The following is a 57,671-nucleotide window of genomic DNA, read 5'->3' on the forward strand; positions in this document are numbered from 1 at the left end:
GGAGAAGCGCGGGGCGGGGGCCGGCTGTGTGTGGCCCTCGTGATTGATGAACACCTCGCGCGCCACCATGTGCGGATGCTTGGTGGCTTCGGACATCGTCAGGACGGGTGCGAAACAAACGTCGGTGCCTTCCATCAGCTTGCACCATTCGTCGCGGCTCTTGGTCTTGAACACCGCGGCGAGCTTCTGCTTCAGCGCCGGCCACTGCCTAGCGTCCATCTGGGCGTCGTAGTCGGCATCGGTGAGCCCGGCGATCTGGCGCAGCAGCGCGTAGAACTGCGGTTCGATCGAGCCGATCGAGATGAACTGGCCGTCGGCGCACGCATAGGTGCCGTAGAAATGCGCGCCGCCGTCGAGCATGTTGCTCTCGCGGCCTTCCTTCCAGCGGCCCGCCGCGGTCATGTCGAAGAACATCGTGATCAGCGAGGCGGCGCCGTCGCACATCGCTGCATCGACCACCTGGCCCTTGCCGGACTTCGAGGCCTCCAGCAAGGCCGCGAGGATGCCGACGACGAGATACAGCGAGCCGCCGCCGAAATCGCCGACCAAATTGAGCGGCGGCACCGGCTTCTCGGCCGGGCCGATCGCCGCGAGCGCGCCGGTGATCGAGATGTAGTTGATGTCGTGGCCGGCGGCCTGCGCCAACGGGCCGGTCTGGCCCCAGCCGGTCATCCGCGCGTACACTAGCTTCGGATTGCGCGCCATCACGACGTCGGGGCCGAGGCCGAGACGCTCCATCACGCCGGGGCGATAGCCTTCGACCAGCGCATCGGCGCTATCCAGCAGCTTCAGCACGTCGGCGACCGAAGCCTTGTCCTTCAGGTCGACGGTCACGACGGTGCGGCCGCGCGCGGCGGCGCCCTGTGGCTTCTGGCCGGCGCGCACCAGCGTGATCACCTCGGCGCCCATGTCGGCGAGCAGCATCGAGCCGAACGGGCCGGGCCCGATGCCGGCGAATTCGACGATGCGGGTGCCGGAGAGCGGGCCGCTGGCGTTGGCTTTCGTGGTCGGCTTGGGGGAGGCGGTCACTGTGTCTTGCACCTTGGGTGTCCATTGTTGTTGTCCGCGCGCGGCGCGGAGCGGTTGTTGTCGGGATCAATCATCATGCCCGGTGTGCTCCGGGCAAGTGACTTTTCGTCCCAGCGCCGCATGCCGCCATGCTGCGGCACCGCACAAAAAACAAAGCGGCGCGCCACCAGCGCGCCGCTTGCCGTGGAGTGGAATTATTCAGCCTGCGGCCTGCACCGCGCGCTGTGCCATCACCTTGATCAGGTTGGCGCGGTAGTCGGAGGTGCCGTGGATGTCCTCGATCAGGCCATCGTCGGAGACCTTGATGCCGTCCAGCGCCGACGCCGACCAGTTCGCCTTCAATGCGTCTTCGATCACCGGCACCCGCATCACGCCGTCCTGAGAGGCGCCGGTGGCGGCGGCGCGGATCTCGCCGCTCTTCAGCTTGGCGACGAACACGCCGGTCAGCGCGAAGCGCGATGCCGGATTGCGCATCTTGGCGTAGCCGGCCTTCTCCGGCACCGGGAACGAGATCGCGGTGATCATCTCGTTGTCCTCGAGCGCCGTCATGAACAGCCCCTTGAAGAACTGATCGGCCGGGATTTCGCGCTTGTTGGTCTTCACCGTCGCGTTCAGCGCCAGGATCGCGGCCGGATAGTCCGCCGCCGGATCGTTGGTGGCGACCGAACCGCCGATCGTGCCGCGATAGCGCACCGCCGGATCGCCCAGCACCGAGGTGAGATGCGCGATCGCCGGGATCATGCGCTTCACGTCGGCATTGTGCATGATGTCGTAATAGGTGGTTGCCGCCTTGATGGTCAGCGTGTCGCCGCTGGCTTCGATTCCGATCAGCGCCGGAATCTTGGCGATGTCGACGAGATCGCCCGGAGCTGCGAGTCGCTGCTTCATCACCGGCAGCAGCGTATGGCCGCCGGCAAGGAATTTGGCGTCGCTGCCCTTGGCGATCAGCGCCACGGCTTCGTCGACCGAGGAGGCACGGTGATAGTTGGTGGAATACATGGGTATCTCCTGTCAGAGATCGATTGCTTGTTTGATCGCAGACCTCTCCGTCATTGCGAGGAGCGAAGCGACGAAGCAATCCAGCTTAGTGCGTGGATCTGGATTGCTTCGCGGAGCCTGTGCCCGGACCGCGCGACGCGCGGATCCGGGTGCTCGCAATGACGGTCTTATTCGGCCGCCTGTTGCAGTTGCATCGCGTGCCAGACCCGGTCCGGCGTCGCCGGCATTTCCAGCCGGTTGTTGCCGATCGCGTCGGTGATGGCGTTGATCACCGCCGCGGATGCGCCGATCGCGCCGGCCTCGCCGCAGCCCTTGACGCCGAGCGGATTGCCCGGACACAGCGTCGTGGTGTGCGAGATCTGGAACGACGGCACGTCGTCGGCGCGCGGCATCGCGTAGTCCATGAATGACGCGGTCACGAGCTGGCCGCTGTCGTCGTAGATCGCGTTCTCCAGGATCGCCTGACCGATGCCCTGCACCAGACCGCCATGCACCTGGCCCTCGACGATCATCGGGTTGATCAGCCGCCCGAAGTCGTCGACCGCGACGAAGTTGACGAACGAGGTCTTGCCGGTGCCCGGATCGACCTCGACTTCGCAGATGTAGGAGCCGGCCGGGAAGGTGAAGTTGGTCGGATCGTAGAACGCACTTTCCTTCAGGCCCGGCTCCATGCCGTCCGGCAGGTTGTGCGCCGTGTAGGCGGCGAGCGCGACCATTGGCAGCGCGATCGCCTTGTCGGTGCCGGTGACTTTGAACTCGCCGTTCTCGATGACGATGTCGTTCTCGGATGCTTCGAGCTGATGCGCCGCGATCTTCTTGGCCTTGGCTTCGACCTTCTCCATCGCCTTGAAGATCGCCGACATGCCGACCGCCGCCGAGCGCGACCCGTAGGTGCCCATGCCGAACTGCACCTTGTCGGTGTCGCCGTGCACGATCGACACCTGGTTGATCGGGATGCCGAGCCGGTCCGCGACCAACTGGGCAAACGTGGTCTCGTGGCCCTGGCCGTGGCTGTGCGAGCCGGTCAGGATCTCGATGGTGCCGACCGGGTTGACGCGGACTTCGGCCGACTCCCACAGGCCGACACCGGCGCCGAGCGAGCCGACCGCCTTGGACGGCGCGATGCCGCAGGCCTCGATGTAGCAGGACAGGCCGATGCCGCGCAGCTTGCCTTCGCTCTTGGCCTTGGCCTTGCGCGCGGGGAAGCCGGCGTAGTCGATCGCCTTCAGCGCAGCGTCGAGCGACGCGTTGAAGTCGCCGGTGTCGTAGGCCATGATCACCGGGGTCTGATGCGGGAACTGGGTGATGAAGTTCTTGCGCCGCAGTTCGGCCGGATCGACCTTGAGTTGCCGCGCCGCGGTCTCGACCAGCCGCTCCAGCAGATAGCAGGCCTCGGGCCGCCCGGCGCCGCGATAGGCGTCGACCGGCGTGGTGTTGGTGTAGACACCCACCACCTCGGTGTAGATCGCCGGGATGTTGTACTGGCCGCTCAGCAGCGTCGCGTACAGATAGGTCGGCACCGACGACGAGAACAGCGACATATAGGCGCCGAAATTGGCGTAGGTCTTCACCCGCAGGCCCAGCATCTTGTTGTCGGCGTCGAACGCCATCTCGGCTTTCGACAGATGATCGCGGCCGTGCGCGTCGGTGACGAAGGCTTCGTTGCGGTCACCGGTCCACTTCACCGGGCGGCCGGTTTTCTTCGAGGCCCACAGCGCCACCATCTCTTCCGGATAGATGAAGATCTTGGAGCCGAAGCCGCCGCCGACATCGGGCGCCACCACCCGCAGCTTGTGCTCGGGGGCGATGTTGTAGAACGCCGACAGCACCAGGCGCGCGACATGCGGGTTTTGCGAGGTGGTGTAGAGCGTGAAGTGCTCTTCGGCCGGATTGTACTCGGCGACCGCCGCGCGCGGCTCCATCGCGTTCGGCACCAGCCTGTTGTTGGTGAGCTCGATCGTGACGACGTTGGCGGCCTTGCTGAACGCCTCGTCGGTCGCCTTCTGGTCGCCGATCTCCCAGTCGTAAACGATGTTGCCGGGCGCTTCGGGGTGAAGCTGGGCTGCTCCATCGGCAATCGCCGCCTTGATGTTGGCGACCGCGGGCAGCTCCTCGTAATGCACCACCACGGCCTCGGCGGCGTCGCGGGCGAGGTTCTTGCTCTCGGCGATCACCACCGCGACCGCCTGGCCGACGAACCGCACCGTCTCCGGCGCCATCGCCGGCCACGCGCCCATCTTCATCGCCGAGCCATCCTTGGAGTGGATTGCCCAGCCGCAGATCAGGTTGCCGACCTTGTCGTCGACGATCTGCTGGCCGGTGAGCACGTCGATCACGCCCGGCATCGCCTTGGCGGCGTCGAGCTCGATGCCGGTGATCTTGGCGTGCGCGTGCGGGCTGCGCACGAAATGCGCGTAGGTCATGCCCTGCAGCTTGATGTCGTCGACATAGCGGCCGCGGCCGGTGATGAAGCGGCGGTCTTCCTTGCGCGCGACGCGCGCGCCGATACCCTCGATGCCCATGTGCAATTCTCTCCCTTCGACTGCTTTGGCCGCGCGGATTCGGAACGTCGCGGGTCGCAGCCATCATTCGAACGTGTGGTCGGCGACGAAACGGCAGGCGGGCAGGCGGCCTATTCGGCGGCCTGCGCCACATTCATGCGGGAGGCGGCGTCCAGCACCGACTTGACGATGTTATGATAGCCGGTGCACCGGCAGATGTTGCCTTCGAGCTCGTGGCGCACGGTCTCTTCGTCGAGGTTGCCGCCATAGCGGTGCACGATGTCGATCGCCGACATGATCATGCCGGGCGTGCAGTAGCCGCACTGCAAACCGTGATTGTCGCGGAACGCCGCCTGCATCGGATGCAGTTCGTCGCCCTTGGAGATGCCTTCGATCGTGGTGATGTCGGCGCCGTCGACCTGGCCGACCAGCGTCGTGCACGACTTCACCGCGCGGCCGTCGATATGCACCACGCAGCAGCCGCACTGGCTGGTATCGCAGCCGACATGGGTTCCGGTCAGGCCGAGATGATCGCGCAGCAGATGCACGAGGAGCGTTCGATCCTCGACATCCGCCGTCACGAGCTTGCCGTTGACGGTCAGTGAGACTTTGGACACGCGTCAGTCCTCCCGATGAATTTTTAATTGTTCCAATTAGAAGCGCGGCGGCCGCACTTTGCAACTGGGATTTTTCGCTACTCGGACGACCGCGAGCTTCAAGCTTTGGTGACGGTTTAGTGACCGCCGCAAACTACGCGGCCATTCGCGCCGTCGGATCGATCTTGGGCGGGAAGGTTGCTCTGAACTTAAGCAGCGGCTGCCGATCGACGCGGTTTAGGTTGCGGTGCAGCGATGATTGGAACGGGGCAGAGCACCGGCTGGGACTCAGCCGGTGCTCCTTTTACTCTGCCGCAAGTGATCAGGCGTTGTTGGCGGCGTGCAAAAGCGCACGCACCGAAGCCGTGGCGACGTCCGGATCAATTCCTGTGCCGAACACGGTGCGGCCATCGGCCGTGCGACATTCGACATAGGCGGCGGCCTGCGCGGCGGCGCCGGAGCCGATCGCGTGCTCCTGATAGTCCGCAACGTCGAGCACCGGACCGCCGGCGTCTTGCAGCGCCGCCACCACGCCCGAGATCAGGCCATTGCCGCGGCCCGACAGCGAACGGACCTCGCCGTCGATCGCGATATGGCCGATGAAGGTCCGTCGTCCTACCGGTCCGGTCTCTTCGTAGTCCACCAGCACGAACCGGTCGGTCGGGCGCTGCAGATAGCAGCCGGCAAAGCACTGCCAGATGTCCGAGGTATTCAGCTCGCGGCCGAGATCGTCCGCCAGTTTCTGGACGTGCGTGCTGAAGTCCGCCTGCATCCGCTTCGGCAGCTTCAATCCCTTGTCCTGCTCCAGCACCCAGGCGACGCCGCCTTTGCCGGACTGTGAGTTGACGCGGATGACGGCTTCGTAGGTCTCGCCGATGTCGGCCGGATCGATCGGCAGATACGGCATCTCCCAAAAGCCGTCATTGCGCTGCGCATGCGCCGCGAAGCCCTTGCGGATGGCGTCCTGATGCGAGCCGGAGAAGGCCGTATGCACCAGCTCGCCCGCATAGGGATGCCGCGGATGAACCGACAGTTCGGTGCAATGCTCGACCGTGTTCACCACCTCGCGCAGAGCCGGGAACGACAGCCTGGGATCGATCCCCTGGGTGTAGAGGTTCAGCGCCAGGGTCACGAGATCGACGTTGCCGGTGCGCTCGCCATTGCCGAACAGGCAGCCCTCGACCCGGTCCGCGCCGGCCAGCAGGCCCAGTTCGGTCGCCGCCACCCCGGTCCCCCGATCATTGTGAGGGTGCAGGCTGATGACGACGGAATCCCGCCGCGAAATGTTGCGGCAGAACCACTCGATCTGATCGGCGTAGACGTTCGGCATCGCGACTTCGACGGTCGCCGGCAGATTCAGGATCGCCGGGCGCTCCGGGGTCGGCTGCCACACGTCGAGCACGCGCTCGCAGATCTCGAGTGCGAAGTCGGGTTCGGTGAAGCAGAAGGTTTCGGGCGAATACTCGAAGGTCCAGTCAGTGCCGGGACGCTTGAGGCTCTCGTCGAGCATCGCGGTGACCCCTGTGATCGCCAGATCGACGACGTCCCGCCGCTCCATGCCGAACACCACGCGCCGGAACAGCGGTGCTGTGGCATTGTACAGGTGCACGATCGCGCGTTGCGCACCCTCCAGCGACTCGAAGGTCCGGGCGATCAGGTCGGTGCGCGATTGGGTGAGAACCTGGATCGTGACGTCGTCGGGGATCCGGTCGTCGGTGATCAGGCTGCGGACGAAATCGAATTCGGTCTGCGAGGCCGACGGAAATGCCACCTCGATTTCCTTGAAGCCGATCGCGATCAGCATGTCGTAGAAGCGCTGCTTGCGCTCGACCCCCATGGGATTGGCCAGCGACTGATTGCCATCGCGCAGGTCGGTGGACAGCCAGCGCGGCGCCGACGTCAGGCGACGGGACGGCCATTGCCGGTCCGGCAGCTCGACCGGCGTCACGAAGGGGCGGTATTTGGTTTCGGGATTCTTCAACATGATCGATATCCGTTGCGCGCGGAGGAAAGGTCAAAGCGGGCACGGCTGGATACGGCCGCCAGGCTGCCGTCAGTCCCGGCGACCGCCAGTAAGTCGAAGCGCAACGGACAGAAGTCGGTCGTGGTGAGCCGCCAGGGCGCGGGTGGTCCGACCGCAGGTCTCGACAGCCGCCGGCACCGCGCAAAGCGGTCGGGCAGGGCTGGGGACGATATCGGCGATCGAGAACACGGGGGTATCCACGGACCTCTGTGGGACTGTCGCCCTACATAAACCAATGGCCTTGTGATAATCTCGCGCGGAAAGATCAGTTTTCGTCGCGAAAGGATCAGGTGAGGCGATGCGGACGCAGGCGGTTACCGATCATGTTGCCGTCGTCAGCGAGGATGCGCAGCACTTTGCCAGCCGCCGTCATTCCCACCCGCAGGCGCAACTGATCTACGCCATCACCGGCGTTGTCTCCGTCACCACGGCCAATGGGACCTGGGTCGTGCCGCCGAGCCGTGCCGTGTGGGTGCCGGCCGGTGTCGAACACGACACGCAAAGTCGTGCTGCGGTGCAGTTCCGTTCGCTGCTGATCGATTCGACGGAAGCGAAGGGGCTGCCGGATGTCTGCACTGCGATCGAGGTGACGCCCTTGCTTCGCGAACTGATCCTGCGGCTGGTTGCGGTCGCAGGTACGCCAGATCGCACCGAATTCAGCAGCGCCGTTACGCAGCTTCTGCTGCTGGAACTGGCGACACGTCCGATCGAGCCGCTCAGTCTGCCGACGCCCGGGCATGCTCAGCTCGCGCTGTTCTGCGACAAGATCCGCGGTCGACCTGCCGCTTCCGTCTCGCTCGAGCAAGCCGCGCGGGCGCTTCACATGAGCCGGGCGAGCTTCATGCGTTTGTTTCAGCGCGAAACCGGGATGAGCTTCCTGCGCTGGCGTCAGCAGGCGCGCCTGTTGCACGCCTTGGCGCTGCTGGCCGAAGGACAGTCGATCCTGAACGTGGCTCTGGCCTGCGGCTATGACAGCCCGAGTGCATTTTCGGCCATGTTCCGGCGAGTCCTCGGGAAATCACCAAGTGAGTACTTTGCGTCCTGAACTAAAGTCGAAGCCGCAATCCCGGACTACGCAATTTACGCAGCCTTAGACAATGCTGCGTAGTTTCGGATTGCCCGGCGCGGTTCCGGGGTGCGGCGTTTTCGACGAGGTAATCAAGTGAGTGGTACGACGGCCGCCGGAGCGCGGGATAAAACCTTTGCGCTGCCGGCTTTGCGCTTTCGTGGCAAGGTCACGCTGGGCTTTGCGGTGGTGCTCGGCATTACGGCCATCAGCATGGGGCTGGCCTACCTCGGGTTCGAGCGAGTTTCGGATGGAGTCGTTGCGTATCGCGACGGCGTTCGCCAGTCCGATCTCGCCCGTGACATCGACCGCGAAATGGTCAGCTACGAGGCACGCGCCCGCCATTATGTCCTGACCGGCAAGGAGGACGATGCCAAGGCGGCGCGCGCGGCCGAAACCGGGCTCAAGGATGCGATCGACCGCTCGCTCCAGGCCGCGACCAAGCCGGCGCAACGCGCAGCCCTGGCCGCGCTCTCGGGCGAGTTCGCGACCTTCACCAAGCTGTTCGCCGACATCGTTGCGCTGAAGACCGACAGCGCCTTGGTGATTCAGAACGGGCTGACGCGCGGCGGCCTGAACCTGCGCTACAAGTTCGACGATCTGATGAGTTCGGCGAGCGACCGCGAAGATTCCAGCGCCGAGCTCGGCGCCAAGCGGGCCTCGGAGCAGTACGCAGCCGCCATGGCGCTGGTGAATACGTTCGCCATCAACTCCAGCATCCCGGTCGCCGACAATGCGTTGGCGCGGCTCAAATTCGTCGAGAATTCGCTGAACATCATCAAGTCCGGTGACGCAGAGCTTTCCGCAGCGGTGAAGGAGATCTTCACCATGCTGGGCGAGTACCGCCAGTCACTGGTCAAGCTCAGCGACAACGTCAAGGCGATCGACGCCAAGGTCGCCACCATGGTCGGCTCGGCCTCGGCGATCGTGCGCAGTGCCGAAGCCATCAAGGCCGACCTGCTCGCCGATCAGCAGCGGCTCGAGCGGGAGTCCGACGCCGCCGTCTCGGGTACCGAACGCATGGTGGCGATGCTCGGCATCGGCGGCTTCCTGCTCGGCGCGGTGCTGGCGGTGCTGCTTGGGCGCGGCATCTCGCGACCGATGCAGGCGATGTGCGCGGCGATGCGCCGGCTGGCCGGCGGCGACTTCAATGTGGTGCTGCCGGGACTCGGCCGCCGCGACGAAATCGGCGAGATGGCGGCCGCAGTCGAGGAGTTCAAGGTCCAGGCGGCCCACAAGGCGGAGCAGGACGCAGTCGCCCGCGAGCGCGAGGCTGAGGCGGGCCGTGAAGCCCGCCGTGCCGAGCTGATTGGGTTTGCCAGCGAGTTCGAAAGCGCGGTCGGCGCGATCGTGGCGCATGTCTCGGACGCTGCGTCACAGCTCGAAAGCGCCGCCGCGACGCTGACCCGCACGGCGGAGACGACTCAATCGTTGTCGGGACAAGTCGCAGGCGACTCCCAACAGGCTTCATCCGGCATGCAGGCGGTCGCCTCGGCGACCGAACAACTGTCGGCCTCTGTCGGCGAGATCGGGCGCCGGGTCGGGCAGTCGCGGGACATTGCCGAGGCCGCGGTGGAGCAGGCGCGCGAGACCGACGACCGGATCGGCAAGCTGACCCAGGCCGCGCAGCAGATCGGCGAGGTCATGCAGCTGATCACCACGATCGCCGAGCAGACCAATCTGCTAGCGTTGAATGCGACCATCGAGGCCGCGCGCGCCGGCGAGGCCGGGCGAGGTTTCGCCGTGGTCGCCGCCGAGGTCAAGTCGCTGGCGACTCAGACCGCGAAAGCGACCGACGAAATCTCCTCTCAGGTGTCGGAGATGCAGGAAGCGACCCGTGACTCGGTGACCTCGATTCAGAGGATCGGCAGCACGATCGCCGAGATCTCGACGATCTCCGCGTCGATCGCCGGCGCCGTCACTCAGCAGGACGCCGCGACGCGGGAGATCGCCAGCAGCGTTCAGGGCGTGGCGCAGGGAACCCAGCGGGTCGCCGGCAACATCGCCGAAGTCAATCGCGGCGCTGCCGAGACCGGGGCGGCCTCCGCCCAGGTGCTGCAATCCGCCCGCAGCCTGTCGTCCGAAAGTGCGCGGCTGCGCACCGAACTCGACCGTTTCATGGCGAATATCCGCGCTGCCTGATCGCTTCCATTCCGCGCGCAACCTCCTGAACTTGCGGCAGGCCGCCGCAGGTTTGGCGCGTGCATTGGAACCGTTCTGGTGCTCTCCCGTTGACCCGGCGCAAATCGGTCCATCGCTTGCCGGTGGATCGCCACGTTCGGCGCTGGCGGCGTGGCACACCGCAGCCGGAGTGGGAGGAGATGGCCGACAGCAGCAGCGCCGCAATCGCCGAGCCGCCGCCAGAGCGGATGGCGCTTGCGGCCGATGGCCGTGTCATCGCAACCGATGTTCCGGCCCGACTCGACGGCCTGCTGTGGAGCGGATTTCACACCCGCGTTGTGACGGCGCTGGGCGTCACCTGGATTCTGGATGGACTTGAGGTCACGCTCGCCGGCGCGCTGGCGGGGGCGCTGAAGAACAGTCCGAGCCTGCAATTCTCAAATCTCGATGTCGGCCTGGCCAGCAGTGCTTATCTGGCAGGCGCCGTACTTGGCGCACTCGGGTTCGGCTGGCTGACCGATCGGATCGGGCGCAAGAAGCTGTTCTTCATCACGTTGTCGCTTTACCTCCTCGCCACGGCGGCGACGGCGATGTCGTGGAGCGTCGGTAGCTACGCGCTGTTCCGCTTCCTCACCGGCGCCGGCATCGGCGGCGAGTACACCGCGATCAATTCGACCATTCAGGAACTGGTGCCGGCGCGCTATCGCGGCTGGACCGATCTGGTGATCAACGGCAGCTTCTGGATCGGCGCGGCGATCGGAGCCGTGGGCGCGATCGTGCTGCTCGATCCGGCGGTGATCGATCCCGACTACGGCTGGCGTCTTGCTTACCTGACCGGCGCGATCCTCGGTTTGATCGTGTTTGCGATGCGCTTGTGGATTCCGGAAAGCCCACGCTGGTTGATGATCCACGGCCGGCCCGAGCAGGCCGCGGCGATCGTCGCGGACATCGAGCGGAATGCTCGCCATGCGCCTTATCGGCCGCGTGTCCTGCCGACCATCAAACTGCGGATGCGGACCCACACGCCGCTGCTCGAAGTGGGGCGCACGCTGTTCGGCAGCTATCGCCAGCGCGCGCTGGTCGGGCTGACGCTGATGACCGCGCAGGCGTTCTTCTACAACGCGATCTTCTTCACCTACGCGTTGATCCTGACCGACTTCTTCGGCATTCCGGCCAATCATGTCGGCTGGTACATCCTGCCGTTCGCGGCCGGCAATTTCCTCGGGCCGCTGGTGCTCGGCCGGCTGTTCGACACGCTCGGCCGCCGTACCATGATCGGTTTCACCTATGGAGCGTCGGCGATCCTGCTCGCCGTGTCCGGCTATCTGTTTTCGATCGGCGTGCTCAGCGCGCAGAGCCAAACGATCGCCTGGATGGTGATCTTCTTCTTCGCATCGCCGGCCGCGAGCGCTGCCTATCTCACCGTCAGCGAGACTTTTCCGCTCGAAGTCCGTGCGCTGGCGATCGCAATCTTCTACGCGATCGGTACCGGCATCGGCGGCGTGGCTGGGCCCGCGCTGTTCGGTATGCTGATCGACACCGGCTCGCGCGACAGCGTGTTCGCGGGCTATCTATTCGGATCTGTCCTGATGATGGCCGCAGCCGTCATCGGTTGGCGCTATGGTGTCGGTGCCGAGCGCCGTTCGCTCGAACAGGTCGCACGGCCGCTGGCCGCAACAGAGGACAATTGATGACAACTAAGCTCGTTCAACCGCTGCATGCTGCGTCGGAGCCGGTTCCCATGCCCGGCGCGCTGGTGCCGCAGCTCGATCAATGTGCGCTGCTGCTCGATATCGATGGTACGTTGCTGGACATGGCGCCGACGCCGCGCGAAGTCTGGGTGCCGCCGGAGCTGGAACAAACGCTGAGGAGCCTGCTGGTCAGGACCTCCGGCGCGCTCGCGCTGGTCAGCGGCCGTTCGATCAACGACATCGATCTGATTTTTGCGCCGATGCGATTGCCGGCGGTCGGCGGTCACGGCGCCGAGATGCGCCTGTCAGGCGGCGGCGAAGCCGTTGCTACCCATGCGCCGCCGCTCGATCCGGAACTCAAAAGCCGGCTGGCCGCGATCGCCCGCATCAGCCCTGGTATCCTGCTCGAGGACAAAGGCTATTCGCTGGCGCTGCATTATCGTCTGGCACCGCACACTGAAAAAGCGATCTACGAATCGGTTGCGGCAATTCGCGCCGAGAATCCGGATGCGCCGCTGGAAGTGCTGCCCGGAAAATCGGTGTGCGAGATCAAGCAGTCGGGTTTCACCAAAGCGACCGGCGTGGTGGAACTGATGAAGCACGCGCCGTTCGAGGGACGACGTCCTGTCTTCATCGGCGACGACGTGACCGACGAGACCGTATTTGCGATCATGCCGGAGCTCAACGGTGTCGCATTCTCGGTCGGCCGTCACAGCGACCTCACCGCCGGCCGTTTCGATCAGCCGAGCGATGTTCGCGATTGGCTCGCAAGGCTGCTGACAACGACTGCGTAGTTGTTGATGCGTTGAGTACGGTTCCGGACAGAAAAACTCGACCCAACGCTCAGTTCTTGGAAAAGTTCCGCGATTGCGATGGAACGATCCGGATGAATGGATGTTAATCTCCCGCAGCGTCACACAGACGCACCAGCCAATGGGGAGCCGGAGGGAGACGTGAACCTGATCGTGGTGTCGAACCGAGTTGCCCGCGCGTCGGGCAACGAACCGATGACGGGTGGATTAGCGGCGGCGCTGCTGCCGGTGGTCGAAAAGTCTGGTGCGATATGGGTCGGGTCGAGCGGGCGGGTGCGTGACGGCTTTCACCGCGAGCCTTTCGCCGAAATCGAACCGCTCGGCGCCGGTGCGCTGGCGATGCTGGATCTGCCGGCAGCGCATTACGGCGGATACTACGAAGGCTTCGCCAATTCGGCGCTGTGGCCGGCGCTGCACTCCCGTCCGGATCTGATCCGGGTTTCCCACGACGATTATCATTCGTATCGCGAGGTCAACGGCTTCATGGCGCGGGCGCTCCTGCGTTTCCGCAAGCCGGGTGCCGCGTTCTGGGTGCAGGATTATCACTTCCTGGCGCTCGGCGCCGAACTTCGCCGGCTCGGCGTCGACCATCCGATCGGATTTTTCCTGCACACGCCGTGGCCGTCGCGTGCCACGATCGGCTGCGTGCCGCATCATCGCGAACTGATCGAGGCGATGCTGGCCTACGATCTGATCGGTTTCCAGACCGAGGAGGATCGCGGCAATTTTCTCGGCTATGTCGAAACCGAACTCGGCCTCAAGGTCAGCGACGGGGTGGTTTCGACCGCGCACGGGTCGGTCCGCTGCGAGGTATTCGCGATCAGCATCGACGCCGGCGCATTCGCCCAACAAGCACAGAAGGCGATGACCCACCCCGAAGTCTCCCGCCTGCGGAAGAGTCTCAATGGCGAGAAGCTGGTGATCGGCGTCGACCGGCTGGACTACTCGAAAGGTCTGGTGAACCGGGTCAAAGCCTTCGACAAGATGCTGTCCGACCGGCCTGCATTACTGCGGACGGTGTCGCTGTTGCAGATCGCGACGCCGTCGCGCGGTACCATCGAGGCTTACGGCAATCTGCAGAGCGACCTCGCCAAGCTGGTCAGCGATGTCAACGGCCGACTCGGCGAGGTCGATTGGACACCGATCCGCTACCTCAACAAGGGCTATCGCCAGAGCGTGCTGGCCGGGCTCTACCGCTCTGCCCATGTCGGCTTGGTCACGCCGCTACAGGACGGCATGAATCTGGTGGCGAAAGAATATGTCGCGGCCCAGAACCCGGTCGACCCCGGCGTGCTGGTGCTGTCGAAGTTCGCCGGCGCTGCCAACGAGCTCGACACCGCGCTGCACGTCAATCCGCACGACATCGACGGCATGGCGCGCGTGATCGCCGCCGCTCTGGCGATGCCGCTCACCGAGCGCCGGCTGCGCTGGGAGGCGATGATGGAAAAGCTGCGCGCCAACAGCATTCAGCGCTGGTTCGCCGACTTCGTCGCGGCCCTCGAGCAGGCCCATGAGAGCAATCACAGCTCGGGGCCAATCGCCCTGCCTCCCTCGCCGCAGCCGTCGGCCATCAGGTTGACGGGCGGCTGGTCACGCCGGACGCCTCACGCCGTCGGCGGGGCTGTGTTGCAGTAGTTCACCTGGGCTGGGGCAGAGCCCCCGGCAGGCCATCCGTTGGCCTGTCGGCCGGGAGGAATAGGCCAAAAGATAAGATTCCGGCACGAATTTCCCCATCCGGCAGCGCAATCCCTTGCCAAATCCGCCCGACGCGGTCATGAGAAGGGCGCCCGGAGAGGTGGCCGAGTGGTTGAAGGCGCACGCCTGGAACGCGTGTGTGCGGGAAACCGTACCGTGGGTTCGAATCCCACTCTCTCCGCCAGCACAGCCCGATTGCCCTATGGCGCGATGCTGCCGCCAATGACCACGCACGACCATGCGGCAGAGCCGCCGACGCACATCTGCCAACGTCTGCCTGCATCGGGGTCGCAAGCGGATTGATGCCTTTCAATCTGCGCAGTGTGAAAGGACATGCCGCACAATCGGGGCGACGACTTACGCCATCGCCTCGCGTAGCAGGTCCGCTCGCTCTCGACGGTCATCCCGCCTGCCTCGCTCCCGTTCCTTCGTTCAACCGCTGCCCGGAGTGGGGCATCATGTTGCTGCGACGGCTCAGCTCGATCCTGCAGCGGGCCTCGACCGGCTCCCGGACAAGTACTCCTCGGCCCGCTCGGCTTCTGCCAGCGTCACCCGGAAGGCTGACATCGAGGTGCCGTCCTCCCCGCGTCCTCCCCGCAGATCTAGGCAGCACCTATTTCCATCGATTCACTAATCGCTTTAGCCGTGCCTACACGCATGCTAACCTTTAGACGGCCTATGCATCTCTTTACGGGACTCTAAAATAGCTTGCTGCAAATCATCGCTGGAATTGCGGACCGGCTTCGCCACTCGAACCAGATGGCCGAAGCACAATCAAAATTCATCGATCTTGCCCCAACCGACAAGGCGGACGAGGCGGGAGTATATTCCGATGCGCTTCTATATGCGATGGGCAATCCACGAGTATCGAATATCGCCCTGACCGGCCCCTACGGCTCGGGAAAAAGCAGCATCATAAAGTCCTTCCTGAAGAAATACCGACGTCCTGTTCTGCAGATATCGCTCGCTGCGTTCCTTCCTGAGGCGACAGCCACGGGCGGCGCCGTAAGCAAACAGGAGATCGAGCGAAGTATCCTTCAACAGATGCTCTATGGCGCGGACGCGAACCAGCTGCCGCTGTCGCGGTTCAAACGAATTAATTCGCCCAGCAGATGGTCTATCCTACTTTCCTTGTACGTGATCCTTGGAGTCGTGGCCTGCTGGCATCTCTTTGGGGAGCGCGACAAAATTATCACGGGCGAATTCTTTCTGCCGTTAGCCTTAAGTAACTGGCCGAATTTCTTGTGGTTTGCGGTGGGGGCATCGTTTCTTTGGCTGACGGTATACCAAGTCTACAATGCGAGCTTCGGCGTGTCGCTCAAGAGCATCTCGCTCAAAGACATCGAAATTACGCCTGTGGCGGTCGACCAAGAGTCTATACTGAACCGTCACCTAGACGAGATTATCTATTTTTTCCAGTCAACGAAATACGAGCTTGTCGTAATTGAAGATCTGGATAGGTTTAACAACACGGAGATATTTGTCACACTCAGAGAGATAAATAGCCTTATCAATGAGAATGCCGGCGTAAATAGAGCGATACGATTCCTCTATGCGTTGCGCGATGATATGTTCGTGAATACGGACAGGACGAAGTTCTTCGAATTCATTATTCCCGTCATACCTATCATCAACAGCTCGAACTCGATCGATAAAGTCCTGGAGCAGGGAAGGCGGCTTTCGCTCGACATCCGGCTTGACCGGCAGTTTCTGCGTGAGGTGTCGCGATACTTGAACGACCTGAGGCTCATACAAAATATTTTCAATGAGTACGCGATCTACGTCGCCAATCTGGAGACTGATGGCGACAATGTGTTGGATGCCAACAAGCTGCTCGCAATTCTAATATATAAGAATGTCTTCCCGAGGGACTTCGAGGGCCTTCATCGTGGCAAGGGTAATCTTGCGCAGATCCTCTCCAGGCATGATGAATTTATCGCTCGCGATGAAGCAACCTATAAGGCCGCTATCGAGCGCATAGAGCACGATATCGATGTCTCCGAACAGCAGGTTCCGACTGATCTGCTCGATCTCCGCCGAATTTATGCGATGGCGTTGCTCGAAAAGCTGCCAGCCAATGCGACGCACATCTTCCAGAATGGGCAGAGTCAGATTGAAGTTGGTGTCCTTGCAAAGAAAGAAGGTTTCGATCAGATCATCAATAGCAACACGATTAAGTACAGGGATGCCAACGGATATCAGCATAACATCAATATTTCAGGCTTGCAGGCCGAGGTCGACAGCCTGAAAACGTTCGAGCAACGCAAAGAAGAGGTTGAGCAGCGGGGTGCTGGGTTTAGGAGCTCTGCCTCTAAGAAGCTGCGAGAGTTGCGGGCGGCAAGCGCTGCCCTGCGCTCCACAAAATTCAATGAAGTTGTGCGACTCAACGCAAGAGAGCTGAACGACATCTTTGAAGCGTTCGGAGACAACAGCGAGCTTGCTCGTTTTCTGATACTCGAAGGCTATCTTGATGACACCTATTGCCATTATACTTCGCTTTTCCATTCTGGTCGGTTGTCGCCAAACGATAACAAGTATCTCATTCAGATACGCGGCTTCATAAATCCGGGTCCTGATTTTCAGATTGACAATGCGAAGGAGGTCGTGGCTGCGATGCGCGACGGGGATTTCCGTCAGCAGTACGTCCTCAACGTAAGGATCGTTGATTGCCTGCTGGGTGACGAGGCTATCTATGCGGACCGCGTTGCCAAGATGTTCGAGTATTTTGCCTCTGACTTCGAAAATTGCCAAGCGTTCTTCGCTCGTTACTACGCCGCAGGACGCGAGGTGCCTAAGTTGATAGCTGGCTTGCGAGCAACGTGGCCCGGCTTCATTCCGGCTGTTCTTGCCAATCTCAGGTATCTTTCTCATGTTGGTCAGGTCATCGCGCATTTGCCAGAACCGGCCCTCAAGGCGCTGCCGGTCGCATATCCCGAGATTTCGCCGTTTGTCTCCGAAAAACTGGCTCAGATTCTCGCGCTTGGGATCGACGTTGATCCACCTCGTCTAAAGGCCCTTGGGGTCGAGCTGGTAGACCTCAGCAGTATAGAGGGCTTCCCTGGAATTGCTCGCTTCCTCTTCGATGAGGGCCTCTATACGCTCTCTGTTGAGAACTTGGAGTTCATCTTCCGAGTAATTCTACGAGTTGATGATCTCGGACCCTTGCGTAGCCAGAACTACACGACGATCAAGGGAACCGGTAATGCGGCTCTGATCTCGAGGATCGAACGCGACTTCGTTGATTATCTTAAGAACGTACTCTTGCGTCTTGAAGACAATTCGCGCGAGAGTGTGGTGGCCGTTCTGTCTATTATCGGTCGAGAGGATGCCGATTTTGACGATCTGGGAGCGTTCCTCGAAAGGCAGTTGGCGACTATCGCTTCTCTCGACGATGTGCCAGTCCGTTTTCATTCACTCGTCTTCCAGCTGAGCAGGATCGAGGCTTCGTGGGTGAATTGTCTCGCCTTCATGGTTAGCGAGGCCTTCGATGCAGAGGTTCTCACCGGTTTTCTGGAGACGGAGGCGGCACTGGCGACGCTTCCACAGCAGGCTATTCCTGATGGCGATAACGCGGATGTCCTGCGCCAGTTCCTGATCAACGACAATGCCCTGCAAGACGCGACGTATCGAATGTATGTTAAAGGGCTCCGAAGAACCTTCGTGAAGTTTCCAAGTGATCTTGATGTTAGTAAGTTGCGGGTACTGATCGAGGAAAGGAGAGTCAATTTTACGAAAGAGAACGTGGATGCGCTTCAGGGGAAAATCGACCTCCAAGTCCTGTTCGTGGTCAAAAACATCAAGGCGTATTTGGCGGATGAGGCGACGTTCGCGCTCGATGACGATTTCCGTGAGATGCTCCTTGGCGAAGATATCGGTGACAATTGTAAACTATCGATCATTGGGTCAATGAATCTCTCTTTGCTCAGCGACTTGCCATCCCGGGCCGGCAAAGTAGGGTCGGTTTTGGATAAGACGGGGGCGGACGTGAGTGCTCTGGATGCCGAGACCGCGCGAGCGGTCATCCTGAACTCGTCACCGACCCAGGTCCAGATTTCACTGTTCAACAAGTGCCAGAAAGTCCTGAGCGACGGCGATGTGCGCGAAATCCTCGCTGCTCTTCCCGCTCCGTTCTCCGACATCAAGGTTGGCTATCGTACCCCGCGGATCGAGAAAACGGATACCAACATCGAATTCGTGAAGTGGCTCGATATGCGTAACATCATTTCGTCGTGGGGCGAGACGTTGTTCGGTGATGAAATCCGTATAAACCTCTACCGCCGTGACACCGGGGTTTAGGTGTCGCGGATGAATATTGTCGAGGTGACGAGCTGCGAGGCAGTTCATGGTCGCCTAGGTCAGCGGTCGCTTTCGGTCGATCAAGACGTGGCCGCAGTGACTGCAATTGGGCGCAAGCCCGCAGCCAAATGCACGATATTGCCGTCGTGATATGCAAACGCCGCCGAGAACCGCCGATCGCCGTGCAGCGTTGAATATCGGCATATCTGTTATAGGCGAACGACTTCGTAGGGCTCATTTTCGTCTGGCGCTACCCACCAGTCAGCTGATTGCGATGCTCGATTTGCGCCTATCTGTGACCGACATCTGGCGCGATGACGAGGGCAGCAAAGTCTGGCTCCATTAGCCGACGGAGCTCCGACCCGTTATTGAATGCGGCTTACCTCGGCGCCCCTATAATTTAAGGGGGGCGGCTGTTTAAACAACGCGCGAGTCCGCTTGCGCCTCGGCCCCGATCACAGCAGCGACTTCATCGCCATCTCGGTCCCCAGCAGCAACAGGCAGATCAGGAAGCCGCGACGAAAGGCGGCCGGACTGATCCGGCCACGAACGATCTGCCCGGCCCACATGCCGCCGAGTGCGGGCAGCGTAGCGAGCGCCGACACGGCCAGATGATCGGTCTGGAAAGCGCCGTGCGCACCCAGGCCGATTGCGAGCGCGATCGTCGAGACGGTGAACGACAGGCCCAGCGCCTGCACGAGATCATCCTTGGCGAGGCCGAGTGACTGGATATACGGGACGGCCGGAATCACGAACACGCCGGTTGCGCCGGTGACGATGCCGGTTATTCCGCCGATCAGCGGCGACAGCCAGGGCTCGGCGTGCGGCGGAATGCTGAGGGGGCGGGCCAGCAGCGTGATGCTCGCGTAGACGATCAGGGCGATACCAAGCATCGCGGTCGTCAGCCGCGTATCGCCGCTGGCGATCCAGGTCGAGCCCAGCAGCGTTCCGGCGACGACGGTCGCCATCATCGGCCACAGCCTGCGCAGGAGCGTGCCGAGTCTGGGGCCGGCCAGAAGCTGCCAGACATTGGTGACGAACGACGGCACGAGCAAAAGGCCCGCGGCCGCGATCGGCGAGATCAATGCGCCGAGCACGCCCATCGCCACCGTCGGCAGCCCCATGCCGGTGACGCCCTTGACCAGGCCGGCGACGAAGAAGGTGGCGAAGACGGCAAGGAGCAGCGGTATCGACAGATCGGACATGACGTATCACCACCGCATCGCCAGACTTTCGACAATGCGGATGTGCCGATGCGTGCCTTCGGCTATGCCGAAGGCAGATCGTCGGCTAGTCTTTGGTCATGCGCTTCGACCTCACGGACCTCGGGCTGTTCCTCGCCGTCATCGACGCCGGCAGCATCACCCGCGGAGCGGCCGAGGCCGGTCTGTCGCTGGCGGCCGCCAGCGAAAGGCTGCGCCACATGGAGGCCGTCGGCGAAGTTCTTCTGCTGCATCGCGGCCGGCGCGGCGTGGTCCCGACCGAGGCGGGCGAGGCGCTCGCGCATCATGCGCGCACGATCCTGCACCAGATCGCCGAAATGCGCGGCGAACTCGGTCGCTACGCGAAAGGCATGCGTGCGAATGTCTGCATCTTGGCCAATACGGCGGCGGTCACCGAGTATCTGCCTGCACGGTTGGCGAGTTGGATGGCGCAGCACCCCCGGGTGGATGTGGACCTCAAAGAACGTCAGAGCTCCGACATCGCCCGAAGCGTGGCTGCCGGGTTCGCCGAAATCGGCATCCTGTCCGGCGCCGCCGCGACTGCGGGGCTGACGCTGCGTCCTTTCGCCACCGACCGGCTGGTGGCGGTGCTGGCTTTGGACCACGCCTTGGCGGGAAAGCCGCAGCTTCGCTTTTCCGAATTGCTCGACCACCACTTCGTTGGTCTGTCCGGCGGTGCCCTGCAGCAGCATCTCGAGATGCAGGCGGCGCGGCTCGGGACGAAGATCAAACTGCGGGTCGCGCTGCGCAGCTTCGACGGGATCTGCCGCCTGGCGGGCGAAGGCGTCGGAATCGGCGTTGTGCCGGAAGCGGCCGCGCGGCGTTCGAAGCGATCGGCCCGCATCGCCATCGTCCGGCTGCAGGACGATTGGGCGACGCGGCGACTATCGGTCTGCGTCCGCAGCGAGCCGGAGCTGACGCCGCTCGCGCGAAGCCTCTTTCAGCATCTCGCATCCCGGTCGTCTTCGCCGCTGCGATGAGGCTTTTCAGGCAAAGAGGGCGTGCAGCAGCGCCGGTATGATCCCAATCACGTCCAGCGCTGCCTCCGCTGCGCGTCACAAATTCCGCTGCACGAAGCTGTCGATCGCGGTGGCGATCAGGTCCTTGTCGTTGTCGATCGTCGCGACATGGTAGGAGTTGTCGAGCCACAGCGTCTCGATCCGGCTGGAGCCGACGTGGTTGGCGATGACTGTTGCGTTTGCCGGCGACAGCACATGATCGACCCGCGAATTGATCACCAAGGTCGGGCATTTGATTTTCGACAGCAGCGCGCGGGCGGTGGCGGCCAGCCCCATCACCTGCTTGACGCAGGTGACCGGCACCTGGTCGTAGGCCAGCTCCTTGGTGGTGGGGTCGACCATATCCGAGCCGATGCCGGGGACGAATTCGGGCAGACCACGCGCATAAGCGAGCCCGGCGAGGTCGGGTGAATCGATCTGCACCGCGGCGTTGATCGGGATCACGCCGGCGACTTTGTCGGGATGCGAAGCGGCCAGATACAGCGACAGCGTGCCGCCCATCGATAGCCCGGCCACGAAGGTCTTGTCGCATTTCGCCGAGAGCTCGAGCAGCGCGTCCTCGGCGCACGCGACCCAGTCGCTTGCGGTGGTCTTGGCCATCGCGGCCGGGGAGACGCCATGTCCGGGCAGTCGCGGGCCCAGAATGGAATAGCCGCGCTCGCCGAGCCGTTCGCCCAGATAGCGCATGCTCTGTGGGCTGCCGGTAAATCCGTGCACCAGCAGGACGCCCGTCTTGCTGCCATCGAACGCGAAGGCCTCCGCGCCGACCATCACTGCTTCACCCATGTCGTCTCCCCCGCATGCTCCGGTGGCTGCCGCGCGCATCGCCCGGCTCACTCAACCGACTGTTTTGGTTCATATTTCTTATGTCCCAGAAAATCCCCCGGACCGTCAAGCGAGGCGACGGCGCGAGTGCCGTCGCGGCGCCGAAGGGTCAAACGACCGCAGGTCCTGGAAGCCGTAGACTGCTAAAGTATGAGAGCTCGGCCGCAGAAGCGGTTTGGCGGCCAAATCGGGCCGATCTTCCGCTTCGGCTCTGATCTAAATCACAGCGGCCTTCGACTAATTGTGCAGAATGAGCGCCGCATCGCCGTTTTGAGGTAATTAAATACAGGGTGGCGGTGCTCCATATAAACATTCCTTTGGCGGCACCAAGGAAAATGCAATTTCTCTTATGTGACCGATCGGCTCACAAGCTCCGCGCAACGGAGCCCGCGGAGCCAATTGGCCGCGCTGCGTTGTGGGGGAGTCATCATGGGTCAGGGCCAAACGCTTTCAGCTTTTTTGGATTCACATGCGGTCGATCCGCAGCGGAAAGCGGTCGCCGCCGCAGTCGCCGCGATCGCGGCCGGGTCGATCGAGATCTCTGAATTGATCGGGCAGGGCGCGCTGGCCGGCATCACCGGCGCGGCGCATGGCGGCAGCAATGCCGACGGCGACGTTCAGAAGGATCTCGACGTCAAGGCCGACGAGATCATCGTCGCGGCGCTGAAGGATGTGCCCTACGCGGCGCTGGCGTCGGAAGAGTCCGATACCCTGCTCGACGGCGATCCCAGCGCGCCGATCTCGATCGCCTACGATCCGCTCGACGGCTCGTCCAACATCGACACGAATATGACGGTCGGGACCATCTTCTCGATCATCCCGAACCAGCCGGGCGTGAAGCCGTTCACTGCGCCGGGCTCCTGCCAGATCGCGGCCGGCTTCGTGGTGTACGGGCCGCAGACGTCGCTGGTGCTGACGCTCGGCGACGGCGTCGATATCTTCACGCTCGATCGCAAGGCCAAGGTGTATCGGCTGATCCGCGAGCGCGTCACCGTGCCGGCCGACACTGCCGAATATGCCATCAACGCCTCGAACCATCGCCATTGGGAGCAGCCGATCCGCGATTTCGTCGACGAATGTATCGCCGGCTCCGACGGACCGCGCGCCAAGGACTTCAACATGCGCTGGATCGGCTCGCTGGTGGCGGAGGTGTATCGGATCCTCACGCGCGGCGGCGTGTTCCTGTATCCGGGCGACAACCGCCCGGGCTACGGCAATGGCCGGCTGAGGCTCTTGTATGAAACCCATCCGATGTCGTTCGTGATGGAGCAGGCCGGCGGGGCCGCTTCGACCGGGCGCGAGCGGGTGCTCGATCTCACCGCCAAGACGATCCACCAGCGTTCGCCGCTGATCATGGGGTCGATCGACAAGGTCAAGCGCATCGAACTGCTGCACACCGATCCGAGTGCCGCCTCGCGCTCGGCGCCGCTGTTCGCCCGCCGCGGTCTGTTCCGCGTCTGACGTCGTCTCTCCCCCGGTTGGAATTGGAAGTACCTCCTCATGTCCCGTAAGCATCCGATCATCTCCATCACCGGCTCCTCCGGCGCCGGCACCACGTCCGTGAAGAAGACGTTCGAGCAGATCTTCCGCCGCGAGAACGTCAACGCCGCGTTCATCGAGGGCGATGCGTTCCACCGCTACAATCGCGTCGACATGCGCAACAAGATGGCGGAGGAAGCCGAACGCGGTAACCGCCACTTCAGCCATTTCAGCCCCGAAACTAACCTGTTCGAGGAGCTGGAGCAGACCTTCGCGAGCTACGCCGAGACCGGCACCGGCCGCACCCGTCACTACGTCCACGACGACGAGGAAGCGGCGCTGCACGGAGTGCCGCCCGGCAACTTCACCCAGTGGCAGGATCTGCCGTCGAACTCGGACTTGCTGTTCTACGAAGGCCTCCACGGCGCGGTGATCACCGAAAAGGTCAACGTCGCTCAGCACGCCGACCTCAAGATCGGCGTCGTGCCGGTGATCAACCTCGAATGGATTCAGAAGCTGCATCGCGACCGCGCGGCGCGCGGCTATTCGACCGAGGCGGTGACCGACACCATCCTGCGCCGTATGCCGGACTACGTGCACTACATCGTGCCGCAGTTCGCCGAGACCGACATCAATTTCCAGCGGGTGCCGACCGTCGACACCTCGAACCCGTTCATCGCGCGCTGGATTCCCACCGCTGACGAATCGATGGTGGTGATCCGCTTCAAGAATCCGCGCGGCATCGATTTCGCCTATCTGCTGTCGATGATCCAGGGCAGCTTCATGTCGCGCGCCAACTCGATCGTGATCCACGGCGCCAAGCTCGACCTGGCGATGCAGCTCATCCTGACGCCGCTGATCATGCAACTGATCGACCGCAAGCGAAGCATGAAGTAATGCCCAACATCTGTAAGAAACTGGGGAGGCCGGTTTGAACGTTCCCGCACGCGACATCCACGACAAGGTCACGCATCGCGACATGGCGAATGCGATCCGCTTTCTCGCCATCGACGGTGTCGAGAAGGCGAAGTCCGGCCACCCGGGCATGCCGATGGGCATGGCCGACGTCGCCACCGTGCTGTTCACCCGCTTCCTGAAGTTCGATCCGGCTGCGCCGGATTGGGCGGACCGCGACCGCTTTGTGCTGTCGGCCGGCCACGGCTCGATGCTGCTGTATGCGCTGCTGCATCTGACCGGCTATCCGGAAATGACGATCGATCAGCTGAAGTCGTTCCGGCAGTGGGGCTCGAAGACTCCGGGCCATCCGGAATACGGCCACACCCAGGGCGTCGAAACCACCACCGGCCCGCTCGGCCAGGGTCTGGCGACCTCGGTCGGCATGGCGCTCGCCGAGCGCATGATGAACGCCCGCTACGGCGACGCGCTGGTCGATCACTATACGTATGTGATCGCCGGCGACGGCTGCCTGATGGAAGGCGTCAGCCACGAGGCGATCTCGCTGGCCGGCCACCTCAAGCTGAGCAAGCTGATCGTGTTGTGGGACGACAACCACATCTCGATCGACGGCGACACCTCGCTGTCCTGCTCGGACGATCAGCTCGCGCGCTTCGCCGCGTCGGGCTGGGCCACCACTCGCGTCGACGGCCATGATCCGGAAGCCGTCGCGGCCGCTATCGAGCAGGCCAAGAAGAGCGACCGTCCGTCGCTGATCGCCTGCCGCACCACGATCGGTTTTGGCTCGCCGAAGGTCGCCGGCACCGAGAAGGCGCACGGCGCTCCGCTCGGCGCCGAGGAGGTCGAGAAGACCCGCGCTGCGCTGAACTGGCCGTATCCGCCGTTCGAGATTCCGGAAGGGATCCTGGCTCGCTGGCGCGAGGCTGGCGGTCGCGGCAAGGCCGCGCACGACGCCTGGGACCAGCGGCTGGCCGCGGCCGACGCTGCGACCCGCACCGGCCTCACCGATGCGCTCGCCGGCAAGCTGTCGGCGGATTACGAAGGCGCGCTGCAGGGCCTGATCGCCAAGTTCGATGCCGACAAGCCGACCATCGCCACTCGTCAGGCGTCGCAGCTCACCATCGACGCGATCGTGCCGGCGTCGCCGAACATTCTCGGCGGCTCGGCCGACCTGACGCACTCCAACCTGACGCACGCCAAGGGCGCCGCGTCGGTCAAGCCGGGTGCGTTCGGCGGCAGCTATCTGCACTACGGCATCCGCGAATTCGGCATGGCGGCGGCGATGAACGGCATCGCGTTGCACGGCGGCTTCGTGCCGTTCGGCGGCACCTTCCTGGTGTTCGCCGACTACAGCCGTCCGGCGATCCGCCTCGCGGCGCTGATGGGCGTGCGCGTCATCCACGTGATGACCCACGACTCGATCGGCCTCGGAGAAGACGGCCCGACCCATCAGCCGGTCGAGCACGTTGCCTCGCTGCGCGCGATCCCGAATCTGCTGGTGTTCCGCCCGGCCGATGCGATCGAGACCGCGCAGGCCTGGGACTGCGCGCTGAAGCAGACCTCGCGTCCGTCGGTGCTGGCGCTGTCGCGCCAGGGTCTGCCGGCGTTGCCGCGCAGTGGGACCAATACCAACCCGGTGGCTCGTGGCGCTTATTTGGTCATCGATCCGCCCCAGCGGGATGTCACACTGATCGCGACCGGCTCGGAAGTCTCGCTGGCGCTCGAGGCAGCCAAGAAACTCGGCGAAACCGGCGTATCCGCCGCGGTGGTGTCGGCGCCGTGCTTCGAGCTGTTCGCCGAGCAGGACGACGCCTACCGCGCCAATGTGCTCGGCACCGCGCCGCGGGTCGGCATCGAGGCGGCGCGCGATGTCGATTGGCGCCGCTGGATCGGCGATACCGGCGCGTTCGTCGGCATGGCCGGGTTCGGTGCCTCGGCGCCGGCGCCGGTGCTTTACCAGAAGTTCGGCATCACCGCGGACGCGGTGGTGGACGCCGCCAAGGGCGCGATCGCCCGCGGCAAGCACTGAGCCCGATTTTCGAACATCACGACGACCCTGTCGTCACACAGTCAGTTTGAGGAGACATCATGGCGCGTATCACTCTGAGGCAATTGTTGGATCACGCCGCCGAGCACGGCTACGGCGTGCCCGCGTTCAACATCAACAACATGGAGCAGGGACTCGCGATCATGGAAGCGGCGGCGATGGTCGACGCTCCGGTGATCATCCAGGCGTCGCGCGGCGCCCGCTCCTATGCCAACGACATCATGCTGGCGAAGATGATCGACGCGCTGGCCGAGATGTATCCGGACATCCCGCTGTGCATGCATCAGGATCACGGCAACGACGAGGCCACCTGCGCGACCGCGATCCGCTACGGCTTCACCTCGGTGATGATGGACGGCTCCCTCAAGGCCGACGCCAAGACCGCCGCCGACTATCAGTACAACGTCGACATCACCCGCCGCGTCGTCGACATGGCGCACTGGGTCGGCGCCTCGGTGGAAGGTGAGCTCGGCGTGCTCGGCTCGCTGGAGCACGGCGGCGGCGAGCAGGAAGACGGCCACGGCGTCGAAGGCAAGGTCAGCCGCGAACAGCTCCTGACCGATCCGGACCAGGCGGTCGAGTTCGTGCGCGCCACCAAGGTCGACGCGTTGGCGATCGCGATGGGCACTTCGCACGGCGCCTACAAATTCAGCCGCAAGCCGGACGGCGACGTGCTGGCCATGAAGGTGGTCGAAGAGATCCACCGCCGGCTGCCGAACACGCACCTCGTGATGCACGGCTCGTCGTCGGTGCCGCAGGATCTGCAGGACATCTTCAACGAGTTCGGCGGCGCGATGCCGCAGACCTTCGGCGTTCCGGTCGAGGAAATCGTCCGCGGCATCAAGCACGGCGTCCGCAAGGTCAACATCGACACCGACTGCCGTCTGGCGATGACCGGCGTGTTCCGCAAGGTCGCCACGCAGAACAAGGCGGAGTTCGATCCGCGCAAGTTCCTGAAGCCGGCGATGGATGCGATGCGCGACGTCTGCAAGCTGCGCTTCGAGCAGTTCGGCACCGCCGGCAACGCCGGCAAGATCAAGGTCGTGCCGATGTCGGAAATGGCCAAGCGCTACAAGGCCGGCGCGCTCGATCCGCAGATCGGTCAAGTCGCGCGTGCGGCCGAGTAATTGAAATAGATCCGCGGCGGCCAGCGGGCCGCCGCGCCTCGCATTGCAGGAGATCACCATGGACCAGTCGAACCGCTACGCCAATCTCAACCTCAAAGAGAGCGAGCTGATCGCGGGCGGACGGCATGTGCTGTGCGCCTACATCATGAAGCCGAAGCCCGGCTTCGGCAATTTCATCCAGACCGCCGCGCACTTCGCCGCCGAATCCTCGACCGGCACCAACGTCGAAGTCTCGACCACCGATGACTTCACTCGCGGCGTCGACGCGCTGGTGTACGAGGTCGACGAGGCCAACAGCCTGATGAAGATCGCGTATCCGATCGAATTGTTCGATCGCAACGTGATCGACGGCCGCGCCATGATCGCCTCGTTCCTGACCCTGACGATCGGCAACAACCAGGGCATGGGCGACGTCGAATACGCCAAGATGTACGATTTCTACGTGCCGCCGGCTTACTTGAAGCTGTTCGACGGCCCGTCGACGACCATCAAGGATCTGTGGCGCGTGCTTGGCCGCCCCGTCGTCAACGGCGGCTTCATCGTCGGCACCATCATCAAGCCGAAGCTCGGCCTGCGTCCGCAGCCGTTCGCCAATGCCTGCTACGATTTCTGGCTGGGCGGCGACTTCATCAAGAACGACGAGCCGCAGGGCAACCAGGTGTTCGCTCCGTTCAAGGACACGGTGCGGGCGGTCGCCGACGCGATGCGCCGGGCGCAGGACAAGACCGGCGAGGCCAAGCTGTTCTCGTTCAACATCACCGCCGACGATCACTACGAGATGCTGGCGCGCGGTGAGTTCATCCTCGAGACCTTCGCCGACAACGCCGACCATATCGCGTTCCTGGTCGACGGCTACGTCGCCGGCCCGGCTGCGGTGACCACCGCCCGCCGCGCGTTCCCGAAGCAGTACCTGCACTACCATCGCGCCGGTCATGGCGCTGTGACCTCGCCGCAGTCCAAGCGCGGCTACACCGCCTTCGTGCTGTCGAAGATGGCACGCCTGCAGGGCGCGTCGGGCATCCACACCGGCACCATGGGCTTCGGCAAGATGGAAGGTGAAGCCGCTGACCGCGCGATCGCCTACATGATCACCGAGGATTCGGCCGATGGTCCGTACTTCCACCAGGAGTGGCTCGGCCTCAACCCGACCACCCCGATCATCTCCGGCGGCATGAACGCGCTGCGGATGCCGGGCTTCTTCGACAACCTCGGCCACTCCAACCTGATCATGACGGCGGGTGGCGGTGCGTTCGGTCATATCGACGGCGGTGCGGCGGGTGCCAAGTCGCTGAGGCAGGCCGAGCAGTGCTGGAAGCAGGGCGCCGATCCGGTCGAATTCGCCAAGGATCACCGCGAATTCGCCCGCGCGTTCGAGAGCTTCCCGCAGGATGCCGACAAGCTGTATCCGAACTGGCGCGCCAAGCTGAAGCCGCAGGCGGCCTGAGTTCTCGATACCTAATTACAACGGCCTGCGTCTCGCACGCAGGCCGTTTGCGTTTGAACGCCCTGGTAATGCTCCGTGGCTCGGGCGCCGTTGTTAGTTGATAGTCAACTGTCCGGCGTGGCCGTGCTTGCGTCCTGTCCGTCTTGCGGCAAGTTTGTCGCCGTGACGGACTGTGGCTGCGGGAGCGCTCGATGTCCTACACTCATTCACAAAGCTATCCGTTTCAAATCGCGGTCGAAGGCGTCGTTTACGACTGCGTCTTCGTACTGACGGACGATCGCTTGATCACCGTAGTGGCGGCCGGTCGCAGGCGCAGCGAGCTATTGAGTGGCAGGCCGCCACGGGCGCTTGCCGCCACGATTGCGCTGGATCTGGTACATCCGCAGCCGAGCCAAGTGCCGCCGAGCGACATCGAGCCGCATTTGCATCAGTCCTGGTTTGATAGGCTGTTCGAACGGTTCCGCGGCGTTGCTGCCGTGCCGCGTCACTGACATCCCTGGGCGCGCGTCACGGGCGGTCTGGGGATCGCCTGGACGCCAGCTCGACCTCTTCGCAGGGTCGGCGACGACAGCCGAGTCGTTGCTGCGGTTACTTGTCATGTCATGTAATAGTAACAAAATACCGCAATCGTCGTGTTGCAGATGCGCGGTGTGCCGTAGTCGAACCCGTCGCGTGCGGCCATGCGGATGAAGCGTGTCCGACTGAAATCATTAGCAAGGTCAATCGGTTGATCAGTCAGAACGACGGACCTTGATCCGTGGAAGGGCGCGCGCCCATGACGCGTCGTCAGTATTTTTACGTGGCGGAGGCTTAACTGCCCTGCAAGGTCGCTGACGCATCCTGCTTCAGAGAATCGTCCGCAACGTCCGGACGATTCGACTCGAGACCAACCGTAGGTGCGCCATGGGCGCACGATTCCTCACGCTGCTGCCGAACGAGTATAGATCAATGCTAGCCAGTCTCTCGATTCGTACCAAGATCATCGCGCTTGTTGCGTTGCTTCTCGTGGCCCTGTCGGGGATCGGAGGTCTCGGCCTGCTCAAGATGCGGACCCTCAACGGCTCCACTGTGGACATTGCCACGAACTGGCTGCCGAGCGTCCGCGTCCTCGGTGATATCCGCACCACTCTGGCGTTGTACCGGGTCACGCTGCGGGCGCATGCCATGGAGGTGACTGCGGAAGGCAAAGCGACCGCAGCCAAGCGGATCGCTCGCGTCGAAGACACCATCAACAAGCAGCTCGACGCCTACCGTAAGATGATCACGTCGCCTGAAGAGAAGGCGCTCTACGACGACTTCACCAAGGAACTCAACGTTTATCTCGATGGAGCCAGGAAGGCGGTCGAGATGTCGCAGCAGAGTCTCGGTCAGTCGACCGCGGAGCTCGGCGTGTACCTGACCAAGACACTCGGGCCGATTGGCAGCAGTGTCGACGCCATCCTGCAGAAGAGCGTCGATCTCAACAACAAGGGCTCCGACGAGTCCACTGCCACGGCCGAGGCCGCCTACAGCTCGGCGATCATGATCGTGGTGTCGATTCTGGTGCTGGCGATCGCGTTCGGTGCGATCGCGAGCTATCTGGTGATCCGCGACATCAGCCGCGGCATCGCCTCGATCATTGCGCCGATGCAGGCGCTCGGCCAGGGCGACCTGACCGCCGAGGTGCCGCATCGCGGCGAGGCGACCGAGATCGGCGCGATGGCGGATTCGCTGCAGATCTTCAAGGAAGCACTGATGGCCAAGCGCGATGCCGATCTGGCCGCGGCCCGCGAGGCCGAGGAAAAGATCGCGCGTGGCCAGCGGGTCGACGTCGCCACCCGTAAGTTCGAAGCCGCGATCAGTGAGATCGTCGATACGGTGTCGTCCGCATCGACAGAGCTCGAGGCGTCGGCCGGCACGCTGACTTCGACCGCCGACCGCTCGCAGGAACTGGCGACCTCGGTCGCCGCGGCGTCCGAAGAGGCGTCCACCAACGTGCAGTCGGTGGCTTCCGCGACCGAAGAAATGTCGTCATCGATCACCGAGATCAGCCGGCAGGTGCAAGAATCGTCGCGCATCGCTTCGGAAGCCGTGGATCAGGCGCGCAAGACCAACGCCAGCGTCGGCGACTTGTCGGAAGCCGCGAATCGGATCGGTGATGTGGTCGAGCTGATCAACACCATCGCCGGCCAGACCAATCTGCTGGCGCTCAACGCCACCATCGAGGCGGCGCGAGCCGGTGAAGCCGGGCGCGGTTTTGCGGTCGTGGCCGCCGAGGTGAAGGCGCTGGCGGAGCAGACCGCGAAAGCCACCGGAGAAATCAGTCAGCACATCTCCGGGATCCAGTCGGCGACCAACGAGTCGGTCCAGGCGATCCGGGAAATCGGTCTCACCATCGGACGGATGTCGGAGATCTCTGCGGCGATCTCGGCTGCGATCGAAGAGCAGGGCGCAGCAACTCAGGAGATCTCGCGCAACGTGCAGCAAGCGGCGCACGGCACCCAGCAGGTGTCCGCGAATATTTCGGACGTGCAACGCGGGGCCACCGAGACCGGATCGGCCTCCGTGCAGGTGTTGTCCGCCGCGCAGTCGCTGTCGCAGGAGTCGAGCCGGCTGAAAATTGAGGTCACCCGGTTCCTCGAAACGGTCCGCGCGGCCTGACCGGTCACGCGCATCACCGCTGTCGCCGGGCTTGCAGATGTCCGGATCGTGGTCGCCTCAGGCGAAACGCTTGGCGATCAGCAGGCAGAGCAGCACGGAGCCCGACGAGGCGAGGACGGTCGCCATGTTGGTCAGGTTCCGGGTCAGCATCGTGAACCACGAGCCGCCGACGGCTGCGGCCGGCTTGCGTCGTTTCGCTTTGGTCGTTTTGGCGGACATGGCGCTTTCCGGTCGAGGCTGCGATCACGGCTTGTGATACGGCCGTGGGCAGGTCGGAGGTCTTCCCGATCCTGCTTCGATTTTCGGGCGAGGCGTTGGCCAAAGCCTTAACGGCGGACGTGCCGCCTGTTCCGGTCATGCTCCATGGTTTACGGATCTCAGCGCCCTCTCGCGCTCGGCGTTGCACTCGGATCGGGCATGCGGATTGCTTTCTCGTCTCCAGATTGGATTCGGTCGAAGCAGCCCTTGATTTTGTGCCAAATCAAACCAATTTCCGGCGCCTTCTTGTTAGATGCGAATTGATAGCGCCTGTTACAATCGTTCTAAACTTCCGACGGCGCCGGCTCGAATCTCTTGACCTTAGCGGCCCCGATTGGAACAACGAGCAATGACCCAAAACCCCCATCACAACGGCCACAGCCTTCACCAGCCGATCCTGCTGGGGAACGCGCGACGGGGCTATCGCGGCGTGGTTCAGGCGATCGATCCGCATCGCGGAACCTCGTCACTGCAGCCGGTCGAGTTGGAGAGCCGCCTGATCGAACTCGGGTTCGTCGAGGGGGCCAAGGTCGAAGTGCTGCACGAGGGGATCATCGGCCGGGACCCGATCGCGGTTCGAGTCGACAACATCACCATCGCGGTTCGCCGTCGCGAGGCGATGGCCATCGTGCTGATGTGACGCGCGGATTGCAGTTTCTTGATTTGGCGATTGCGCGATGAGCTCGGTCGAATCCCATCCTTTCAACCTCGCTTTGGTTGGAACGCCCAATAGCGGCAAAACCTCGCTGTTCAACGCTCTGACGGGCAGTCGCCAAAAGGTGGCGAACTACCCGGGCGTGACGGTCGAACGCAAGACCGGCCTGTTCACCACGCCGGGCGGCCGCGTCGTCAGCCTGGTCGATCTGCCTGGGACCTATTCGTTGCGTGGCCGGAGCCCCGACGAGGAGATCACCCGCGATGTCGTGCTCGGCCGCAAATCGGGCGAGCCGGTGCCGGATCTGGTGCTGTGTGTCGCCGACTCCACCAATCTGCGGCTGACCTTCCGGCTGATGCTTGAATTGAAGGCCACCGGCCGGCCGCTGATGCTCGTGCTCAACATGTACGACATCGCGATGCGCCGCGGTGTCACTGTCGATGTCGAGAAGCTGTCGGCGCAGCTGGGTGTTCCGGTCGTTACGTCGATCGCCGTCCGCAAGGGCGGCACCGCCGAACTTTTGAAGCGGACCGATGAATTCGCCGCCCAGGCGACGTCCCCCGCCGCCAGCGACCACTGGCGACCGCTCTCGACCAGCGAACTGCGCGCGCTGCAGCGCGAGGCCGATCGCATCATTGCCGATTGCGTCAGCCTGCCGGCGCGCCCCCACACCCTGACCGCTCAGGTCGACCGGGTGGTGCTGCATCCCGTGGCGGGCCTGGTGATCTTGGTCCTGCTCCTGTTCCTGATGTTCCAGGCCGTGTTCTCCTGGGCACAGCCGGTCATGGAACTGATCTCCGGAGCGTTCGAAGCGCTCGGCGCTTTCGTGCAGGCCAACATGCCCGAAGGGCTGCTGCAGAGCTTTCTGCAGAACGGCGTGATCTCGGGCGTCGGCAGCGTCCTTGTGTTCCTGCCGCAGATCATCATCATCTTCCTGTTCATTCTGCTGCTGGAAGATCTCGGCTACATGGCGCGCGCTGCGTTCCTGATGGACCGCATTATGGGCGGGGCCGGGCTGCACGGCCGCGCCTTTATTCCGCTGCTGTCGAGCTTTGCCTGCGCCATCCCGGGCATCATGGCGACGCGGGTGATCGACAACAAACGCGATCGCCTCACCACCATCCTGATCGCGCCGCTGATGACCTGTTCGGCGCGGATCCCGGTCTATACGCTGATCATCTCGGCCTTCGTGCCCGCGAAGGAAGTGTTTGGCTGGATCAATCTGCAGGGGCTGGTGATGTTCGGCCTCTACACCGCGGGCATCGTCAGCGCGCTGACCGTGTCGGCGCTGGTCAAGTTCTTCATGTGGCGCGACTACGAGCCGGCGCCGTTCATGCTCGAACTGCCGGACTACAAGCTGCCGCGGCTGAAGAGCGTCGGGATCGGGATCTACATCCGCGCCACGATGTTCCTGCAGCGCGCCGGCACCACGATCTTCTCGATGATGGTGCTGATCTGGTTCCTGGCCTCGTTCCCGCGCCCGCCGGCCGGGGCGACCGAGCCGGCGATCGATTTCAGTCTGGCGTCGATCATTGGCCACGCGATAGAGCCGGTGCTGGCGCCGCTCGGCTTCAACTGGCAGATCGGGGTGGCGTTGATCCCCGGCATGGCGGCGCGCGAAGTCGCAGTCGCGGCGCTCGGCACCGTCTATGCGATCGAAGGCGGCAAGGAAGCGGCCGAGCAGATCGGCCAGGTGCTGGCCTCGAAGTGGAGCCTGGCGACCGCGCTGTCGCTGTTGGCCTGGTTCGTGTTCGCCCCGCAATGCGCTTCGACGCTCGCGGTGATCAAGCGCGAGACAGGAAGCTGGGGCTGGATGGGCGTCACCTTCATCTACATGTTCGCGCTCGCCTACATCGCCAGCCTGATCACCTACAATGTCGCGGTGGCGTTCGGCGCCGGCTGATGCCGGTGTCGATCAGCGCAGTCCAATTCTGCGCTCAGGATCGCTCACAGTAAGCAGAGCCTGATGGTGACGAGACGCGCAGTGCCGTCTCGGCCCACGATCTCGAGCGATGTCTCGCGAGGCTCGCATCCTATCATCCTTCGAGGCGCCCGGCTTCGCCGGGCTGTTCAAGAAGGCCGCTTCAATCGATGTGGGGGAATGCCAGCTGCGCGATGGCGAGCGACCGGTCGCCGTCGTCTCAGAACGCCGCAAGCGGCTGGATCGCGTAGCTGGGCCGCTGCTCCGCCTGTGGCTGCACCGCCCGCAGCACCGCCTTGGCAATGCCCCGGCCGCGGTCGTCGATCCCGGTCCATTGCGCCTGCCGGCCCCGGGAGTCGACTTCCATCAGCTTGACGCCCTGCGGCACGTCCTGACCATCGCGAACCACGCCGCGCAGAACGCCGTCACAGGGCGCGCGCACCGGAACGCCGCCCAGGTGGCCGACAGGGAAGCCGCTGAACACCCGGCTGCCGATCTCGACCGCGGTTCTCCATTTGCCGCTGGCCTGCGAATACTGAAAGCGCTCGGCACCAATGCCGCCGAGCGGGCTGGCGACGCCGTCGGCCGCGTCGGTCCAGCCCGCACCGACGATCAGACCGCTGCGGCCGGGCCGCGTCTCGATCGCGACATCGCAATTTGCCGACGTCGAAAACCCCGGGCCGAGTCCGACGCTGACGCGCGCCAGCCGCCGCAGGTCCGGGGTGACGCGATGCTTCTGCATCCGGGCGTCGACCAGAATGTCGATCGTGCCGACAGGCAGCAGATCGGGTAGTGCCAGCCATGTCACCAGCACGCTGTCGGACCGCCTCAGCGCCTTGAAAATCTCGGTGCCTTCGTCGACGCGGGTGCCGCGTACACCCTCGACCATCACCTCGTCGCCGTACAGAGCGTCGTGAAACGCCATCTTGCGGCGGATCACCGGCGGGAACGGATCGTGGGACATCACCACACAGCAGCCGGCACCATGCAGATGAACGGCAACGGCCGAGGCGATCTCGTTGGTCCCGAGCACGACCGCGAAGCCGCCGGGGCTGAGTTGGTGAGGCTGAGTCATTATCACCACGCTGTGTTCAGTGTCTGAACTAGCCTTAAGCAAGAGCCGGACCAGACCTGCTGGTGATTGTTGGTGGTATCTTGATATCGCTTTTGATGTCGGAAAGCGGACGTTGTGTCGTGTGCGATGCTGCGCCGGTGTCGCTCTGATGACATCCTTTGGCAACAACAGTCGGTTTGGCGGCCGGAATCCGACGAAAGTCGCTTGGCCCGGTTCATGCAAGTTCGCTGGCAATGAAACCGATGGAGACCGTGCCGTGCATTCTGAACCCCTGCACGCCGAGCGTCCCGACCCCGCACCGACATCGACACCGCAGCAAGCCCGTCCGGCCGACATGCCACCCGGCATGCCGGCAGGGATGCCGTCGGCCGCTGGCGGCGCCTGTCCGTTTCACAATGACCAGCGCGAGGCGCGCACCGGCAAGCAGAAAACGCTGGTGCTGACCGGCGCGTCGCGTGGCATCGGGCATGCGACCGGCAAGCTGTTCTCCGACGCCGGCTGGCGGATCATTACCTGCTCCCGGCAGCCGTTCGCCGACGACCGCTGCCCGTGGGCAACGGGCCTCGAGAATCACGTCGCGGTCGAACTCGCAGACCATCGCGCGGTGCCCCGGGCCATCGACGAGTTGAAAGAGAAGCTTGGCGGTGGGCCGCTCAACGCCCTGATCAACAACGCGGCGATTTCGCCGAAGAGCGCGGAAGGCGAGCGTTTGACGTCGCTGAACACGCCGGTCGCAACCTGGATGAGCGTGTTCCACGTCAATCTGCTGGCGCCGGTGATGCTGGCGCAGGGGCTGTTCGATGAGCTGCGAGCCGGCCAGGGTTCGATCGTCAACGTCACCTCGATCGTCGGTTCGCGGGTCCATCCGTTCGCAGGCAGCGCCTACGCCACCTCGAAGGCGGCACTGACCTGTCTCACTCGGGAGATGGCGCACGACTATGCGCCCTACGGTATCCGGGTGAATGCGATCGCGCCTGGCGAGATCAAGACCGATATCTTGTCTCCCGAGACTGAAGCGATGCTGGCGCCGACAATTCCGATGCGACGTATCGGGACACCGGACGAAGTCGCCAAAGTGATGTTCTTCTTGTGCTCCGAGGCAGCCAGTTACGTCACTGGCGAAGAAATACACATCAATGGCGGTCAGCACGTCTGATGGAGGTGCGGTAAATAGTTCGGAATTAGTTCGCGACTGGTTGGCAATCGCGCCGTCCGCCTGCTTGTTGCCGATCTTTTGGTCGATCAGTTTTGCGCTGCATCAATGCGATTCTGGTGTCAGGCTGGTGGTAGAGTAGTAATCGGTTGATTATCAGCGGTTTTGCTCGTGGTAACGAACTAAGCAGAGCTAGCCATAACTTCCGCAGCGATGCAGCCAAGATGAGCACGACATCTGGTTGGAATTCATCCACAATCTCGCAACGCTCCGGATCTGACGGGGGAAGGCTCGGGGGCGATGGAGACCAGCTATGGCTCAGCGCGAAATCCGCCTTGTCGAAAACGAGTACCCGTCGCCGTCGATGACCCATCCTCCAATACCGCTGAGTGACATCGCGCTCACCGGCATTTTCGAGATCTCAAAAATCCTCACCTCACCGGCGAGGCTGGAGATCACCCTCGCCAACGTGGTCAACCTGCTGCAATCGTTCCTGCAGATGCGGAACGGTGTGGTGTCGCTGCTGGCCGATGACAGCGTGCCAGACATTACCGTCGGCGTCGGCTGGAACGAGGGCAGCGATAACCGCTATCGCGCCCGCCTGCCGCAGAAGGCGATCGACCAGATCGTCGCCACTTCGGTTCCGCTGGTCGCCGACAACGTCTCCAGCCATCCGATGTTCACCGCCGCCGATGCGTTGGCGCTCGGCGCCACGGAAGAAATCCGGGTCTCGTTCATTGGCGTGCCGATCCGGATCGACTCGCGGGTCGTTGGTACGCTGAGCATCGACCGCGTTCGCGACGGTCGCTCGCATTTCCGGATGGACGCCGATGTGCGCTTTCTCACCATGGTGGCCAATCTGATCGGCCAGACCGTGAAGCTGCACCGCGTGGTTGCCCGTGACCGCGAACGGCTGATGGCGGAGAGCCACCGGCTGCAGAAGGAACTGTCCGAGCTGAAGCCGGAGCGCGAGCGCAAGCGGGTCAAGGTCGATGGTATCGTCGGCGAGAGCCCGGCGATCCGCAAGCTGCTGGCCAAGGTCAGCATCATCGCCAAATCGCAGTCGCCGGTACTGCTGCGCGGCGAATCCGGCACCGGCAAGGAGCTGATCGCCAAGGCGATCCACGAATTGTCGTCCCGCGCCAACGGCCCGTTCATCAAGATCAACTGTGCGGCGTTACCGGAGTCGGTGCTGGAATCCGAACTGTTCGGCCACGAGAAAGGCGCGTTCACCGGCGCGATCGCGTCGCGCAAGGGGCGGTTCGAGCTGGCCGACAAGGGAACGCTGTTCCTCGACGAGATCGGCGAGATTTCCGCCTCGTTCCAGGCCAAGCTGCTGCGCGTGCTGCAGGAGCAGGAATTCGAGCGGGTCGGCGGCAACCAGACCATCAAGGTCAATGTCCGCATCGTCGCTGCCACCAACCGCAATCTCGAAGAGGCGGTGGCGCGCAAGGAGTTCCGGGCCGACCTCTATTATCGCATCAACGTCGTGCCGATGATTCTGCCACCGCTGCGCGACCGGCCGACCGACATTCCACTGCTGGCGACCGAGTTCTTGAAGAACTTCAACAAGGAGAACGGGCGCGAGCTGGCGTTCGAGCCGCACGCGCTGGATCTGCTGAAGGCCTGCTCGTTCCCCGGCAACGTCCGCGAGCTGGAGAACTGCGTGCGCCGGACCGCCACCTTGGCGATGGGGCCGGAAATTCGCGACAGCGATTTCGCCTGTCACCAGGACGAGTGCCTGTCGGCGATTCTGTGGAAGGGCCACGCCGAGCCGGCGCCTGAGCGCCCCCGACCGGAGATCCCGCTGCAGGTGCTGCCGCGCAAGGCGCCGGTCGAGATCGTGCATCCGCGCGAGCCCGCTTCGTCGGCGGTCGATGTCGCGCCGACTCCGATCCGTCCCGATCTGCCGGCGGACGAGTCGCAGATGTCGGAACGCGAGCGGCTGATCAACGCGATGGAGCGTTCCGGCTGGGTGCAGGCGAAGGCCGCTCGGATCCTCGGCCTGACGCCGCGCCAGATCGGCTATGCGCTGAAGAAGCACAATATCGAACTCAAGCACTTCTGATCTGCCGACGAGCTATCGGCGCGGCGCGCGACGCAATTGAGCGGTCGCGCGCCGCGCCGTTTTTGCTTGCGCCGTCGCCGAGATGTGGAGCCCTCGGCCACGACCTACGTGCCCTCACCGGCCTGTCAGACTTGCGACAAGTGTCGGGCCCCTTACACCTGCGACGTCCTGTGCGACGTCAAATAACCGTTGAAAATCAAGCATCAGGCAACTGGCACGCGGCTTGAAAGACAGGTGGTCAGCAGCACCTCTGCGAACCAGGAGCCGACCATGGCCTACAAGATTGTTACCTCTCAGTGCACCGTCTGCGGTGCGTGTGAATTCGAATGCCCGAACGCCGCGATCAGCATGAAGCGCGGCACCTATGTGATCGACGCGACCAAGTGCACCGAGTGCGAAGGTCAGTTCGACAAGCCGCAGTGCGTCTCGGTCTGCCCGGTCGACAACACCTGCGTGCCGGCCTGACGCGTGATCTTGCAAGACGGCCGACGCCTTGACCGTCGGACGCCGTCTTCAACGGATCGCCGCGCCCGCGGATCGCCTTCGATCTTCGCCGGCTCGGTTGCAGCACCATCACCCACCGACAAGCCGCCTGTCGTGCGGCGATCGAACGAGGCCCGGATATGAGCAAGCTGCTGCAACTGCATGATTTCAGCGCCCTGGGAACGACGTCGTTCGAACAGATGCGTAACAGCGCGGCGCAATCGGGATGCAGCAGCAAGGGCGGCGCCGGCAAGACCGGCTGCGGCTCGGCCGCAGGCCCCAGCGATCTGCCGCCGGAAATCTGGGAGAAGGTGAAGAACCATCCCTGCTACAGCGAGCAGGCACATCATCACTTCGCCCGCATGCACGTCGCGGTCGCGCCCGCGTGCAACATCCAGTGCAATTACTGCAATCGCAAATACGATTGTGCCAACGAATCCCGTCCGGGCGTGGTCAGCGAGAAGCTGACCCCCGAGCAGGCCGCACGCAAGGTCGTCGCGGTGGCGTCGACCATCCCGCAGATGACGGTGCTCGGCATCGCCGGCCCCGGCGACGCGCTCGCCAATCCGGCCAAGACCTTCAAGACCTTCGAGCTGGTCACCGAGACCGCGCCGGACATCAAGCTGTGTCTGTCGACCAACGGCCTGATGCTGCCCGACTATGTCGAGCAGATCGCCGCCATGAAGGTCGATCACGTCACCATCACCATCAACATGGTCGATCCGGAGGTCGGCGCGAAGATCTATCCGTGGATCTTCTACAATCACCGCCGCTACACCGGTGTCGAAGCCTCGAAGATCCTCAGCGAGCGGCAGTTGCTTGGCCTGGAGATGCTGGTCGCGCGCGGCATCCTGGTGAAGGTCAACTCGGTGATGATTCCCGGGATCAACGACGAGCACCTGATCGAGGTCAATAAAGCGGTGAAGTCGCGCGGCGCCTTCCTGCACAACATCATGCCGCTGATCTCCGAGGCCGAGCACGGCACCGCGTTCGGTCTGTCGGGCCAGCGCGGCCCGACCGCGCAGGAACTGAAGGCGCTGCAGGATGCCTGCGAAGGCGAGATGAACATGATGCGGCACTGCCGGCAGTGCCGTGCTGACGCGGTCGGGCTGCTTGGCGAGGACCGCAGCGCCGAGTTCACCACCGAAAAGGTGATGGCGATGGATGTCGAGTACGACCTCGCCGCGCGGCAGGCCTACCAGGCCAAAGTCGAGGCCGAGCGCGATGCGATCGCGGTCGCCAAACAGCGCGAGCTGGACAAGCTCGAGGGCGAGACGGCGTCCATCAAGATTCAGGTCGCGATCGCCACCAAGGGCGGCGGCGTCATCAACGAGCATTTCGGCCACGCCCACGAGTTCCAGATCTACGAGGTCTCGACTGCCGGGGCCAAGTTCGTCGGCCACCGCCGCGTCGATCTGTATTGCGAAGGCGGCTACGCCAGCGAGACCGGCATCGAGCCGATCCTGAAGGCGCTGAACGACTGCACTGCGGTGCTGGTCGCCAAGATCGGGATGTGTCCGAAGGACTCGCTGGCCGGCGCCGGCATCGAAGCGGTCGAGACCTATGCGTTCGAATACATCGAGCAGTCGGTGATCGCGTACTTCAAGGAGTACCTGGAGCGCGTCGGCAAGTCGGAGATCCGTCACGTCGCCCGTGGCGATGCCACGATCCGGCAGGGTGCGTTCACCGAGGCTTAGGGTTCAGCGGAAAGACGAATCGCCATGGCCTACAAGATCGTCGCATCGCAATGCACCGGATGTTCGGCCTGCGAGCCGCAGTGTCCGAACGTCGCGATCTTCGAAAAGGCCGGCACGTTCGTAATCGACCCGTCGAAATGTTCCGAGTGCGTCGGTCATTTCGATGAACCGCAATGCGTCGCAGTGTGCCCGGTCGACGGCACCTGCGTGATCGATCCGACCGTCCCGCGCTATCAGGCAGCTTGAGGCGAATCCGATGGACATGAGCTTCACCCCTTCGGCCGAAAAATTCATCCGCCGCATGCTGCGGTTCGGAGGCAGCACCGGCGGCTTCCGTCTGGTGGTCAGCGCCGCCGGTTGCTCCGGCCTGTCGGCCCAGTTCGACATCGCCGGCGCTCCGCACACCGGCGACGCGGTGATCGATCGCGGTGACTACAAGGTTTTCCTGCCGGAGCCGAGCCTGAAGCTGCTCGAAGGCGTGGTGATCGATTTCATGGAGACACCGACCTCGAGCGGATTCCTGTTTCACGATCCGAAGGCGTCGAATTGCCAGTGCGCGAGCGACAGCGCTCCCAAGTCGGCCGGCGGTCTGCACCAATTGCGGGAGCTGTGAGCCATGCCCAAGCTGATGCACAGTGAACTGACGATGTCGGGCCCCGAACAATCGCTGCTGGCCGGAGCGCTGCTCGGTGCCGGCCTGCCGACGGAGGCGCATCGGCATCTCGAATTGGCGGGCCGCGACTATCAGAGCGAGGCGATCGCCGAACAGCATTTGCGTGAGGCTCATCTCCTGGCGCCCGACCATGCGGCTGTCCTGATCGGATTGTATCGCTTCTATTTCTACAAGGGCCGACTTGGAGAGGCGTTGGAGGTGGCGCAGGCCTGCCTGCACAAGGCCGCGCGCGACAACGGCCTCGCTTCCGACTGGCGCAAGGTGCGGCGTGGCGACGCCGAGTTTTCCAGCTATTCGGCAGTGCTGCCGCGGTTCTATCTGTTCACGCTGAAGGCCTACGCCTATTTGCGGATGCGGCTCGGCGATCTCGACGAGGGCCATGCCGCGACCCAGAAGCTGCTGCAGCTCGATCCCACCGACAAGGTTGGTGCCGCTGTGCTGCTCGATGTGTGGCGGCGGATAGGGCAGGACGATGACGACTGACATTGACGAAGCCCGCGATTGGCAGGGCAACGAGGTCGATTGCGCGTCGTGTCCGCATCACGAGCTGCTGTCTGCCGGCCTGTGCGAGTTGAAGAGGGCCTGCGTCCAGGACCGCTATGCGCGGCGGCTGGAGCGATTTTTCCAGCAGAACCGTGCACTCGCCGATTCTTATCTCGACCATCCGTATTTCGAGACACGCGCGGTGGCCGCCGGCTACGCCACGGTGTTCCTGCTGCCGAGGCTGCTGCAGGATCCCGACGAGACGGTGCGCTGGAGCGCGGCGCGGCGGCTGCCGAAGCGTTATCTGCTCGGCCTGCGCAGCGACCCGCATCGCGAGGTGCGGATCCGCGTCGCCTCGGTGCTCAGCGACGACGAGCTGCGCCCGATGGCGAGCGACGAAGACTATTACGTTCGTCAGATCGTGGCGCGGCGGGCTTCGCCTGGCCTGTTGCCGCTCTTGGTGCTCGATCCCGATCCCGGCGTGCGCCGCGAAGTGGCGCGGCGGATCGGACCCGAATGGCTCGCGCAGATCGCGATGGATAAGGACGGCGAAGTGAGGCTCGAAGCGGCCAGGCGGATGACGCCGGGCCGGCTGCTGGCGATGCTCGGCGATGCCGATTGGCGGGTTCGCTACGAAGTCGCCAGCCGGGTCGATGCTTACGAACTGGCGCCGCTGCTCGACGATCCCGATCCGCTGGTGTGCGAACTCGCGCGCAGCCGCAGCGGCTTCACCGAACCTGCCCAGCTCAAACCCGCAACGGAGCCCTCGCCATGAACATCGCGCGTGACAGCGACATCGTCGAGCTCGACGGCCCGCCGGAGTTCGAATACGGCCAGAAGGTTCGGTCGCGGCTCAACATCCGCAACGACGGCACCTTTCCCGGCAGGGAAATCGGCGAGGTATTGGTGAAGAAAGGCGACGAGGGTTACGTCGTCTCGATCGGCACCTTCCTGCAGCAATTCTACATCTACGGCGTCGACTTCGTGGCGCAGGGCCGCATCGTCGGCATGAAGCGCCGTGAGCTGGTGGCGGTCGAAGCCTTTCAGACAGAAGCGCAGGAGGCGATGTGATGACGCCGGAGCCGCGATACCAATGGGGCCAGCGCGTCCGCGCCGAAATCGACCTGTTCAACGACGGCAGCTTTCCGGATCAGCCGGAGGAGGCGCTGCTGGTGAAGAGCGGGGATGCCGGCGAGATCGTCCGCATCGGTCTGCACACGGAAACCAACCGGCCAGTCTATCTGGTCGAATTCGCCGAACACCGGGTGATCGGCTGCCTCGAAGACGAAATCTCCGCACTCTGACCCGTCGCCGCGGCGGCCAAGCAAAGGACCACCCTCGATGAAAGTGATGATCCGCAAGACCGCCGCCGGACACTCGGCCTACGTCGCCAAGAAAGATCTCGAAGAGCCGATCGTCGAGATGGAGAACCCGGCGCTGTGGGGCGGCAAAGTCACACTCGCCAATGGCTGGCAGCTCGAACTGCCGGTGATGGCTGCGGACACGCCGCTGCCGATCACTGTCGAAGCCCGTAAGCTCTGATCATGGCGCTGTCGCCCGACGATATCGCCCGGCTCGACACGCTGCTCGGAGGCGACGCGGCAGAGACCGGCGCGCTGAAGGCGGTGCGGCAGGAGCTTCCCGCTCTGTCGCTGACGCAATGTGACGCGTCCGACATCGATGCGGAGCAGCCGTTCCGCGACTATCCGCGATTCAGCGTCTATCTGGTCGACGGATCCAATCACTGCTGGACCATCACCACCGATGCGGCGTGCGCTACCGGTCTGGTGGTGGTGCATCACAAGGTTGCACGAACGTTCTGACAGGGGAACTGGATCATGCCGGCACGAGCAGTCGACGACATCGCCGCAGGCTTGATGCGCGGACGGATCATTCCCTATTTGGGCGAGGCTTCGGTCGCGCTCGGCGAAACCAGCAGCGTGCCGACCACGCCAGCCGAGTTGGTGGCGCGGTTGACCGCGAAGACCACGGTGCCGCATAAGGCCCGCAACAACCTCACCGCTGCGGCGCAGTACATCGAGAACTTCAAACACCGCAAGACGCTGACCACGATGATGGCCGAGGCGTTTCGGTCATCGCCGCAGCCGAACGAACTGCATCGGATGCTCGCAGCGTTGCCGGAGTTGCCGCTGCTGGTGCATGCCTGGTACGACGACCTGCCGCAGAAGGCGTTCGCCGGCCGTCAGAACTGGGGAATGGCGCAGGGCGTCAGCCAGAGCGAGCATCACGGCCATTGGGTGAATTACTACCGCCCCGACGGCAGCGAAATCGCCGAGCCGGCGCCCGGCATCGTTGCCGAGGGCGAGATGCCCCTGTATGCACCGGTGCCCGATGAAGCGCGGGATTGGGCGACCTTGCTGTATCAGCCGATCGGCTCGGTCTCGCCCGCCGCCAACTTCCTGGTGTCGGACAGTGACTTTGTCGAAGTCTTCACCGAGATCGACATCCAGACGCCGATCCCGCTCACGGTTCAAGAGCTGCGCAAGGATCGCAACTTCCTGTTCCTCGGCTGCCGGTTCGACACTCAGCTCGACCGCGTGTTCGCCCGTCAGATCATGAAGCGCTCGTCGGCCCAGCATTGGGCCGTGTTGCCCGATACGCCCACCCGCAACGAGCAGCGTTTCCTCGACGAACAGGCCATCACCCGGATCGATTGGCCGCTGGACAAGTTCGTCGCCGAACTGGCCGATGCGCTACAAGGCCAGGCGCTGACGGCGTAGGTGCTTCTTCGTCGGTTGATGGAAGCGGATTTGGGCCTTGCCAAGGGGTCTAAAGTCCTCGTCCAGCGAAGCCGGGCGGTTCGAAGGATGAGGAGCCGCATCGGCTGCGGCGCATGGTTCGAGACGGCGCTTCGCGCTTCCTCAGCATGAGGTTCTGCCTGTGGTGAGCACCCCGAAGGGCGGTCGCGATTCTGCCAGAACAGAACTGATTTAGGCACTCCGTTCTCAATCACCAGCGATCTCGCTGCCCGTTATGACGGGCAGCATCCGGTTCGGTGCTTCGCGCCGTCTGAGCATGGGCTCCGCGACCAAGCAACCCAGCGGCCCCATGCACCCGCGCTGGATTGCTTCGCTTCATTCGCAATAACGCAGTCGAGGTGGTCGCGAGTTGCGACAGAGTCTCGCGTAGCTCCTTGGGCCGGTATCAGTTTGTTTTGTTTCTAACAGCGGTCTCGCTCGATGTCGTCCGCTGACCGGCGATGTCGGATTCTAAACATCTACGTACATTCTCCCCGGACATTCTACATCTCCGCGAAATCACACAACTTTTCGTCTCCGCCGAGTCTTGGCACGGTCGTTGCAAAACAGGGATCAGCAAGGCGAGGGATGGTTGGCCGAGCAGTTATTGCGAAGGGCAACGTCCGCATCTGAGCCGTGCGACGGTTCTGAACGAAATGAGGCTGCGCTTCGGCGCAAATCGATCAAACGGCATTAGGTCAACGGAGAGAAAACATGGCACTTCGGCAAATCGCATTCTACGGCAAGGGCGGCATCGGCAAGTCCACCACCTCGCAGAACACCCTCGCGGCGCTGGTCGAGATGGGTCAGAAGATCCTGATCGTCGGCTGCGACCCCAAGGCGGACTCCACCCGTCTGATCCTCAACACCAAGATGCAGGATACCGTGCTCAGCCTCGCCGCTGAAGCCGGCTCGGTGGAAGACCTCGAACTCGAAGACGTGATGAAGATCGGCTACAAGGGCATCAAGTGCACCGAAGCCGGTGGCCCGGAGCCGGGCGTCGGCTGCGCCGGCCGCGGCGTCATCACCGCGATCAACTTCCTCGAAGAGAACGGCGCCTATGAGGACGTCGACTACGTCTCCTACGACGTGCTCGGCGACGTCGTGTGCGGCGGCTTCGCGATGCCGATCCGCGAAAACAAGGCGCAGGAAATCTACATCGTCATGTCGGGCGAGATGATGGCGCTGTATGCCGCCAACAACATCTCCAAGGGCATTCTGAAGTACGCCTCGTCGGGCGGCGTCCGCCTCGGCGGCCTGATCTGCAACGAGCGCCAGACCGACCGCGAACTCGACCTCGCCGAAGCGCTGGCCAAGAAGCTCAACTCGAAGCTGATCCACTTCGTGCCGCGCGACAACATCGTGCAGCACGCCGAGCTGCGCCGCCAGACCGTGATCCAGTACGCGCCCGACAGCCAGCAGGCCAAGGAATATCGCGCCCTGGCCAACAAGGTTCACGCCAACTGCGGCAACGGCACCATCCCGACCCCGATCACCATGGAAGAGCTGGAAGAGATGCTGCTCGACTTCGGCATCATGAAGACCGAGGAGCAGCAGCTCGCCGAGCTCGCCGCCAAGGAAGCCGCCAAGGCGGCTGCCGCGTCCGCCTGATCCATCGCCAGGCCGGTCGCCCAGCGCGACCGGCCGCCATCCCGGCGGCCCCAGACACGAGGAACATTCGATGAGCACCGCAGTCGCAGAATCCCCCGCGGACATCAAGGAACGTAACAAGAAGCTGATCGGCGAAGTCCTGGAGGCCTATCCGGACAAGTCGGCCAAGCGCCGCGCCAAGCATCTCAACACCTACGACGCCGAGAAGGCGGAGTGTTCGGTCAAGTCCAACATCAAGTCGATCCCGGGCGTGATGACGATCCGCGGTTGCGCCTACGCCGGCTCGAAGGGCGTGGTGTGGGGCCCGATCAAGGACATGGTCCACATCAGCCACGGCCCGGTCGGCTGCGGCCAGTATTCGTGGGGCTCGCGCCGCAACTATTACAAAGGCACCACCGGCGTCGACACCTTCGGCACGATGCAGTTCACCTCCGACTTCCAGGAGAAGGACATCGTTTTCGGCGGCGACAAGAAGCTCGGTAAAATCATCGACGAGATTCAGGAGCTGTTCCCGCTCTCCAAGGGCATCTCGGTTCAGTCGGAATGCCCGATCGGTCTGATCGGCGACGACATCGAGGCGGTTTCCAAGGCCAAGTCGAAGCAGTATGACGGCAAGCCGATCATCCCAGTCCGCTGCGAAGGCTTCCGCGGCGTGTCGCAGTCGCTCGGTCACCACATCGCCAACGACGTGATCCGTGACTGGGTGTTCGACAAGGCTGGCGAAAAGAACGCCGGCTTCGAGTCGACCCCCTACGACGTCGCGATCATCGGCGACTACAACATCGGCGGCGACGCCTGGGCCTCGCGCATCCTGCTCGAGGAGATGGGCCTCCGTGTGATCGCGCAGTGGTCCGGCGACGGCACCATCGCCGAGCTGGAGAACACCCCGAAGGCGAAGCTGAACATCCTGCACTGCTACCGCTCGATGAACTACATCACGCGGCACATGGAAGAGAAGTTCGGGATTCCGTGGGTGGAGTACAACTTCTTCGGTCCGACCAAGATCGAGGCGAGCTTGCGTGAGATTGCGTCGAAGTTCGACGACAAGATCAAGGAAGGCGCCGAGCGCGTCATCGCCAAGTACAAGCCGCAGATGGAAGCGGTGATTGCCAAGTATCGTCCGCGCCTCGAAGGCAAGAAGGTGATGCTGTATGTCGGCGGTCTGCGTCCGCGTCACGTTATCGGCGCTTACGAAGATCTCGGCATGGAAGTGGTCGGGACCGGTTACGAATTCGCCCACAACGACGACTATCAGCGCACCACCCATTACGTGAAGGACGGCACGCTGATCTATGACGACGTCACCGGCTACGAATTCGAGAAGTTCGTCGAGAAGGTGCGGCCCGACCTGGTCGGCTCCGGCGTCAAGGAAAAGTACATCTTCCAGAAGATGGGCGTTCCGTTCCGCCAGATGCACTCGTGGGACTATTCCGGCCCGTATCACGGCTACGACGGGTTCGGCATCTTCGCCCGCGACATGGACATCGCGATCAATGCCCCGGTCTGGAAGCTGACCAAGGCACCCTGGAGCTGAAACCTCACATCCGGGCTTCCGGCGCATGCCGCCGGAAGCGCCGCGTCAACAAATTCTTGGGAAAGACACCATCATGACCGAGACCGCAGAGAAGATCCGCGATCACTTCGAACTCTTCCGTGAGCCGCAATACGAAGAGTTGATGGAGAACAAGCGGAAGAATTTCGAGAACTACGTTGGCGATGCCGAGGTCGCGCGTGTCTCGGACTGGACCAAGACCAAGGAATATCAGGACAAGAACTTCGCCCGCGAAGCGCTCGTCATCAACCCGGCCAAGGCGTGCCAGCCGCTCGGCGCGGTGTTCGCCGCGGTCGGGTTCGAGAAGACGCTGCCGTTCGTTCACGGTTCGCAGGGCTGCGTCGCCTACTATCGCAGCCACTTCACGCGCCACTTCAAGGAGCCGACTTCGTGCGTCTCCTCGTCGATGACCGAAGACGCCGCGGTGTTCGGCGGCCTCAACAACATGATCGACGGCCTGGCCAACGCCTATGCGCTGTACAAGCCGAAGATGATCGCGGTCTCTACCACCTGCATGGCCGAGGTGATCGGTGACGACCTCAACGCGTTCATCAAGAACGCCAAGGAGAAGGGCTCGGTCCCGCAGGATTTCGACGTGACCTACGCCCACACACCGGCGTTCGTCGGCAGCCACATCACCGGCTACGACAACACCATGAAGGGCATCGTCGAGCACTTCTGGGACGGCAAGTCCGGCACCGTGGAAAAGCTCCAGCGCAAGCCGAACGAATCGATCAACTTCCTCGGCGGCTTCGACGGTTACACCGTCGGTAACCTGCGCGAGATCAAGCGGATCTTCGAGCTGATGGGCGTTGATTACACCATCTTCGGCGACAACAGCGACGTCTGGGACACCCCGGCCGACGGCGAATTCCGGATGTACGACGGCGGCACCACGCTGGAGCAGGCCGCCAACGCCATCCACGCCAAGGCGACGATTTCGATGCAGGAATTCTGCACCGAAAAGACGCTGGCGACGATCGCCGATCATGGCCAGGAAGTCGTTGCGCTCAATCACCCGGTCGGCATCGCCGGCACCGACCGCTTCCTGCAGGCTGTGTCGCGGATCACCGGCAAGGCGATCCCGGAAGCGCTGACCAAGGAGCGCGGCCGTCTGGTCGACGCCATCGGCGACTCCTCGGCCCACATCCACGGCAAGAAGTTCGCGATCTACGGCGATCCGGACCTGTGCTACGGCCTCGCCGAATTCATCCTCGAACTCGGCGGCGAGCCGGTCCACATCCTGGCGACCAACGGCAACAAGACGTGGGAAGCCAAGGTGCAGGCGCTGCTCGACAGCTCGCCGTTCGGCAAGGGCTGCAAGGTCTACGCCGGCAAGGATTTGTGGCACCTGCGGTCGCTGCTGTTCACCGAACCGGTCGATTTCATGATCGGCAACACCTACGGCAAGTATCTCGAGCGCGACACCGGCACGCCGCTGATCCGCCTCGGCTTCCCGGTGTTCGATCGCCACCACCATCATCGTTCGCCGGTGTGGGGCTATCAGGGTTCGATGAACGTCCTGGTCAAGATCCTCGACAAGATCTTCGACGAGATGGACAAGTCGACCAACGTCTCCGGCAAGACCGACATCAGTTTCGACATCATCCGCTGATGCCGAGACTTCGGACCACCTGACTGTCAGGAGCGTCGCATGACCAGACTCGCAGACAAGATCCAAGACGTCTTCAACGAGCCCGGTTGTGCGGCCAATCAGGCCAAGTCCGACAAACAACGCAAGAAGGGCTGCAGCAAGCCGCTGCAGCCGGGGGGCGCAGCCGGTGGCTGCGCCTTCGACGGCGCCAAGATCGCGCTGCAGCCGATCGTCGACGTCGCCCACCTGGTGCACGGGCCGATCGCCTGCGAAGGCTCGTCCTGGGACAACCGCGGCACCAAGTCGTCGGGCTCGAAGCTGTATCGCACCGGCTTCACCACCGACATGGGCGAGAACGACGTCATTTTCGGCGGCGAGAAGCGGCTGTTCCGGTCGATCAAGGAAATCATCGAGAAGTACGATCCGCCCGCTGTGTTCGTGTATCAGACCTGCGTGCCGGCGATGATGGGCGACGACATTGTCGCCGTCTGCAAGGTGGCGGCCGAGAAGTTCGGCAAGCCCTGCATTCCGATCATATCGCCCGGCTTCGTCGGTCCGAAGAATCTCGGCAACAAGCTCGCCGGCGAGGCGATGCTGGATTACGTGATCGGCACCCAGGAGCCGGAATTCACGACCGCCTACGACATCAACATCATCGGCGAATACAACGTCGCGGGCGAGCTGTGGCAGGTCAAGCCGCTGCTCGACGAGCTCGGCATCCGCATCCTGTCGTGCCTGTCGGGAGATGCGCGCTATCACGAAGTCGCGCAATCGCACCGTGCCCGCGCCGCCATGATGGTGTGCTCGACCGCGATGATAAACGTCGCGCGCAAGATGGAAGAGCGCTACGGCATCCCGTATTTCGAAGGCTCGTTCTACGGCATCAGCGACACCTCCGAGTCGCTGCGCCAGATCGCGCGGCTGCTGATTGCCCGCGGTGCCGATGCCGAACTGATGGACCGCGTCGAAGCCGTGATCGCCCGTGAAGAGGCTAAAGCCTGGGCGGCGATCAAGGCCTACACCCCGCGGCTCGAAGGCAAGAAGGTGCTTTTGATCACCGGCGGCGTGAAGTCGTGGTCGGTGGTGGCGGCGCTGCAGGAGGCCGGGCTGACCATTGTCGGCACCAGCGTCAAGAAGTCGACCAAGGAAGACAAGGCGCGGCTCAAGGAGATGAGCCCCGACGTCCACCAGATCGACGATCTGCGCCCACGCGAAATGTACAAGATGCTCAAGGACGCGCAGGCCGACATCATGCTGTCGGGCGGCCGCTCGCAGTTCGTCGCCTTGAAGGCGCGAATGCCCTGGATGGATATCAACCAGGAGCGCACCTACGCGTATTGCGGCTATGTCGGCATCGTCGAGATGGTCCGGCAGATCGACAAGTCGCTGTCCAATCCGATCTGGGCTCAGGTGCGCAGCGCCCCGCCGTGGGACGAAGTGACCTGGGAACAGCGCGCCGATGCCGCGAATGCCGCCGACGATCGCCAGCGCGCGATCTTCGGGCGCTCAGCCCGAGTGGCGTAGGGAGGCTGCGATGGCACAGATCGTCACTTCGACCAAATCCTGCACCGTCAATCCGCTGCGGATGAGTCAGCCGCTCGGCGCCGCGCTGGCCTTCATGGGCCTGCGCAACTGCATGCCGCTGCTGCACGGCTCGCAAGGGTGCACCTCGTTCGGCCTGGTGCTGTTCGTGCGGCACTTCCGCGAACAGATCCCGCTGCAGACCACGGCGATGAGCGAAGTCGCCACCGTGCTCGGCGGGTTTGAAAATGTCGAGCAGGCGATCGTCAACATTGTCGGTCGCACCAAGCCCGACGTGATCGGGATCTGCACCACCGGCGTCACCGAGATCAAAGGCGACGATCTCGACGGCTACATCAAGGATGTGCGCAAGAAGCATCCCGAGCTCGCGCACGTGGCGCTGGTGCCGGTCTCCGCGCCAGATTTCAAGGGAGCGTTCGAAGACGGCTTTGCCGCGACGGTGACGCGGATCGTCGAGACGCTGGTGGAGGCGCCGGCCGAAGGCGCCGCGCCGGATGCCGACAAGATCAATGTCTTGGCCGGCAGTCATCTGACGCCGGGCGACATCGATGAGCTGCGCGACATCATCGAAGCCTTTGGCCTGGTGCCGACCTTCCTGCCAGATATCTCCGGCTCGCTCGACGGCCATATGCCGGACGACTTCACCCCGACGACCCACGGTGGAGTCTCTGTGGCGGAAGTCGCGGCAATGGGCGGCGCTGTGCATACCCTCGCAATCGGCGCTCAGATGCGCAAAGCCGCGCTGGCACTCGAAGCCAAGGCCGGGGTGCCGTTCACGCTGCTGGCGCGGGTCACCGGGCTCGCAGCCGCCGATGAGCTGATGGCGACGCTTGCCAGGATCAGCGGTCGTCCGGTGCCGCCGAAGTATCGCCGGCAGCGCAGCCAGCTCGTCGACGCCATGCTCGACGGCCACTTCTATTTCGGCGGAAAGAGCGTCGCGATCGGCGCCGAGCCGGACATGCTGCTGAATATCGGCGGTTGGCTCGCCGACATGGGCTGTACCGTCAGCGCCGCCGTCACCACCACCACCTCGCCGATCCTGCCACAGGTGCCGAGCGACGAGGTGCTGATCGGCGACCTCGAAGATCTCGAACGCCGCGCCGAAGATTGCGATCTCTTGGTGACGCATTCGCACGGCCGCCAAGCCGCGGAGCGCTTGGGCGTACCGCTGTTCCGGATGGGCCTGCCGATGTTCGACCGGCTCGGCGCCGCGCATCAGGTCGCGGTCGGCTATCGCGGCACCCGCGATCTGATCTTCGCAATCGGCAATGTGTTCATCGCCAACATCAAGGAGCCGGATGTGAACAGTTGGCGCTCCGCCGCCGCTCACCCGGACGAGACCCATGCGCCGGCTACGGCTCATTAGCAACGACGGCAGTCGAGCGGAGCACAGCGCCGATGCACAACTCAGGAGAACCGGCATGAAAGTCGCTTTCGCCACCCAGGATCTTGCGCGCGTCGATGCGCATTTCGGCTGGGCACGGAACATCGCGATCTACGAAGTCACCGCCGACGACTATCGCTTCGTCGAAGCGGTGCAGTTCGCCGAGGAAAAGGAAGACGGCAACGAGGACAAGCTGGTCGCCAAGATCGATGCGATCCGTGACTGCGCCATCATGTACTGCACGGCGATCGGCGGTTCGGGCGCGGCGCGCGTCGTCGCCGCCCAGGTCCATCCGCTGAAGCTGGCGCAGCCGGAGCTGATCACCGACTTGATCACCAAGCTGCAGGGCGTGCTGCGCGGCGTGCCGCCGCCGTGGCTGCGCAAGGCGCTGATGAAGGGTGAAGAGCGCACGTTCGATTTTGCCGACGAGGCCTGACATGACCGACGCCACCACTGCTCCCGACGCCGCGCTCGACTCGCTGTTCGTCAAGGAACTGGTCAAGCAGCTCCGCGCCCAGGACACCCATGGTGTCTGGGAGGGCAAGTCCGATCTGAAGCTGCTGGAGCCGTTCATCGTCGACAAGGCCAAGCGCCGCGAGATCCCGATCATGGGCGATCCGGATCCGGAGACGCTGTGGCGGCTGGAGCTGTTCTACAACGCTGTCGCCCTGTCGATCGAACGCGAGACCAGGATCATGGTGTCGCCGATGATGAAGATGCACCACGAAGGCTTCGGCCGGCTGATCCTCAGCGCCGGGCGGCTGATCGTCATCAACAAACACATGCGCGACGTTCATCGCTTCGGCTTCGACAGCCTCGGCAAGCTGGCCGAGGAGGGCGACAAGCTGGTCGCAGCCGGCGTGCAGATGATCCTGAAATATCCCGACGTCGCCAACCTCTAACGCGAGAGCGAGATCCGCATGTCCGACATCGACACGCTGAAGGCCGAGATCAAGAAGCTGTCCGCTCGCGCGACGACGATGAAGATGAATCTGCACGACCTGTCGGAGGAGCTGCCGATCAATTGGCAGACCATCATGACGGTGGCGCAGGAAACCCAGGATGCCTACGCGGCCCTTGAAGCCGCGCGGAAGGCTTTGAAGGAGCTGGAAGCGAAGGCCGCCTGATCGCGGCCGGACGCCTCAGCCCAAACAGCGCGGCCGCGAGGCCGCGCGAGGAGCGAACAATGGCGATCTTTTCCACCCGCGACGGCCAGCCGTGGGAACCGACCTATCTCACTGCGATCGACGACAAGAAGTGCATCGGTTGCGGCCGTTGTCACAAGGTGTGCTCGCGCGACGTGATGCATCTGATGGGCGTCAACGAAGACGGCGAGCTGGTGTCCTGTTCGCTCGACGACGATGACGACGATGACGAATTCGTCCGCAAGGTGATGGTGCTCGACGCCGCCGGCAATTGCATCGGCTGCTCGGCCTGCGTCCGGGTCTGCCCGAAGGCATGCCAGACCCACGTCAAGGCTAGCGAACTCGGGCTCTAAGCAAGGGAGCGACGCACATGCTCGGCGCAGCGGGAATCCAGGCGGGAAGCGCGACAGCGGCGACGCTGCCGCTGCGCGTGACGGCGTCGAGCTTTGCGTCCTCGCCGGCAGTCATGTACCGGGCGCTGACCGGATCCACGCCAGCCGAAGCCCAGATCGATGACGATCGGGCATTCGATCGTCACGTGCTGGCGTCGATCCTGTCGGTTGCGGTCACCGAACCCGGCTCGATCACGGAGTCCAGCGGTCTGACGCCCGACGATTTCGCGGCGCTGATCGTCGGCTGGTTCCCGCATGTCTCGGTCCTGTTGTCGGTGCTGGCGGTCGGCGAGCACGATGAGGACGAGGAAGCCGCGATGGTCCGCGATCTCTTGCTCAAGCATCGCTCGACCAGTGGTGACGTTGGGCGCTGGCTCGCCGCGATGGTGGCGCGACGGGCAATGCAGCCGGAGCACTTGTGGGAGGATCTCGGCCTGCGCAATCGCGCCGAGCTGAGCCGGTTGCTGATGCGGCATTTCGAGCCGCTGGCCCGCGACAACACCCGCAACATGCGCTGGAAGCGGTTCTTCTACCGCAAGCTCTGCGAAGACGACGGTATGGTGATGTGTAGCACCCCGGTCTGCTCGCAGTGCGGCGACTTCGCCGAGTGCTTCGGCGAAGAGACCGGCGAAAGCCGGATGGCGATCCGCCGCCGCGAGGTGGAGCTTCGGACGGCGGGCGTGGCTTAAGTCAGATTCAGAAAGCATTGCCGCATGCACAGCGGGCTCTTTCTCCCGACGCGCGGGGAGAAGGGTGGGATGAGGGGGCCTCACCACACGGCCGAGTGCTGATAGTGACGTTGGTAGTCCGGCGAATACAGCTCGCATGCTGAGACGTCTGGGAGCGCCCCCTCACCCGGCCTGGCTTTGCCGGGCCGACCTCCCCCCGCGCGCGGGGAGAGGTTAGCGCCGCGTAGCGGGGTAGCTCGCCTCTAACCTGCGATCCATTGTCGGGAACCGTCGGCTTCGCGACGATGTCGGACCTCCGACATTGTCGGGTGCTGATAATTTGGCGCGAAATCAGTAGCTTGTCGTTTGTGTCCAGGCTGGCACAGCGGTTGCACTTGTTCATGTCGGACCCAACAGATGGAGGCCGACCATGATCATTCTCACCGAACAAGCCGGGACCGCCGTGAAGGCTGCGATGTCGCGCGCCGGCAAGCTCGATGCCGGGCTTCGCGTCATGGTCGAGGCCGGTGGCTGCGCCGGCTACAAGTACCTGATCGGGCTCGACGCCGAACCGCGGGTCGACGACGCCGTGGTCGAAGCCAGCGGCGTGAAGGTGTTCATCGATCCGGACTCGCAGCCGCTTCTGTCCGGCATGACGATCGACTTCGTCGAGAGCCTCGAGGGCTCGGGCTTCACCTTCGACAATCCCAATGCCGGCACCAAATGCGGCTGCGGCAAGTCGTTCGGTTAGGGCGCAATTCGACCCACGGAGGCGCGTCATGCTCGGTTTCGGCAAATTCGACCACCACTTCTCCACCTCCGCCAATGCGGGCCCGCTGCCGCAGGCCAATGCGGTTGGGCGGTTCGGCAGCATCGGCTGGGGTGATGCCGTCAAGCTGATGCTGAAGGTCGAGCCCGAAGACGGGCGGATCGCCGAGGCCCGGTTTCAGGCGTTCGGCTGTAGCTCTGCAATTGCAGCTTCGGCGGCGGTCACCGACATGATCACCGGCAAGACGATCGACGAAGCCAGCGGCATCGGTGCCGGTGCGATCGCCGATTACCTCGGCGGTCTGCCGCGCGAACGGATGTACTGCGCGGTGATGAACTTCGAGGCCCTGCAGCAGGCGATCGGGTCGTATCGCGGCAAGGCAGCGGTGGCCGAGGCGGATGCGCCGCCGGCCTGCAAGTGCCTCGGCGTCGGTCAGATGATGATCGAGCGCACCATCCGCTTCAACCGGCTGACCAGCCTCGACGACGTCACCGCCTATACCAAGGCCGCCGGCAGTTGCAGCACCTGCTTCAAGCAGATCGAATCCTTGCTGGCCCGGGTCAATGCCGAGATGGTCGAGGATGGGCTGATCGCGGCTGACGACGCTTACCGGATCGGTTCGGCGACGCCGCGCGCCGCCGAGCTGAAGCCGCACGGCGCTCCGCCGCCGGCCGCAAACATCTTTGCCGCCAAGGCGACGCCCGCGCATCTTCGCCCCGTCGCGAAGGCCGCGCCGCCGCGTCCGGCGCCGCCGACCGGTGGCGTGGTCGATGCGCCGCCGCAGGAGGCGCTGATCGCGGAAGCGATCGAGGAGTTGCGCCCGCATCTGCAGCGTGATGGCGGCGATTGTGAATTCGTCAGCCTCGATGGCAACATTGTCTATGTTCGGCTGACCGGCAATTGCGTCGGATGCCAGCTTTCGTCGGTGACGTTGTCCGGCGTTCAGGCCAGGCTCGCCGAGAAGTTCGGCCGGCCGCTCCGCGTGGTGCCTGTGTCATGAACGAGCCGGCAGACATCGTCTATCTCGACGCCAACGCAACGACGCGCACCGATCCCCGCGTCGTCGAGGCGATGCTGCCGTACTTCTCGCTGTATTACGGCAACCCGTCGTCGAAATATGCCCTCGGTGGTCACGCCGCGCTCGCCGTCAAGCGCGCCCGCGAGCAGGTGCAGGCGCTGGTCGGCGCCGCGCAGCCGCACGAACTGATCTTCACCTCGGGCGGCACCGAGAGCAACAACGCGGCGATCCTGTCGGCGCTCGAGGCGGCGCCGCGACGGCGCGAAGTGATCATCTCGGCGGTGGAGCATCCGGCGGTGCTGTCGCTGTGCGCCTGGCTGGAAAAGAACAAGGGCATTCGCGTCCACCTGATTCCGGTCGATCGTCAGGGCCGGCTGGATATTCTGGCCTATCGCGAAGCGATGTCGGACCGTGTCGCAATCGCGTCGATCATGTGGGCCAATAACGAGACCGGCGTGATTCAGCCGGTGGCCGATCTCGCCGAGCTTGCCAAAGAAGTCGGCGCGCTGTTTCACACCGATGCGGTACAGGCGGTCGGCAAGTGCCCGATCGATCTGCAGTCGACCATGATCGACATGCTGTCGTTATCCGGACACAAGCTGCACGGCCCCAAAGGCATCGGCGCGCTGTATGTCCGGAACGGCATCCGCTTCAAACCGCAGATCAAGGGCGGTCAGCAGGAGCGCGGCCGCCGCGCCGGCACCGAGAACGTGCCGGGCATCGTCGGCCTCGGCATCGCGGCCGAACTCGCCGCCGCTGCGATGGCCGACGAGGACATCCGGGTGCGCGGTCTCCGCGACCGTCTTGAACGCGAGATCCTGGCGCGGGTCGATCACTGCGTCGCCGTCGGCGCCCGTGCCGAGCGGCTGCCGAACACGTCGAACATTGCGTTCTCGTTCATCGACAGCGAGGCGATCATCACGCTGCTCGACCGTGCCGGCATTGCAGCATCGATGGGCTCGGCCTGCGCGACCGGGTCGTTCGAACCGTCACACGTCCTGATGGCGATGAAAGTCGCCGAAGACGCGATCCGCGGCGGCGTCCGGTTCTCGCTGTCGCGCGACAACACCGAGGCCGACATCGATCGAGCGCTCGAAGTGATTCCCCCCGTGATCACCAAGCTGCGGGCGATCTCGCCGTTCGGGGCCGACGAGGGGGCCCCGCAAGCGGTGGCGCGTTCGTCAGGCAGTGCGCAAGGAACAAGCCATGTCTGAGATCAAGTC

The 57,671-nt window shown here is 63.6% G+C and carries 52 protein-coding genes and 1 tRNA gene (1 of these 53 running past the window's edge); 44 read left to right on the forward strand and 9 right to left on the reverse strand.

All coding sequences use genetic code 11. The features are described from left to right. From DY468_RS05555 to leuA, 5 genes are all read right to left on the reverse strand, one after another. A partial coding sequence (locus DY468_RS05555; RefSeq protein WP_164603176.1) for a CaiB/BaiF CoA transferase family protein occupies positions 1-1,041 on the reverse strand: 1,041 nt, incomplete at its 3' end. A gap of 186 nt (positions 1,042-1,227) precedes the next feature. Next, positions 1,228-2,028, reverse strand: coding sequence for an FAD binding domain-containing protein (locus tag DY468_RS05560; protein WP_164603178.1), 801 nt, complete (start codon positions 2,026-2,028; stop codon positions 1,228-1,230). Positions 2,029-2,195: 167 nt separating this feature from the next. Further along, the gene (locus tag DY468_RS05565) at positions 2,196-4,550 is read right to left on the reverse strand and encodes a xanthine dehydrogenase family protein molybdopterin-binding subunit (RefSeq protein WP_164603180.1); all 2,355 of its coding nucleotides are present in this window, start codon (positions 4,548-4,550) and stop codon (positions 2,196-2,198) included. A gap of 110 nt (positions 4,551-4,660) precedes the next feature. After that, the gene (locus DY468_RS05570) at positions 4,661-5,146 is read right to left on the reverse strand and encodes a (2Fe-2S)-binding protein (protein WP_164603182.1); all 486 of its coding nucleotides are present in this window, start codon (positions 5,144-5,146) and stop codon (positions 4,661-4,663) included. 301 nt (positions 5,147-5,447) lie between these two features. After that, complete coding sequence (leuA, locus tag DY468_RS05575) at positions 5,448-7,109, reverse strand: 2-isopropylmalate synthase (protein WP_164603184.1); 1,662 nt, start codon at positions 7,107-7,109, stop codon at positions 5,448-5,450. 337 nt (positions 7,110-7,446) lie between these two features. On the opposite strand from leuA, the gene DY468_RS05580 reads away from it, so the two are divergent. The 7 genes from DY468_RS05580 (at position 7,447) to DY468_RS05610 (ending at position 18,829) form a co-directional block, all read left to right on the forward strand. Next, positions 7,447-8,193, forward strand: a complete 747-nt coding sequence (locus DY468_RS05580; protein ID WP_164603186.1) for an AraC family transcriptional regulator — start codon at positions 7,447-7,449, stop codon at positions 8,191-8,193. A 117-nt stretch (positions 8,194-8,310) separates the two neighbouring features. After that, on the forward strand, positions 8,311-10,356 hold the full coding sequence (locus DY468_RS05585; protein ID WP_164603188.1) for a methyl-accepting chemotaxis protein: 2,046 nt from the start codon (positions 8,311-8,313) through the stop codon (positions 10,354-10,356). Positions 10,357-10,535: 179 nt separating this feature from the next. Further along, complete coding sequence (locus DY468_RS05590; RefSeq protein ID WP_164603190.1) at positions 10,536-12,026, forward strand: MFS transporter; 1,491 nt, start codon at positions 10,536-10,538, stop codon at positions 12,024-12,026. Next, positions 12,026-12,820, forward strand: coding sequence for a trehalose-phosphatase (gene otsB, locus DY468_RS05595; protein ID WP_164603192.1), 795 nt, complete (start codon positions 12,026-12,028; stop codon positions 12,818-12,820). The genes DY468_RS05590 and otsB overlap by 1 nt, the downstream gene beginning before the upstream one ends. Before the next feature lie 159 nt (positions 12,821-12,979). Continuing rightward, on the forward strand, positions 12,980-14,473 hold the full coding sequence (gene otsA / locus DY468_RS05600; RefSeq protein WP_164603194.1) for an alpha,alpha-trehalose-phosphate synthase (UDP-forming): 1,494 nt from the start codon (positions 12,980-12,982) through the stop codon (positions 14,471-14,473). A gap of 154 nt (positions 14,474-14,627) precedes the next feature. Then, positions 14,628-14,717: transfer RNA gene (locus DY468_RS05605), tRNA-Ser, on the forward strand. A 575-nt stretch (positions 14,718-15,292) separates the two neighbouring features. Then, positions 15,293-18,829, forward strand: a complete 3,537-nt coding sequence (locus tag DY468_RS05610; RefSeq protein ID WP_502706213.1) for a YobI family P-loop NTPase — start codon at positions 15,293-15,295, stop codon at positions 18,827-18,829. A 455-nt stretch (positions 18,830-19,284) separates the two neighbouring features. Here DY468_RS05610 and DY468_RS05615 read toward each other — a convergent pair whose 3' ends face one another. Next, complete coding sequence (locus DY468_RS05615) at positions 19,285-20,034, reverse strand: sulfite exporter TauE/SafE family protein (protein WP_164603196.1); 750 nt, start codon at positions 20,032-20,034, stop codon at positions 19,285-19,287. Between the two features lie 98 nt (positions 20,035-20,132). Between DY468_RS05615 and DY468_RS05620 the strand changes: the two genes are divergently transcribed. Continuing rightward, a complete protein-coding gene (locus tag DY468_RS05620) occupies positions 20,133-21,032 on the forward strand; it encodes a LysR family transcriptional regulator (RefSeq protein WP_164603198.1) in 900 nt (299 codons plus the stop codon). A gap of 75 nt (positions 21,033-21,107) precedes the next feature. On the opposite strand, the gene DY468_RS05625 is transcribed toward DY468_RS05620, so the two are convergent. Next, entirely contained in the window at positions 21,108-21,857 is a 750-nt protein-coding gene (locus DY468_RS05625; protein WP_164603200.1) for an alpha/beta hydrolase, read from the reverse strand. A gap of 468 nt (positions 21,858-22,325) precedes the next feature. Between DY468_RS05625 and DY468_RS05630 the strand changes: the two genes are divergently transcribed. The 7 genes from DY468_RS05630 (at position 22,326) to DY468_RS05660 (ending at position 31,548) form a co-directional block, all read left to right on the forward strand. Beyond that, positions 22,326-23,357, forward strand: coding sequence for a class 1 fructose-bisphosphatase (locus DY468_RS05630; protein WP_164603202.1), 1,032 nt, complete (start codon positions 22,326-22,328; stop codon positions 23,355-23,357). Between the two features lie 39 nt (positions 23,358-23,396). Beyond that, positions 23,397-24,272, forward strand: coding sequence for a phosphoribulokinase (locus DY468_RS05635; protein ID WP_164603204.1), 876 nt, complete (start codon positions 23,397-23,399; stop codon positions 24,270-24,272). Between the two features lie 34 nt (positions 24,273-24,306). Beyond that, positions 24,307-26,319, forward strand: coding sequence for a transketolase (gene tkt / locus DY468_RS05640; RefSeq protein WP_164603206.1), 2,013 nt, complete (start codon positions 24,307-24,309; stop codon positions 26,317-26,319). 59 nt (positions 26,320-26,378) lie between these two features. Continuing rightward, positions 26,379-27,464, forward strand: coding sequence for a class II fructose-bisphosphate aldolase (fba, locus tag DY468_RS05645; protein WP_164603208.1), 1,086 nt, complete (start codon positions 26,379-26,381; stop codon positions 27,462-27,464). A 58-nt stretch (positions 27,465-27,522) separates the two neighbouring features. After that, a complete protein-coding gene (locus DY468_RS05650; protein WP_164603210.1) occupies positions 27,523-28,908 on the forward strand; it encodes a ribulose-bisphosphate carboxylase in 1,386 nt (461 codons plus the stop codon). Positions 28,909-29,099: 191 nt separating this feature from the next. After that, positions 29,100-29,399, forward strand: coding sequence for a hypothetical protein (locus DY468_RS05655; protein WP_164603212.1), 300 nt, complete (start codon positions 29,100-29,102; stop codon positions 29,397-29,399). Between the two features lie 457 nt (positions 29,400-29,856). After that, entirely contained in the window at positions 29,857-31,548 is a 1,692-nt protein-coding gene (locus DY468_RS05660; protein ID WP_164603214.1) for a methyl-accepting chemotaxis protein, read from the forward strand. 57 nt (positions 31,549-31,605) lie between these two features. Here DY468_RS05660 and DY468_RS24600 read toward each other — a convergent pair whose 3' ends face one another. Then, complete coding sequence (locus DY468_RS24600) at positions 31,606-31,767, reverse strand: hypothetical protein (RefSeq protein WP_205512044.1); 162 nt, start codon at positions 31,765-31,767, stop codon at positions 31,606-31,608. 388 nt (positions 31,768-32,155) lie between these two features. Between DY468_RS24600 and DY468_RS05665 the strand changes: the two genes are divergently transcribed. Together DY468_RS05665 and feoB are read left to right on the forward strand one after the other, a co-directional pair. Further along, entirely contained in the window at positions 32,156-32,446 is a 291-nt protein-coding gene (locus tag DY468_RS05665) for a FeoA family protein (RefSeq protein WP_164603215.1), read from the forward strand. Between the two features lie 37 nt (positions 32,447-32,483). Next, a complete protein-coding gene (feoB, locus tag DY468_RS05670) occupies positions 32,484-34,364 on the forward strand; it encodes a ferrous iron transporter B (protein WP_164603217.1) in 1,881 nt (626 codons plus the stop codon). Between the two features lie 238 nt (positions 34,365-34,602). Here feoB and DY468_RS05675 read toward each other — a convergent pair whose 3' ends face one another. Then, entirely contained in the window at positions 34,603-35,457 is an 855-nt protein-coding gene (locus DY468_RS05675) for a xanthine dehydrogenase (protein WP_164603219.1), read from the reverse strand. A 334-nt stretch (positions 35,458-35,791) separates the two neighbouring features. On the opposite strand from DY468_RS05675, the gene DY468_RS05680 reads away from it, so the two are divergent. The 27 genes from DY468_RS05680 to nifV all read left to right on the forward strand — a co-directional run. Next, the gene (locus tag DY468_RS05680; protein ID WP_164603309.1) at positions 35,792-36,613 is read left to right on the forward strand and encodes an SDR family NAD(P)-dependent oxidoreductase; all 822 of its coding nucleotides are present in this window, start codon (positions 35,792-35,794) and stop codon (positions 36,611-36,613) included. Between the two features lie 310 nt (positions 36,614-36,923). Next, positions 36,924-38,678 (forward strand): nif-specific transcriptional activator NifA, encoded by a 1,755-nt coding sequence (gene nifA / locus DY468_RS05685; RefSeq protein ID WP_164603220.1) that lies wholly within the window; start codon positions 36,924-36,926, stop codon positions 38,676-38,678. 270 nt (positions 38,679-38,948) lie between these two features. Beyond that, positions 38,949-39,143 (forward strand): 4Fe-4S binding protein, encoded by a 195-nt coding sequence (locus tag DY468_RS05690; RefSeq protein WP_011160163.1) that lies wholly within the window; start codon positions 38,949-38,951, stop codon positions 39,141-39,143. Positions 39,144-39,301: 158 nt separating this feature from the next. Further along, positions 39,302-40,858, forward strand: a complete 1,557-nt coding sequence (nifB, locus tag DY468_RS05695; RefSeq protein WP_164603222.1) for a nitrogenase cofactor biosynthesis protein NifB — start codon at positions 39,302-39,304, stop codon at positions 40,856-40,858. 24 nt (positions 40,859-40,882) lie between these two features. Further along, positions 40,883-41,104 carry a 4Fe-4S binding protein gene (locus DY468_RS05700; protein WP_164603224.1) on the forward strand — a complete coding sequence of 74 codons (222 nt, stop codon included), beginning with the start codon at positions 40,883-40,885 and terminating at the stop codon, positions 41,102-41,104. 10 nt (positions 41,105-41,114) lie between these two features. Beyond that, positions 41,115-41,471: a HesB/IscA family protein gene (locus DY468_RS05705; protein ID WP_164603226.1), complete on the forward strand. Its 357-nt coding sequence runs from the start codon at positions 41,115-41,117 to the stop codon at positions 41,469-41,471. A gap of 3 nt (positions 41,472-41,474) precedes the next feature. Then, positions 41,475-42,014: a tetratricopeptide repeat protein gene (locus tag DY468_RS05710; RefSeq protein WP_164603228.1), complete on the forward strand. Its 540-nt coding sequence runs from the start codon at positions 41,475-41,477 to the stop codon at positions 42,012-42,014. Continuing rightward, entirely contained in the window at positions 42,004-42,789 is a 786-nt protein-coding gene (locus DY468_RS05715; protein ID WP_164603230.1) for a 4Fe4S-binding leucine-rich repeat protein, read from the forward strand. Before DY468_RS05710 ends, DY468_RS05715 begins: the two co-directional genes overlap by 11 nt. After that, positions 42,786-43,085 carry a nitrogen fixation protein NifZ gene (locus tag DY468_RS05720; protein WP_164603232.1) on the forward strand — a complete coding sequence of 100 codons (300 nt, stop codon included), beginning with the start codon at positions 42,786-42,788 and terminating at the stop codon, positions 43,083-43,085. Before DY468_RS05715 ends, DY468_RS05720 begins: the two co-directional genes overlap by 4 nt. Continuing rightward, positions 43,085-43,318 (forward strand): nitrogen fixation protein NifZ, encoded by a 234-nt coding sequence (locus DY468_RS05725; RefSeq protein WP_164603234.1) that lies wholly within the window; start codon positions 43,085-43,087, stop codon positions 43,316-43,318. The genes DY468_RS05720 and DY468_RS05725 overlap by 1 nt, the downstream gene beginning before the upstream one ends. Positions 43,319-43,355: 37 nt before the next feature. Continuing rightward, complete coding sequence (gene nifT, locus DY468_RS05730; protein ID WP_164603236.1) at positions 43,356-43,556, forward strand: putative nitrogen fixation protein NifT; 201 nt, start codon at positions 43,356-43,358, stop codon at positions 43,554-43,556. Positions 43,557-43,558: 2 nt separating this feature from the next. Then, positions 43,559-43,837 carry a DUF6129 family protein gene (locus DY468_RS05735; protein ID WP_164603238.1) on the forward strand — a complete coding sequence of 93 codons (279 nt, stop codon included), beginning with the start codon at positions 43,559-43,561 and terminating at the stop codon, positions 43,835-43,837. Positions 43,838-43,852: 15 nt separating this feature from the next. Further along, on the forward strand, positions 43,853-44,755 hold the full coding sequence (locus tag DY468_RS05740; protein WP_164603240.1) for an SIR2 family protein: 903 nt from the start codon (positions 43,853-43,855) through the stop codon (positions 44,753-44,755). 732 nt (positions 44,756-45,487) lie between these two features. Beyond that, positions 45,488-46,384: a nitrogenase iron protein gene (nifH, locus tag DY468_RS05745; RefSeq protein WP_164603241.1), complete on the forward strand. Its 897-nt coding sequence runs from the start codon at positions 45,488-45,490 to the stop codon at positions 46,382-46,384. 70 nt (positions 46,385-46,454) lie between these two features. After that, positions 46,455-47,918 carry a nitrogenase molybdenum-iron protein alpha chain gene (nifD, locus tag DY468_RS05750; protein ID WP_164603243.1) on the forward strand — a complete coding sequence of 488 codons (1,464 nt, stop codon included), beginning with the start codon at positions 46,455-46,457 and terminating at the stop codon, positions 47,916-47,918. A gap of 73 nt (positions 47,919-47,991) precedes the next feature. After that, a complete protein-coding gene (gene nifK / locus DY468_RS05755) occupies positions 47,992-49,551 on the forward strand; it encodes a nitrogenase molybdenum-iron protein subunit beta (RefSeq protein WP_164603245.1) in 1,560 nt (519 codons plus the stop codon). A gap of 39 nt (positions 49,552-49,590) precedes the next feature. Beyond that, positions 49,591-51,054: a nitrogenase iron-molybdenum cofactor biosynthesis protein NifE gene (gene nifE, locus DY468_RS05760; RefSeq protein WP_164603247.1), complete on the forward strand. Its 1,464-nt coding sequence runs from the start codon at positions 49,591-49,593 to the stop codon at positions 51,052-51,054. A 10-nt stretch (positions 51,055-51,064) separates the two neighbouring features. Further along, a complete protein-coding gene (nifN, locus tag DY468_RS05765) occupies positions 51,065-52,438 on the forward strand; it encodes a nitrogenase iron-molybdenum cofactor biosynthesis protein NifN (RefSeq protein WP_164603249.1) in 1,374 nt (457 codons plus the stop codon). Positions 52,439-52,493: 55 nt separating this feature from the next. Then, positions 52,494-52,892, forward strand: a complete 399-nt coding sequence (gene nifX / locus DY468_RS05770; protein WP_013504431.1) for a nitrogen fixation protein NifX — start codon at positions 52,494-52,496, stop codon at positions 52,890-52,892. 1 nt (position 52,893) lies between these two features. Next, positions 52,894-53,358 (forward strand): NifX-associated nitrogen fixation protein, encoded by a 465-nt coding sequence (locus DY468_RS05775; protein ID WP_164603251.1) that lies wholly within the window; start codon positions 52,894-52,896, stop codon positions 53,356-53,358. 18 nt (positions 53,359-53,376) lie between these two features. Beyond that, complete coding sequence (locus DY468_RS05780; protein WP_107357091.1) at positions 53,377-53,583, forward strand: CCE_0567 family metalloprotein; 207 nt, start codon at positions 53,377-53,379, stop codon at positions 53,581-53,583. Positions 53,584-53,642: 59 nt separating this feature from the next. After that, positions 53,643-53,954, forward strand: a complete 312-nt coding sequence (fdxB, locus tag DY468_RS05785) for a ferredoxin III, nif-specific (protein ID WP_164603253.1) — start codon at positions 53,643-53,645, stop codon at positions 53,952-53,954. 17 nt (positions 53,955-53,971) lie between these two features. Further along, on the forward strand, positions 53,972-54,682 hold the full coding sequence (locus DY468_RS05790; protein ID WP_164603255.1) for a nitrogen fixation protein NifQ: 711 nt from the start codon (positions 53,972-53,974) through the stop codon (positions 54,680-54,682). Positions 54,683-55,091: 409 nt separating this feature from the next. Next, entirely contained in the window at positions 55,092-55,412 is a 321-nt protein-coding gene (locus DY468_RS05795) for a HesB/IscA family protein (RefSeq protein ID WP_164603257.1), read from the forward strand. Between the two features lie 28 nt (positions 55,413-55,440). Continuing rightward, complete coding sequence (gene nifU / locus DY468_RS05800; protein WP_164603259.1) at positions 55,441-56,430, forward strand: Fe-S cluster assembly protein NifU; 990 nt, start codon at positions 55,441-55,443, stop codon at positions 56,428-56,430. Continuing rightward, the gene (nifS, locus tag DY468_RS05805; protein WP_164603261.1) at positions 56,427-57,662 is read left to right on the forward strand and encodes a cysteine desulfurase NifS; all 1,236 of its coding nucleotides are present in this window, start codon (positions 56,427-56,429) and stop codon (positions 57,660-57,662) included. Before nifU ends, nifS begins: the two co-directional genes overlap by 4 nt. Further along, on the forward strand, positions 57,655-57,671 hold the 5' portion of the coding sequence (nifV, locus tag DY468_RS05810) for a homocitrate synthase (RefSeq protein ID WP_164603263.1). 1,180 nt of this gene lie beyond the right edge of the window; only the first 17 of its 1,197 coding nucleotides appear in the window; its start codon is at positions 57,655-57,657; its stop codon lies beyond the right edge, outside the window. Before nifS ends, nifV begins: the two co-directional genes overlap by 8 nt.

Origin of the sequence: Rhodopseudomonas sp. BR0M22 (assembly GCF_010907035.1) — a bacterium.
GTDB lineage: Bacteria > Pseudomonadota > Alphaproteobacteria > Rhizobiales > Xanthobacteraceae > Rhodopseudomonas.

What these genes read in the sequence shown, in the direction of transcription:
- DY468_RS05560 (WP_164603178.1), bottom strand. Translation starts at nt 2,028, where the DNA reads ATGTATTCCACCAACTATCACCGTGCCTCCTCGGTCGACGAAGCCGTG.
- DY468_RS05565 (WP_164603180.1), bottom strand. Translation starts at nt 4,550, where the DNA reads ATGGGCATCGAGGGTATCGGCGCGCGCGTCGCGCGCAAGGAAGACCGC.
- leuA (WP_164603184.1), bottom strand. Translation starts at nt 7,109, where the DNA reads ATGTTGAAGAATCCCGAAACCAAATACCGCCCCTTCGTGACGCCGGTC.
- DY468_RS05580 (WP_164603186.1), top strand. Translation starts at nt 7,447, where the DNA reads ATGCGGACGCAGGCGGTTACCGATCATGTTGCCGTCGTCAGCGAGGAT.
- DY468_RS05590 (WP_164603190.1), top strand. Translation starts at nt 10,536, where the DNA reads ATGGCCGACAGCAGCAGCGCCGCAATCGCCGAGCCGCCGCCAGAGCGG.
- otsB (WP_164603192.1), top strand. Translation starts at nt 12,026, where the DNA reads ATGACAACTAAGCTCGTTCAACCGCTGCATGCTGCGTCGGAGCCGGTT.
- DY468_RS05610 (WP_502706213.1), top strand. Translation starts at nt 15,293, where the DNA reads ATGGCCGAAGCACAATCAAAATTCATCGATCTTGCCCCAACCGACAAG.
- DY468_RS05615 (WP_164603196.1), bottom strand. Translation starts at nt 20,034, where the DNA reads ATGTCCGATCTGTCGATACCGCTGCTCCTTGCCGTCTTCGCCACCTTC.
- DY468_RS05620 (WP_164603198.1), top strand. Translation starts at nt 20,133, where the DNA reads ATGCGCTTCGACCTCACGGACCTCGGGCTGTTCCTCGCCGTCATCGAC.
- DY468_RS05625 (WP_164603200.1), bottom strand. Translation starts at nt 21,857, where the DNA reads ATGGGTGAAGCAGTGATGGTCGGCGCGGAGGCCTTCGCGTTCGATGGC.
- DY468_RS05630 (WP_164603202.1), top strand. Translation starts at nt 22,326, where the DNA reads ATGGGTCAGGGCCAAACGCTTTCAGCTTTTTTGGATTCACATGCGGTC.
- DY468_RS05635 (WP_164603204.1), top strand. Translation starts at nt 23,397, where the DNA reads ATGTCCCGTAAGCATCCGATCATCTCCATCACCGGCTCCTCCGGCGCC.
- fba (WP_164603208.1), top strand. Translation starts at nt 26,379, where the DNA reads ATGGCGCGTATCACTCTGAGGCAATTGTTGGATCACGCCGCCGAGCAC.
- DY468_RS05650 (WP_164603210.1), top strand. Translation starts at nt 27,523, where the DNA reads ATGGACCAGTCGAACCGCTACGCCAATCTCAACCTCAAAGAGAGCGAG.
- DY468_RS05655 (WP_164603212.1), top strand. Translation starts at nt 29,100, where the DNA reads ATGTCCTACACTCATTCACAAAGCTATCCGTTTCAAATCGCGGTCGAA.
- DY468_RS05660 (WP_164603214.1), top strand. Translation starts at nt 29,857, where the DNA reads ATGCTAGCCAGTCTCTCGATTCGTACCAAGATCATCGCGCTTGTTGCG.
- DY468_RS24600 (WP_205512044.1), bottom strand. Translation starts at nt 31,767, where the DNA reads ATGTCCGCCAAAACGACCAAAGCGAAACGACGCAAGCCGGCCGCAGCC.
- DY468_RS05665 (WP_164603215.1), top strand. Translation starts at nt 32,156, where the DNA reads ATGACCCAAAACCCCCATCACAACGGCCACAGCCTTCACCAGCCGATC.
- feoB (WP_164603217.1), top strand. Translation starts at nt 32,484, where the DNA reads ATGAGCTCGGTCGAATCCCATCCTTTCAACCTCGCTTTGGTTGGAACG.
- DY468_RS05675 (WP_164603219.1), bottom strand. Translation starts at nt 35,457, where the DNA reads ATGACTCAGCCTCACCAACTCAGCCCCGGCGGCTTCGCGGTCGTGCTC.
- DY468_RS05680 (WP_164603309.1), top strand. Translation starts at nt 35,792, where the DNA reads ATGCCACCCGGCATGCCGGCAGGGATGCCGTCGGCCGCTGGCGGCGCC.
- nifA (WP_164603220.1), top strand. Translation starts at nt 36,924, where the DNA reads ATGGCTCAGCGCGAAATCCGCCTTGTCGAAAACGAGTACCCGTCGCCG.
- DY468_RS05690 (WP_011160163.1), top strand. Translation starts at nt 38,949, where the DNA reads ATGGCCTACAAGATTGTTACCTCTCAGTGCACCGTCTGCGGTGCGTGT.
- nifB (WP_164603222.1), top strand. Translation starts at nt 39,302, where the DNA reads ATGAGCAAGCTGCTGCAACTGCATGATTTCAGCGCCCTGGGAACGACG.
- DY468_RS05700 (WP_164603224.1), top strand. Translation starts at nt 40,883, where the DNA reads ATGGCCTACAAGATCGTCGCATCGCAATGCACCGGATGTTCGGCCTGC.
- DY468_RS05705 (WP_164603226.1), top strand. Translation starts at nt 41,115, where the DNA reads ATGGACATGAGCTTCACCCCTTCGGCCGAAAAATTCATCCGCCGCATG.
- DY468_RS05710 (WP_164603228.1), top strand. Translation starts at nt 41,475, where the DNA reads ATGCCCAAGCTGATGCACAGTGAACTGACGATGTCGGGCCCCGAACAA.
- DY468_RS05715 (WP_164603230.1), top strand. Translation starts at nt 42,004, where the DNA reads ATGACGACTGACATTGACGAAGCCCGCGATTGGCAGGGCAACGAGGTC.
- DY468_RS05720 (WP_164603232.1), top strand. Translation starts at nt 42,786, where the DNA reads ATGAACATCGCGCGTGACAGCGACATCGTCGAGCTCGACGGCCCGCCG.
- DY468_RS05725 (WP_164603234.1), top strand. Translation starts at nt 43,085, where the DNA reads ATGACGCCGGAGCCGCGATACCAATGGGGCCAGCGCGTCCGCGCCGAA.
- nifT (WP_164603236.1), top strand. Translation starts at nt 43,356, where the DNA reads ATGAAAGTGATGATCCGCAAGACCGCCGCCGGACACTCGGCCTACGTC.
- DY468_RS05735 (WP_164603238.1), top strand. Translation starts at nt 43,559, where the DNA reads ATGGCGCTGTCGCCCGACGATATCGCCCGGCTCGACACGCTGCTCGGA.
- DY468_RS05740 (WP_164603240.1), top strand. Translation starts at nt 43,853, where the DNA reads ATGCCGGCACGAGCAGTCGACGACATCGCCGCAGGCTTGATGCGCGGA.
- nifH (WP_164603241.1), top strand. Translation starts at nt 45,488, where the DNA reads ATGGCACTTCGGCAAATCGCATTCTACGGCAAGGGCGGCATCGGCAAG.
- nifD (WP_164603243.1), top strand. Translation starts at nt 46,455, where the DNA reads ATGAGCACCGCAGTCGCAGAATCCCCCGCGGACATCAAGGAACGTAAC.
- nifK (WP_164603245.1), top strand. Translation starts at nt 47,992, where the DNA reads ATGACCGAGACCGCAGAGAAGATCCGCGATCACTTCGAACTCTTCCGT.
- nifE (WP_164603247.1), top strand. Translation starts at nt 49,591, where the DNA reads ATGACCAGACTCGCAGACAAGATCCAAGACGTCTTCAACGAGCCCGGT.
- nifN (WP_164603249.1), top strand. Translation starts at nt 51,065, where the DNA reads ATGGCACAGATCGTCACTTCGACCAAATCCTGCACCGTCAATCCGCTG.
- nifX (WP_013504431.1), top strand. Translation starts at nt 52,494, where the DNA reads ATGAAAGTCGCTTTCGCCACCCAGGATCTTGCGCGCGTCGATGCGCAT.
- DY468_RS05775 (WP_164603251.1), top strand. Translation starts at nt 52,894, where the DNA reads ATGACCGACGCCACCACTGCTCCCGACGCCGCGCTCGACTCGCTGTTC.
- DY468_RS05780 (WP_107357091.1), top strand. Translation starts at nt 53,377, where the DNA reads ATGTCCGACATCGACACGCTGAAGGCCGAGATCAAGAAGCTGTCCGCT.
- fdxB (WP_164603253.1), top strand. Translation starts at nt 53,643, where the DNA reads ATGGCGATCTTTTCCACCCGCGACGGCCAGCCGTGGGAACCGACCTAT.
- DY468_RS05790 (WP_164603255.1), top strand. Translation starts at nt 53,972, where the DNA reads ATGCTCGGCGCAGCGGGAATCCAGGCGGGAAGCGCGACAGCGGCGACG.
- DY468_RS05795 (WP_164603257.1), top strand. Translation starts at nt 55,092, where the DNA reads ATGATCATTCTCACCGAACAAGCCGGGACCGCCGTGAAGGCTGCGATG.
- nifU (WP_164603259.1), top strand. Translation starts at nt 55,441, where the DNA reads ATGCTCGGTTTCGGCAAATTCGACCACCACTTCTCCACCTCCGCCAAT.
- nifS (WP_164603261.1), top strand. Translation starts at nt 56,427, where the DNA reads ATGAACGAGCCGGCAGACATCGTCTATCTCGACGCCAACGCAACGACG.